Origin of the sequence: Kitasatospora sp. NPDC008115 (assembly GCF_042957205.1) — a bacterium.
In the GTDB taxonomy this organism is placed as follows: Bacteria; Actinomycetota; Actinomycetes; order Streptomycetales; family Streptomycetaceae; genus Kitasatospora.
The window spans coordinates 1-56,640 of the sequence record NZ_JBIBHU010000023.1 but is presented as its reverse complement, the minus strand read 5'-3'; the positions used below and the strand labels follow the sequence as shown (position 1 = coordinate 56,640).

The 56,640-nt window shown below is 72.8% G+C and carries 50 protein-coding genes and 1 tRNA gene (1 of these 51 only partly in view); 10 read left to right on the top strand and 41 right to left on the bottom strand.

Annotated features, from left to right (window positions below):
• Window positions 1–344: the 5' portion of an acetyl-CoA C-acetyltransferase gene (locus tag ACFZBX_RS26550; protein ID WP_391536293.1), read on the bottom strand. The gene continues 850 nt to the left of window position 1, outside the view; 344 of the gene's 1,194 nt are visible here — the first part of the coding sequence; the start codon lies at window positions 342–344; its stop codon lies off the left edge, out of view.
• A 267-nt stretch (window positions 345–611) separates the two neighbouring features.
• On the opposite strand from ACFZBX_RS26550, the gene mce reads away from it, so the two are divergent.
• From mce to ACFZBX_RS26535, 3 genes are all read left to right on the top strand, one after another.
• Entirely contained in the window at window positions 612–1,046 is a 435-nt protein-coding gene (gene mce, locus ACFZBX_RS26545) for a methylmalonyl-CoA epimerase (protein ID WP_350553093.1), read from the top strand.
• Between the two features lie 552 nt (window positions 1,047–1,598).
• The gene (locus ACFZBX_RS26540; RefSeq protein ID WP_391536292.1) at window positions 1,599–6,344 is read left to right on the top strand and encodes a hypothetical protein; all 4,746 of its coding nucleotides are present in this window, start codon (window positions 1,599–1,601) and stop codon (window positions 6,342–6,344) included.
• A 107-nt stretch (window positions 6,345–6,451) separates the two neighbouring features.
• Complete coding sequence (locus tag ACFZBX_RS26535; RefSeq protein WP_380753222.1) at window positions 6,452–7,381, top strand: cellulose-binding protein; 930 nt, start codon at window positions 6,452–6,454, stop codon at window positions 7,379–7,381.
• Between the two features lie 58 nt (window positions 7,382–7,439).
• Here the strand turns inward: ACFZBX_RS26535 and ACFZBX_RS26530 are convergent, their stop codons facing one another.
• Window positions 7,440–7,760, bottom strand: a complete 321-nt coding sequence (locus ACFZBX_RS26530; RefSeq protein ID WP_391536291.1) for a hypothetical protein — start codon at window positions 7,758–7,760, stop codon at window positions 7,440–7,442.
• Window positions 7,757–8,554, bottom strand: coding sequence for an alpha/beta fold hydrolase (locus tag ACFZBX_RS26525; protein WP_391536290.1), 798 nt, complete (start codon window positions 8,552–8,554; stop codon window positions 7,757–7,759). Before ACFZBX_RS26525 ends, ACFZBX_RS26530 begins: the two co-directional genes overlap by 4 nt.
• Before the next feature lie 91 nt (window positions 8,555–8,645).
• Here ACFZBX_RS26525 and ACFZBX_RS26520 point away from each other — a divergent pair, with 91 nt between their 5' ends.
• Window positions 8,646–9,650: an ABC transporter ATP-binding protein gene (locus ACFZBX_RS26520; protein ID WP_391536289.1), complete on the top strand. Its 1,005-nt coding sequence runs from the start codon at window positions 8,646–8,648 to the stop codon at window positions 9,648–9,650.
• A 1-nt stretch (window position 9,651) separates the two neighbouring features.
• Entirely contained in the window at window positions 9,652–10,416 is a 765-nt protein-coding gene (locus ACFZBX_RS26515; protein ID WP_391536288.1) for an ABC transporter permease subunit, read from the top strand.
• A 19-nt stretch (window positions 10,417–10,435) separates the two neighbouring features.
• On the opposite strand, the gene ACFZBX_RS26510 is transcribed toward ACFZBX_RS26515, so the two are convergent.
• Window positions 10,436–10,759 carry an ATP/GTP-binding protein gene (locus tag ACFZBX_RS26510; RefSeq protein ID WP_391536287.1) on the bottom strand — a complete coding sequence of 108 codons (324 nt, stop codon included), beginning with the start codon at window positions 10,757–10,759 and terminating at the stop codon, window positions 10,436–10,438.
• Window positions 10,760–10,985: 226 nt separating this feature from the next.
• On the opposite strand from ACFZBX_RS26510, the gene ACFZBX_RS26505 reads away from it, so the two are divergent.
• Window positions 10,986–12,299: an LLM class flavin-dependent oxidoreductase gene (locus tag ACFZBX_RS26505; protein WP_391536286.1), complete on the top strand. Its 1,314-nt coding sequence runs from the start codon at window positions 10,986–10,988 to the stop codon at window positions 12,297–12,299.
• A gap of 164 nt (window positions 12,300–12,463) precedes the next feature.
• Here the strand turns inward: ACFZBX_RS26505 and ACFZBX_RS26500 are convergent, their stop codons facing one another.
• Window positions 12,464–12,856 (bottom strand): SCO5389 family protein, encoded by a 393-nt coding sequence (locus tag ACFZBX_RS26500; RefSeq protein WP_391536285.1) that lies wholly within the window; start codon window positions 12,854–12,856, stop codon window positions 12,464–12,466.
• 508 nt (window positions 12,857–13,364) lie between these two features.
• On the opposite strand from ACFZBX_RS26500, the gene nucS reads away from it, so the two are divergent.
• Window positions 13,365–14,024, top strand: a complete 660-nt coding sequence (nucS, locus tag ACFZBX_RS26495; RefSeq protein ID WP_391536284.1) for an endonuclease NucS — start codon at window positions 13,365–13,367, stop codon at window positions 14,022–14,024.
• A 9-nt stretch (window positions 14,025–14,033) separates the two neighbouring features.
• Here nucS and ACFZBX_RS26490 read toward each other — a convergent pair whose 3' ends face one another.
• From ACFZBX_RS26490 to ACFZBX_RS26470, 5 genes are all read right to left on the bottom strand, one after another.
• Entirely contained in the window at window positions 14,034–16,481 is a 2,448-nt protein-coding gene (locus tag ACFZBX_RS26490) for an ATP-binding protein (RefSeq protein WP_391536283.1), read from the bottom strand.
• A 205-nt stretch (window positions 16,482–16,686) separates the two neighbouring features.
• On the bottom strand, window positions 16,687–17,019 hold the full coding sequence (locus ACFZBX_RS26485) for an STAS domain-containing protein (RefSeq protein WP_380285377.1): 333 nt from the start codon (window positions 17,017–17,019) through the stop codon (window positions 16,687–16,689).
• A 352-nt stretch (window positions 17,020–17,371) separates the two neighbouring features.
• Window positions 17,372–18,241, bottom strand: a complete 870-nt coding sequence (locus ACFZBX_RS26480; protein ID WP_391536282.1) for a 3-hydroxyacyl-CoA dehydrogenase family protein — start codon at window positions 18,239–18,241, stop codon at window positions 17,372–17,374.
• 178 nt (window positions 18,242–18,419) lie between these two features.
• Entirely contained in the window at window positions 18,420–19,070 is a 651-nt protein-coding gene (locus ACFZBX_RS26475) for a response regulator (protein ID WP_380753252.1), read from the bottom strand.
• Window positions 19,067–20,278 carry a sensor histidine kinase gene (locus ACFZBX_RS26470; RefSeq protein WP_391536281.1) on the bottom strand — a complete coding sequence of 404 codons (1,212 nt, stop codon included), beginning with the start codon at window positions 20,276–20,278 and terminating at the stop codon, window positions 19,067–19,069. The genes ACFZBX_RS26475 and ACFZBX_RS26470 overlap by 4 nt, the downstream gene beginning before the upstream one ends.
• 154 nt (window positions 20,279–20,432) lie before the next feature.
• On the opposite strand from ACFZBX_RS26470, the gene ACFZBX_RS26465 reads away from it, so the two are divergent.
• The gene (locus tag ACFZBX_RS26465; protein WP_391536280.1) at window positions 20,433–21,026 is read left to right on the top strand and encodes a hypothetical protein; all 594 of its coding nucleotides are present in this window, start codon (window positions 20,433–20,435) and stop codon (window positions 21,024–21,026) included.
• Here ACFZBX_RS26465 and ACFZBX_RS26460 read toward each other — a convergent pair.
• The 26 genes from ACFZBX_RS26460 to ACFZBX_RS26335 all read right to left on the bottom strand — a co-directional run bounded on the left by ACFZBX_RS26460 (window position 21,023) and on the right by ACFZBX_RS26335 (window position 48,843).
• On the bottom strand, window positions 21,023–21,595 hold the full coding sequence (locus ACFZBX_RS26460; protein WP_391536279.1) for a cob(I)yrinic acid a,c-diamide adenosyltransferase: 573 nt from the start codon (window positions 21,593–21,595) through the stop codon (window positions 21,023–21,025). The two genes, ACFZBX_RS26465 and ACFZBX_RS26460, sit on opposite strands and share 4 nt — an antisense overlap.
• A 22-nt stretch (window positions 21,596–21,617) precedes the next feature.
• On the bottom strand, window positions 21,618–22,118 hold the full coding sequence (locus tag ACFZBX_RS26455; protein ID WP_344324216.1) for a DUF2550 domain-containing protein: 501 nt from the start codon (window positions 22,116–22,118) through the stop codon (window positions 21,618–21,620).
• A 148-nt stretch (window positions 22,119–22,266) separates the two neighbouring features.
• Window positions 22,267–22,650: a F0F1 ATP synthase subunit epsilon gene (locus ACFZBX_RS26450; protein ID WP_380753264.1), complete on the bottom strand. Its 384-nt coding sequence runs from the start codon at window positions 22,648–22,650 to the stop codon at window positions 22,267–22,269.
• 186 nt (window positions 22,651–22,836) lie between these two features.
• Window positions 22,837–24,282 (bottom strand): F0F1 ATP synthase subunit beta, encoded by a 1,446-nt coding sequence (atpD, locus tag ACFZBX_RS26445; RefSeq protein WP_391536278.1) that lies wholly within the window; start codon window positions 24,280–24,282, stop codon window positions 22,837–22,839.
• Between the two features lie 2 nt (window positions 24,283–24,284).
• A complete protein-coding gene (locus ACFZBX_RS26440) occupies window positions 24,285–25,199 on the bottom strand; it encodes a F0F1 ATP synthase subunit gamma (protein ID WP_391536277.1) in 915 nt (304 codons plus the stop codon).
• Between the two features lie 32 nt (window positions 25,200–25,231).
• Window positions 25,232–26,806, bottom strand: a complete 1,575-nt coding sequence (gene atpA, locus ACFZBX_RS26435; RefSeq protein WP_391536276.1) for a F0F1 ATP synthase subunit alpha — start codon at window positions 26,804–26,806, stop codon at window positions 25,232–25,234.
• 155 nt (window positions 26,807–26,961) lie between these two features.
• Window positions 26,962–27,777 (bottom strand): F0F1 ATP synthase subunit delta, encoded by an 816-nt coding sequence (locus ACFZBX_RS26430; protein ID WP_391536275.1) that lies wholly within the window; start codon window positions 27,775–27,777, stop codon window positions 26,962–26,964.
• Entirely contained in the window at window positions 27,774–28,334 is a 561-nt protein-coding gene (locus ACFZBX_RS26425; protein ID WP_391536274.1) for a F0F1 ATP synthase subunit B, read from the bottom strand. The genes ACFZBX_RS26430 and ACFZBX_RS26425 overlap by 4 nt, the downstream gene beginning before the upstream one ends.
• Before the next feature lie 40 nt (window positions 28,335–28,374).
• The gene (gene atpE, locus ACFZBX_RS26420; protein WP_327680722.1) at window positions 28,375–28,602 is read right to left on the bottom strand and encodes an ATP synthase F0 subunit C; all 228 of its coding nucleotides are present in this window, start codon (window positions 28,600–28,602) and stop codon (window positions 28,375–28,377) included.
• Between the two features lie 108 nt (window positions 28,603–28,710).
• Window positions 28,711–29,526 carry a F0F1 ATP synthase subunit A gene (atpB, locus tag ACFZBX_RS26415; RefSeq protein WP_391536273.1) on the bottom strand — a complete coding sequence of 272 codons (816 nt, stop codon included), beginning with the start codon at window positions 29,524–29,526 and terminating at the stop codon, window positions 28,711–28,713.
• A gap of 300 nt (window positions 29,527–29,826) precedes the next feature.
• Window positions 29,827–30,261: a hypothetical protein gene (locus ACFZBX_RS26410; RefSeq protein ID WP_391536272.1), complete on the bottom strand. Its 435-nt coding sequence runs from the start codon at window positions 30,259–30,261 to the stop codon at window positions 29,827–29,829.
• A gap of 295 nt (window positions 30,262–30,556) precedes the next feature.
• Window positions 30,557–31,900: an MraY family glycosyltransferase gene (locus ACFZBX_RS26405; protein WP_391536271.1), complete on the bottom strand. Its 1,344-nt coding sequence runs from the start codon at window positions 31,898–31,900 to the stop codon at window positions 30,557–30,559.
• A 164-nt stretch (window positions 31,901–32,064) separates the two neighbouring features.
• Window positions 32,065–33,339, bottom strand: a complete 1,275-nt coding sequence (gene glyA / locus ACFZBX_RS26400) for a serine hydroxymethyltransferase (protein WP_391536270.1) — start codon at window positions 33,337–33,339, stop codon at window positions 32,065–32,067.
• Between the two features lie 188 nt (window positions 33,340–33,527).
• Window positions 33,528–34,169, bottom strand: coding sequence for a protein-tyrosine-phosphatase (locus tag ACFZBX_RS26395; RefSeq protein WP_380753335.1), 642 nt, complete (start codon window positions 34,167–34,169; stop codon window positions 33,528–33,530).
• A gap of 29 nt (window positions 34,170–34,198) precedes the next feature.
• Window positions 34,199–34,846, bottom strand: a complete 648-nt coding sequence (locus tag ACFZBX_RS26390) for an L-threonylcarbamoyladenylate synthase (RefSeq protein ID WP_391536269.1) — start codon at window positions 34,844–34,846, stop codon at window positions 34,199–34,201.
• A gap of 37 nt (window positions 34,847–34,883) precedes the next feature.
• Window positions 34,884–35,750 carry a peptide chain release factor N(5)-glutamine methyltransferase gene (prmC, locus tag ACFZBX_RS26385; protein WP_350553031.1) on the bottom strand — a complete coding sequence of 289 codons (867 nt, stop codon included), beginning with the start codon at window positions 35,748–35,750 and terminating at the stop codon, window positions 34,884–34,886.
• Between the two features lie 55 nt (window positions 35,751–35,805).
• Complete coding sequence (gene prfA / locus ACFZBX_RS26380; protein WP_391536268.1) at window positions 35,806–36,882, bottom strand: peptide chain release factor 1; 1,077 nt, start codon at window positions 36,880–36,882, stop codon at window positions 35,806–35,808.
• Window positions 36,883–37,041: 159 nt separating this feature from the next.
• Window positions 37,042–37,263: a 50S ribosomal protein L31 gene (gene rpmE, locus ACFZBX_RS26375; protein ID WP_030057539.1), complete on the bottom strand. Its 222-nt coding sequence runs from the start codon at window positions 37,261–37,263 to the stop codon at window positions 37,042–37,044.
• A gap of 182 nt (window positions 37,264–37,445) precedes the next feature.
• The gene (locus ACFZBX_RS26370; protein WP_391536267.1) at window positions 37,446–38,549 is read right to left on the bottom strand and encodes an LCP family protein; all 1,104 of its coding nucleotides are present in this window, start codon (window positions 38,547–38,549) and stop codon (window positions 37,446–37,448) included.
• A 143-nt stretch (window positions 38,550–38,692) separates the two neighbouring features.
• Entirely contained in the window at window positions 38,693–40,777 is a 2,085-nt protein-coding gene (rho, locus tag ACFZBX_RS26365) for a transcription termination factor Rho (RefSeq protein ID WP_391536266.1), read from the bottom strand.
• 581 nt (window positions 40,778–41,358) lie between these two features.
• Window positions 41,359–42,294: a homoserine kinase gene (gene thrB, locus ACFZBX_RS26360; protein ID WP_391536265.1), complete on the bottom strand. Its 936-nt coding sequence runs from the start codon at window positions 42,292–42,294 to the stop codon at window positions 41,359–41,361.
• A gap of 355 nt (window positions 42,295–42,649) precedes the next feature.
• Window positions 42,650–43,750: a threonine synthase gene (gene thrC / locus ACFZBX_RS26355; RefSeq protein WP_391536264.1), complete on the bottom strand. Its 1,101-nt coding sequence runs from the start codon at window positions 43,748–43,750 to the stop codon at window positions 42,650–42,652.
• A 9-nt stretch (window positions 43,751–43,759) separates the two neighbouring features.
• Window positions 43,760–45,052 (bottom strand): homoserine dehydrogenase, encoded by a 1,293-nt coding sequence (locus ACFZBX_RS26350; RefSeq protein WP_391536263.1) that lies wholly within the window; start codon window positions 45,050–45,052, stop codon window positions 43,760–43,762.
• 136 nt (window positions 45,053–45,188) lie between these two features.
• Window positions 45,189–46,583: a diaminopimelate decarboxylase gene (gene lysA / locus ACFZBX_RS26345; RefSeq protein ID WP_391536262.1), complete on the bottom strand. Its 1,395-nt coding sequence runs from the start codon at window positions 46,581–46,583 to the stop codon at window positions 45,189–45,191.
• A gap of 87 nt (window positions 46,584–46,670) precedes the next feature.
• Window positions 46,671–48,326, bottom strand: a complete 1,656-nt coding sequence (gene argS, locus ACFZBX_RS26340; protein WP_391536261.1) for an arginine--tRNA ligase — start codon at window positions 48,324–48,326, stop codon at window positions 46,671–46,673.
• Window positions 48,327–48,399: 73 nt separating this feature from the next.
• Window positions 48,400–48,843: a response regulator gene (locus ACFZBX_RS26335; RefSeq protein WP_391536260.1), complete on the bottom strand. Its 444-nt coding sequence runs from the start codon at window positions 48,841–48,843 to the stop codon at window positions 48,400–48,402.
• 158 nt (window positions 48,844–49,001) lie between these two features.
• On the opposite strand from ACFZBX_RS26335, the gene ACFZBX_RS26330 reads away from it, so the two are divergent.
• Window positions 49,002–49,073 (top strand) — tRNA-Arg (locus tag ACFZBX_RS26330).
• 114 nt (window positions 49,074–49,187) lie between these two features.
• Here the strand turns inward: ACFZBX_RS26330 and ACFZBX_RS26325 are convergent.
• The 3 genes from ACFZBX_RS26325 to ACFZBX_RS26315 all read right to left on the bottom strand — a co-directional run bounded on the left by ACFZBX_RS26325 (window position 49,188) and on the right by ACFZBX_RS26315 (window position 52,897).
• Window positions 49,188–49,313 carry a hypothetical protein gene (locus ACFZBX_RS26325; protein WP_391536259.1) on the bottom strand — a complete coding sequence of 42 codons (126 nt, stop codon included), beginning with the start codon at window positions 49,311–49,313 and terminating at the stop codon, window positions 49,188–49,190.
• A 79-nt stretch (window positions 49,314–49,392) separates the two neighbouring features.
• Window positions 49,393–50,967 (bottom strand): MFS transporter, encoded by a 1,575-nt coding sequence (locus ACFZBX_RS26320; RefSeq protein ID WP_391536258.1) that lies wholly within the window; start codon window positions 50,965–50,967, stop codon window positions 49,393–49,395.
• 205 nt (window positions 50,968–51,172) lie between these two features.
• Window positions 51,173–52,897, bottom strand: coding sequence for a DUF885 domain-containing protein (locus tag ACFZBX_RS26315; protein WP_391536257.1), 1,725 nt, complete (start codon window positions 52,895–52,897; stop codon window positions 51,173–51,175).
• A gap of 336 nt (window positions 52,898–53,233) precedes the next feature.
• On the opposite strand from ACFZBX_RS26315, the gene ACFZBX_RS26310 reads away from it, so the two are divergent.
• Window positions 53,234–53,992 carry a TetR/AcrR family transcriptional regulator gene (locus ACFZBX_RS26310; RefSeq protein WP_391536256.1) on the top strand — a complete coding sequence of 253 codons (759 nt, stop codon included), beginning with the start codon at window positions 53,234–53,236 and terminating at the stop codon, window positions 53,990–53,992.
• On the opposite strand, the gene ACFZBX_RS26305 is transcribed toward ACFZBX_RS26310, so the two are convergent.
• Both ACFZBX_RS26305 and ACFZBX_RS26300 read right to left on the bottom strand, forming a co-directional pair.
• Window positions 53,989–54,942 (bottom strand): IS481 family transposase, encoded by a 954-nt coding sequence (locus ACFZBX_RS26305; protein ID WP_391536255.1) that lies wholly within the window; start codon window positions 54,940–54,942, stop codon window positions 53,989–53,991. The two genes, ACFZBX_RS26310 and ACFZBX_RS26305, sit on opposite strands and share 4 nt — an antisense overlap.
• 318 nt (window positions 54,943–55,260) lie before the next feature.
• Window positions 55,261–56,502 (bottom strand): IS4 family transposase, encoded by a 1,242-nt coding sequence (locus ACFZBX_RS26300; protein ID WP_391536254.1) that lies wholly within the window; start codon window positions 56,500–56,502, stop codon window positions 55,261–55,263.
• Window positions 56,503–56,640 lie beyond the last annotated feature (138 nt).

The window sequence follows — 56,640 nt, the reverse complement described above, 5'->3', positions numbered from 1 at the left end:
CCGGCCACCACGACGTCGAACTCGCCGGCCCGGATCAGCTGGTCGGCCAGCGCGATGGCGTCCAGGCCGGAGAGGCACACCTTGTTGATGGTGAGCGCCGGGACGTTCATCGGGATGCCGGCCTTGACGGCGGCCTGGCGGGCCGGGATCTGGCCGGCGCCGGCCTGGAGGACCTGGCCCATGATCACGTACTGGACCTGCTCGCCGGTGATGCCGGCCCGCTCCAGCGCGGCCTTGATCGCGAAGGCGCCGAGCTCGGCACCGGAGAAGCCCTTGAGGGAGCCGAGCAGCCGGCCCATCGGGGTCCGCGCCCCGGCAACGATCACTGAGGTGGTGTTGGTCATGGGACGAGCCCCTTCGCACGTCGTGGCCAGGTGGAGGATTCCGCTCAATGTACTGACCTGTTACCCGCCCGTCAGCGGACCCAAGATGTGATCGAGCGCACTCGGACTTGTCCGGCACCATCCAGTCAACACCGTGCCGCGCCGATCCGGGTGAACCCCGCCACCCCGGCCGTGTGAGCAGATTCGCACCCCGATCACTGGCGCCGCCGTCCGGCATGCGCTGCACTGTTGCCGTCCTGTCGCACCAGCCCCAGACCGGAGGCCCCCGTGCTCACCCGCATCGACCACATCGGCATCGCCTGCCGCGACCTCGACAAGACGGTCGAGTTCTACCGCGCCACCTACGGCTTCGAGGTCTTCCACAGCGAGGTCAACGAGGAGCAGGGCGTCCGCGAGGCCATGCTCAAGATCAACGACACCGGCGACGGCGGCGCCTCCTACCTCCAGCTCCTGGAGCCGATCCGCGAGGACTCCCCGGTCGGCAAGTGGCTGGCGAAGAACGGCGAGGGCGTCCACCACATCGCCTTCGGCACCGCCGACGTCGACACCGATTCCGAGGAGATCCGGGCCAAGGGCGTGCGGGTCCTCTACGAGCAGCCGCGCACCGGCTCGATGGGCTCGCGGATCACCTTCCTGCACCCCAAGGACTGCGGCGGGGTGCTGACCGAGCTGGTCACCGCCGCCGGGCCCGACGCCCACTGAGGTCCGCCGCCGCGCGGGGCGGCAACCGCCCGTCCGCCGCCCCGCCGCCCTCATGACCCGTCAGTAATCTCACCGGGCAACCCGGAAAACCCCCACGCGGCCATTCCCCCGCAGGACGCTCCCACTACAATGCCCAGGTGCGCGAAGACTCCGGGGGACGGGGACGACGGGCACGGCCGAAGACAGGCCCGTCCGCCCCGGTGGGAGGCCCGTCGCAGGGGAGTCCATTACGCGGGCACGGCTGAACAGTCGCAAGACGGATCTGTCACCATTCTCCACAAGGCAAGAGTTCGCCCAGGAGTCCACCCGGACGGGGGAATGCGGATCGACCGCGCTCCCACGCCCCAGGACTCCGACACCGCGGCGGGCGTCCCCGGCTAGGCGAGGGGCGTCCGGACGGCCGCGGATGCAAGGACCAGTCGGACCGTGCCCGGACAACGGGAGCGCGGACCGGCCGGGTCGAGGACGCAACCAGGAGATGGATGGGACCGCGGAGTGCGGGGCTACGACCGCTACGAGGTTGACGATCACCTCTCCCAGTTCGAGGCCGAGATGGATCGGACTCGGAAGGAGCGGGACAAGGCAGTCGAGCATGCCGAGGACCTCGCCTACCAGGTGGAGGTGCTCCGGGCCAAGCTGCACGAGTCCCGCCGCATGCTCGCCCAGCCGCGCGCCTTCGACGCCGTGTCCGGCCAGGCCGAGCAGATGCTCCGCACCGCCGAGATGCAGGCCCAGCAGCTGCGCGCCGACGCCGAGCGCCAGCTGCGCGACTCCCAGGCCGCCACCCAGCGGATCATGGCCGAGGCCGCCGAGCGCACCGCCCGGCTGGAGGCCGAGCTGGCCGCCCGCCGCCGCCAGCTGGAGGAGGAGCTCGCCGAGCTGCGGCGCAGCGCCGAGCAGCACGTCAACGAGAACGTCAACTGGGCCGAGCAGACCCGGGCCGGCACCGAGCAGGAGGCCCAGCGCCTGCTCCAGGAGGCGCGCGCCGAGTCCGATCGGATGATGGCCGCGGCCCGCGCCGAGGCCGCCGCGCTGTCCGACCAGGCCCGCGCGCAGACCGCCGCCGACGTGGACGCCGCCCGCGGTGAGGCCCAGGCCGCCGCCGAGGCCGCCCTCCAGCGCGCCCAGAGCGACGCCGAACGGCTGCTGCGCGCCGCCTCCGAGCAGGCCCAGCAGGCCGGCGCCCAGGCCGCCGCCGACGTGGACGCCGCCCGTGGCGAGGCCCAACAGCAGCTGGCCGCCGCGCACGCCGCCGCCGAGCAGCAGCTGGCGGCCGCCCGGGCCGAGATCGGCCGGCTCAAGGAGACCGCCGCCGCCGAGCAGACCCGCGCCCGGCAGGAGCTGGACCACGCCCAGGCGGAGATAGCACGGCTGCGCGCCGAGGCCGTCGCCGAGGCCGAGCGCGCCCGCCAGGAGGCCGCCGAGCTGCGCGCCCGGGCGGAGGCCGCCGCCGAGCGGCTGCAGGCCGACGCCGAGGCCGCCGCCGAGCGGAAGGTCGCCGACGGCGAGGCCGCCAGCGAGCAGCGCTCGCAGACCGCCCGCGCCGAGGTGGCCCGGATGGTCGCCCAGGCCACCAAGGAGGCCGACGCGATCCGCGCCGAGGCCGCCACCAAGCAGGCCGAGGCGGAGGCCGCCAAGGCCGCCGCCGCCGAGGAGAGCGAGCGGCTGCGCGCCACCGCCGAGTCGGTGGCCGGTCAGCTGCGCGCCGAGGCCGAGGCCGCGATCGCCGAGCTGCGCGCCCAGGCCGACCGGGACGTCGCCGAGCTGCGGGCGCAGGCCGAGGCCGCCGCCGGGCAGCTGCGCGGCGAGGCCGAGGAGGCCGGCCGGGCGGCCGGTGCCAAGGAGGCCGCCGCCCATCTGGCCAAGGCCGCCAAGACCGCCGAGGAGATGCTCGACCGGGCAGGCCAGGACGCCGAGACCGCCCGCACCGGGGCCACCTCCGAGGCCGAGCGGATCCGCGCCGAGGCGGCCGCCGAGGCGGAGCGGCTGCGCGAGCAGGCGCAGGCCGCCGTCGAGGCCGCCCAGAACGCCGCCCTGGACGACGCCGCCGCGGTCCGCGAGCGGATCCAGGAGATGCAGGACGAGGCCGCCCGGCTGCGCGCCGAGGCGGAGGAGCTGCGCTCCCAGGCCGCCGCCGAGGCCGACCGGGTGCGCGGCGAGGCCCGCCGGCAGGCGGTGCTGCAGATCGAGGAGTCGGCGAAGAGCGCCGAGGAGCTGCTCACCAGGGCCAAGGCCGACGCGGACGAGCTGCGCGCCGGCGCCGCCGCCGAGATCGAGCGCCTGCGCGAGCAGGCCAAGGAGCAGGCCGCCGAGACCCAGGGCCGCGCCGAGCAGACCCTGGAGCGGGCCCGCGCCGAGGCCTCGAAGACCACCGCCGCCGCCGAGCAGCAGGGCCGGGACGCGCTCACCGCGGCCAAGGCCGCGGCCGCCGAGAACCGGGCCGCCGCCGAGCGCGAGACCATCGAACTGCGCCGCGAGGCAACCGAGTTCGACCAGCGGGTGCGCGCCGAGGCGAGCGCCGCCGCGGAGGCGCTGCGGACCGACGCCCAGGCCGGGGCGAGCGCCGTGCGCGACGCCGCGGTGGCCGACGCCGAGCGGGTGCGCACCGAGGCCGACACCGAGGCCGCCAGGGCCAGGGCCGAGGCCGAGGCCGCCGCCGAGGCGCTGCGCGAGGAGAGCCGGCGCGAGCGCGAGGAGGCCTCCGCCGGGCTGCGCCGGGAGCGCGAGGAGACCGCCGAGCAGCTGTCCGCGGCCACGGCCGCGCGTGAGCAGGCCGAGACCGCCGCCACGGAGCTGACGGAACGCACCGCCGCCGAGGCCGCCGCCGTCCGCGAGGCCGCCGACGCCCACGCCGAACACGTCCGCACCGAAGCCGAAACCGCCGCCGCCGACCTCACCGAACGCACCACCACCGAAACCGCCCGCCTCCAGGCCGAAGCCGAACGCGCCCTCGAAGCCGCCGAAACCGCCGCCGAACAGCGCCGCGCCGAAGCCGAAGCCACCGCTACGGAGCTGACGGAGCGCACTGCCGCCGAGGCCGCCGCCGTCCGCGAGGCCGCCGACGCCCACGCCGAACACGTCCGCACCGAAGCCGAAACCGCCGCCACGGAGCTGACGGAACGCACCGCCGCCGAGGCCGCCGCCGTCCGCGAGGCCGCCGACGCCCACGCCGAACACGTCCGCACCGAGGCCGAAACCGCCGCCGCCGACCTCACCGAACGCACCACCACCGAAACCGCCCGCCTCCAGGCCGAAGCCGAACGCGCCCTCGAAGCCGCCGAAACCGCCGCCGAACAGCGCCGCGCCGAAGCCGAAGCCACCGCCAAGGAACTGCGCGAGCGGGGCGCGGCCGAGCTGGCGCTCGCCGAGGAGCAGGCCGGGACGGTGCGCGCCGAGGCCGGCCGCGAGCTGTCCGAGGCCCGCGCCACCGCCGCGGCGATCCGCGCCGAGGCCGGCGAGGAGCTGGAGCAGGCCCGGCGCGACGGCGAGGAGCTCGTCGAGGCCGGCCGGACCGAGGCCGCCGCGCTGGTCGAGACCGCCGAGGAGGAGGCCGCCGAGGTCCGCCAGTCGGTGGCCGGGCTGCACGAAACCGCCTCCCAGCAGATCGCCGAACTGCGGGCCGCCGCCGAGCGGGACGCCGAGGAGCTGCGCGAGCAGGCCGAGCAGGCCGCCGCCGAGGTGCGCGACACCGCCGACCGGGAGACCACCGAGCTGCGGGCGCTCGCCGATCGCGAGACGACCGAGCTGCGGGCGCTCGCCGACCGGGAGACCGCCGAGCTGCGGGCCGTCGCCGCGCAGGAGACGGCGCGGCTGCGCGAGAGCGTCGAGCGCGAGACCGCCGACCTGCGGGCCAGGACCGCCGCCGAGACGACCGCCCTGCGCGAGCAGACCGAGCTGGAGCTGGCCGCCGACCACGAGGCCGCCGAGCTGGAGCTGGCCCGCCGGCGCGCCGAGGCGCAGGCCTACGACGAGCAGTTGCGCGCCGAGGCCGAGGACACCCTGCGCGCCGCCCAGGAGGCCGCCGACCAGCAGCGCGCCGAGTCCGAGCAGCTGGCCGCCCGGACGGTGGCCGCAGGCGAGGAGCGGGCCGCCGCGACCGTCGCCGAGGCGGAGGAGTTCGCCGCCGCGCTGCGCGCCGAGGCCGAGGAGTACGCGCTCGCCACCCGCACCCTCGCCGACGAGTACGACACGGCCACCCACGGCCGCGCCGACGCCTACGACGCCGAGGTCCGCGAGGCCGCCGAGCAGTTCGACAAGTCCACCCGCGAGCGGGCCAAGTCCGTGCTGGAGAAGGCCTTCGCGGACGCCGAGTCGCTCGGCGAGGACGCCCGGACCACCGCGCTGGCCACCACCGCCGCCGCCGAGGAGCAGGCGGACGCGATGGTCGCCGCCGCCCGCAAGGAGGCCGGCCGGCTGGTCGCGGCCGGCGAGGCCGCCGGGCAGGAGGCCGTCGAGAAGGGCCGGGCCGACGCCGACGCGCTGCTCTCCGAGGCCCGCCGGGACGCCACCGCGATCCGCGAGCGCGCCGAGGAGCTGCGCGAGCGCACCGACGCCGAGGTGGAGGCCCTGCACGAGCGCGCCCGCAAGGAGAACGCGCAGGCCATGAAGTCGGCCGGTGAGCGGGTGGACGCGCTGGTGACGGCCGCCCAGGAGCAGCTGACCGAGGCCGAGGAGCAGGCGGTGGCCACCGTCGCCGAGGCCGAGGACCGGGCCGCGGCGCTGGTCGCGGCCGCCGAGGACCGGGCCAACGAGCTGACCTCGGAGGCGTCCGCCGAGGCCAGCAAGGTCCGGCTGTCGGCCGTCCGCAAGGCCGAGGGCCTGCTGAAGGAGGCCGAGACCAAGCTCGCCAGCTCCACCGACCGCGCCGAGGCCCTGATCATCAAGGCCGAGGCCAAGCTGAAGTCCTCTCAGGACGAGGCGGAGGAGCGGCTGGAGACCGCGTCGGCCGAGGCCGAGAAGCGGGTGCGGGCCGCCGACCGGGCCGCCGAGGAGCAGGTCGAACTGGCGAAGGCGGAGGCCGAGCGGCTGCTCGCCGAGGCGCGGGCCGAGGCGAAGCGGGCCACCGACGAGGGCCGGCGCGAGCTGGACGAACTGGTGCGCCGCCGCAAGGACATCAACACCGAGATCTCCAGGGTGCAGGACGTGCTGTCCGCCCTGGAGGCCTTCGAGGCGCCGTCACCGGTCGCGCAGGCCAACGGGGGAAGCAGCACCAAGAAGGACGGGGGTGCCAAGGCCGGTGCCGGGATTGGCTCTCCCCGGTCGGGTGGCAATCGCTCCAAGAACGCACCACCCGATTGAGCGGACATTGTCCGCGGGACAACGGCGTTTCGTCGCCGACACTCCGGTACCGTGTCAGGATTCCCTCAACCACCTCAGCGGTTTGACGACAGGAAGCCCAGAACCCCATGAGCGACAGTCACTCCCCTCACGGCTTCGACCTGGTGCGCCGTGGGTACGAGCGCGCCCAGGTCGACGAGCGGATCACCAAGCTGGTGGCCGACCGTGACAGTGCCTTGACCCGGATCAGCGCGCTCGAGAAGCGCATCGAGGAGCTCCACCTGGAGACCCAGACCGCCCAGGCGGCGGTCGCGGAGTCGGAGCCGTCGTACGCCGGTCTCGGTGCCCGGGTCGAGAAGATCCTGCGGCTCGCCGAGGAGGAGGCCAAGGACCTGCGCGAGGAGGCGCACCGCGCCGCCGAGCAGCACCGCGAGCTCGCCGAGGCGGCCTCCCAGCAGGTCCGCACCGAGGCCGAGAACTACGCCAAGGACCGCAAGGCCAAGGCGGAGGACGAGGGTCTGCGGATCGTCGACAAGGCCAAGAGCGACGCCGCCCAGCTGCGGGCCGAGGCCAACAAGGACGCCCAGAACAAGCGCGAGGAGGCGGACGCCCTCTTCGAGGAGACCCGCACCAAGGCCGCCCAGGCCGCGCTGGAGTTCGAGACCAACCTGGCCAAGCGCCGCGAGCAGTCCGAGCGCGACCTGGCCGCCCGTCAGGCCAAGGCCGAGAAGCGGCTGGCCGAGATCGAGCACCGCGCCGAGCAGCTGCGCCTGGAGGCCGAGAAGCTGCGCACCGACGCCGAGCGCCGCGCCCGCCAGACCGTCGAGACGGCCCAGCGCCAGTCCGAGGACATCGTGGCCGACGCCAACGCCAAGGCCGACCGCATCCGCAGCGAATCCGAGCGCGAGCTGGCGGCGCTCACCAACCGCCGCGACAGCATCAACGCCCAGCTGACCAACGTCCGCGAGATGCTGGCGACGCTGACCGGTGCGGCCGTGGCCGCCGCCTCGCTGCCGAACGACGACACCATGGGCGTGCCCGCCCAGCAGTCGCGCTGACCCGGCCCGCGAGCCAGGACGGCCCCCGCCCTCCCCGGGCGGGGGCCGTCCCGTTTCCTCAGCGCGGGTAGGCGCCGTCCGGGCGCTGGTGCCCGCAGCTCAGCTGGTTGCCCTCGTCGTCCGAGACCGTTCCGAACCACGAGGTGCACCAGACCGACACCGAGTCCGGCCAGTACTGCACCTCGAAGGGGTGCCCGGGGCCGTAGTCCCCGTACGAGGTGACGATGAACGTCTCCCCCGGGCGCAGCCAGTAGTCCTCGCCCAGCGGCTCCAGGGTCAGTTCGAGCAGCCCCTCGGCCCGGTTGGTCACCGGCACCCGGCCGGTCACCTCCAGCGCGGAGAAGTCCCAGCCGCCGGTCTCCGCCCGCTCCTCCCTCATCCCGCCGCCACCCGCTCCAGCAGCCGCAGCGCCACCGCGTCGAACGCCTCCGGCGCCTCGATCGCGCTCAGGTGGCCGACTCCGGGCAGCACCGTCAGCTCCGCGTCCGCCAGCGCCCGCGTCATCAGCTCCGCCTCGGCGAGCGGCATCAGCGCGTCCTGCGCGCCCGCCACCACGGCGGCCGGCACCCGGAGCCCGGCCAGCACGTCCAGGCGCTCCGGCCGGGCCGCCATGGCCCGCTGCGCCCAGGCGACGGCGGCCGGCGGGGCGGCGGCGATCAGCTCCTGCACCCGGTCGGCCAGGTGCTGCGAGCCCGGGGCGAGCTGGCCCTGCGCCATCCGCTCGTCGAGCAGCAGCCGGACGCTGTCGCGGGCCAGTACGGCGGAGGCGATCCGCTCCCGGTTCTCCCTGGCGGCCTGCGGGTCGGCGGTGGCCTTGGTGTTGGCCAGCAGCAGCCCGGCCAGCCGGTCGGGGTGGCGCTCGGCGAAGGCCATCGCCACGTAGCCGCCCATGGAGATCCCGCCGAGCACCGCGCGGTCGATCCCGGCGGCGTCCAGCAGCCGTACGACGTCGTCGGCCACCGCCTCCAGCGAGGGCTCCTCCGGGCCCAGCCCGGCACCGCCGAAGCCGCGCTGATCGGGGGCGATCACCCGGGCCCGGTCCCCGGCCGGGCCGGGCAGCGCGTCCAGTTGGGCGGACCACATGGCGGCGTTGAGCGGGAATGCGTGCAACAGCACGAGGGGTGTTCCGGTACCGCTCTCGCGGACCGACACTGCGGAGGGGAGCTGGGTCATGGGGCCACCGTATTCCGGTGGGCCCGGCGGGCCCACTCAGCGGGCTGACTTGTCCGCTTTGTCATACCCTGACGGAGAGTGAGGAGTCGCCATGATCGAGTTGCACGACCTGACCAAACGTTACGGCACGACGCTGGCCGTGGACCGGCTGAGCTTCAAGGTCCCGCAGGGGGTGGTCACCGGGTTCCTCGGGCCCAACGGCGCCGGGAAGTCCACCACCATGCGCATGATCCTCGACCTCGACCGCCCCACCGGCGGCCGCGTCACCATCGACGGCAAGAGATACGGACAGCTCAGCGAGCCGCTCAAGTACATCGGCGCGCTGCTGGAGGCCAAGGCCGTGCACCCCGGCCGCACCGCCCGCGACCACCTGCTCTGGCTCGCCCAGAGCAACCGGATCCCCGAGCGCCGGGTGGACGAGGTGCTCGCCCTGGTCGGCCTCACCCCGGTCGCCCGCAAGCGCGCCCGCGGCTTCTCGCTCGGCATGGGCCAGCGCCTGGGCATCGCCAGCGCGCTGCTCGGCGACCCGGAGATCGTCATGTTCGACGAACCGGTCAACGGCCTGGACCCGGAGGGCATCCTCTGGATCCGCAACCTCATGAAGCGCCTCGCCGCCGAGGGCCGCACCGTCTTCGTCTCCTCCCACCTGATGAGCGAGATGGCCGTCACCGCCGACCACCTGGTGGTCATCGGCAAGGGCCGGCTGCTCGCCGACCTGCCGATGGCCGAGTTCATCCGCCGCAACTCCCGCTCCGCCGTCCGGCTGCGCAGCCCGCAGCCCGAGCGGCTGCTCGACGTACTGGCCGGCGCCGGACTGCGGCACGAGGCCGGCCCGGACGGCTCCTACGAGGTGATCGACGGCGAACTCGCCGCGCTCGGCGAACTCGCCGCCGCGAACGGCGTGGTGCTGCACGAGCTCAGCCCGCAGCAGGCCTCGCTGGAGGAGGCGTTCATGCAGATGACGGCCGACGCGGTCGAGTACCACGCCGGTGACGGGCCGGGCCGCGACGCGGCCGGCGCACCCGGCGCCTGGGGCGCCGACTGGCAGGGCGGCCGGACCGGACGGCCCGCCCCCCGCAGCACGGAGGAGAACTGAGATGGCGTCCTTCCCCGCGGTCCTGCGCTCCGAGTGGACCAAGATCCGCAGCGTCCGCTCGACGGTCTGGACGCTCGCGCTGACCTTCGTGGTCACCCTCGTCGTCGGCGCGCTGCTGTCCCTGCTCACCAACAACAACTTCGAGGAGTTCGCGAGCGAGGACTCGCCCTTCGACGCCACCGGCACCGCCTTCGCCGGCATCATGCTCGGCGAGCTGGCGATCATCGTGTTCGGCGTGCTGGCGGTCGGCAACGAGTACAGCAGCGGGATGATCCGGGTCACCCTGGCCGCCGTCCCGCAGCGCGGCACCCTGCTCACCGGCAAGGCCGTGGTGCTCGGCACGCTCGCGCTGGCCGTCTCGCTGGTGACGGCCTTCCTCACCTTCTTCGCCGGCCAGGCGCTGCTCGGCGACCACTCCACCTCGCTGGGCGAGCCGCATGTGCTGCGCGCGGTGTTCGGCGCCGCGCTCTACCTCACGATGCTCTGCCTGTTCTCGGCCGGCGTCACCGCGATGCTGCACAACCAGACGCTGGCGCTGGGCGTGCTGGTGCCGTTCTTCTTCCTGCTCTCGCCGATCCTCTCGGCGGTGCCGGGCGCCAAGACCGTCGCCCACTACTTCCCCGACTACGCCGGCTCCCGGATGCTGCTGGTCTACGAGCAGCACGACCAGCCGTACGGCCCCTGGGCGGGCTTCGTCATCTGCCTCGCCTGGACGCTCGCCGCGCTGGTCGGCGGGGCGCTGGTGCTGAAGAAGCGCGACGCCTGACGGCGCCGGTCAGGTCAGGTCAGTACCGGGGGGCGCCGCGGCCGCGGAGCAGGTTCGAGGCCCGGCGCTCGCGCGCGGACCAGCAGGCCCGGTGCCAGTGCCGGCGGTCGTCCACCCCGGCGCCGTGCAGCGGCCAGGCCACCACATGGCCCGTCCCGGGCGGGATCTCCTGGTCGCAGCCCGGGCAGCGGTAGTACCGGCCGGCCGTGCCGGCGACCGTCTGCACCACCCAGTCGTCGCCCTGGTAGTTCTCGGTCCGGCGCATCGAGCCGCCCAGCGGTGCGGCCGGCTCCGCCGGGTCGCGGTCGGCGGCGCTCTTGATCCGGTTGCGTCGGGGCGACACGGCGGCTACCTCTCTACGGGTTGCGGGAACCGTTCCAGCCTACGGCCGGTCACCACCCATCCGGGCCACTATCACGGCATCGGGGGATGATCGGGTGTTTCCCCCGAGATCCACCCGTTTCTCCGGGAAATTGGTGCGCCGACGTGCCATTGGCACATGACATCGGCTACTCACGAGGGGACAGGCGGGGCCCGCAGACCCTGCGCGCACCCGAGGAGGCCTCAGAATGACCAGAACCAGCGCCCGCGCCGAGACCCGCCGGCCCGTCGGCGTCCGCCCGCCGGCCCCCGGCCCGACGCTGACCGCCGCCGGCGGCACGGCCGTCACCGCCGGCACCCCGCTGCCGTCCGCCCAGCGCGCCGGCACCGCCACCGCGGACACCGCACCCGTCCGGGTCGGCGCGTTCCTGCTCTCCGCGCAGTTCCCCGGCCAGACGCACGGCGAGGCACTGGACCGCACCGTGCGCGCCGCCGTCGCGGCCGAGCAGGCGGGACTGGACAGCGTCTGGCTGGCCGAGCACCACTTCGTCCCGTACGGGGTCTGCCCGAACGCCGCCACACTGGCCGCGCTGCTGCTCGGCCGCACCCGGCGGATCGGCGTCGGCACGGCGGTCAGCGTGCTCTCCACCACCCACCCGGTGACCCTCGGCGAACAGGCCGCGCTGCTCCACCTCACCTCCGGCGGACGCTTCACGCTCGGAGTGGGCCGCGGCGGCCCGTGGATCGACCTGGACGTCTTCGGCGGCGGCGTGGACGCCTTCGAGGGGGGCTTCCCCGAGCGGCTCGACCTGCTGCTGCGCTGGCTGCGCGGCTCCCGGGTGGGCGCGGCCGGACCGCAGTTCAGCTTCCCCGAGGTCGCCGTGGTGCCCCGGGCCACCGAGCCGCCCCGGCGCCCCGACCTCGGCGCCTGGCTGGGCCTCGACGACCGGACCGGCGTCCTGCGCTTCCCGCGTCAGCGCCAGGACGCCGACGGCCCCGCCGCCGAACAGCTCACCACCGCCGGGCGCCCGCCGGCCGGACCGCCGGTGATCGTCGCCTGCACCTCGCCCGGCGGGGTCCGCACCGCCGCCGAACGCGGCCTGCCGATGCTGCTCGGCATGCACTCCGGCGACGAGGACAAGCTGCACATGCTGGAGCTGTATCGTTCCGCCTGGCTGGCGGCCGGACGCGGCGAGGAGCAGTTGCGCCGGGTCAGCCGCCAGCACGTCGCGGCCGGGGTGGCCCAGGTCGACGACCGCACCTCGGCCGCCCGGGCCACCCTGCTGCGCGCGATGCCCGGCTGGTTCGAGTTCGGGCTCGGCGCGCACCGCACGGTGGACGGCCGGGAGCGCAAGATGCGCGACCCTCGTCAGTACACCGAACTGCTCTGCGACCTGCACGCGGTCGGGACGCCCCAGCAGTGCGCCGACCGGCTCCTGGCCACCGCCGAGCGGACCGGCATCCGCCGCTTCGCGCTGCTCGCCGAGGGCAGCGGTGACCGGGAGGCGACCCTGCACAACATCGCCCGGCTCGGCTCCGAGGTCCTACCTCAGCTGGGCTGAGGCACCCTTCATGCACGTGCCCGCCCGAGCACACGTTGCCCGCCCCGAGCCGAAGGGGCGCGCCGGTGCCGAAAGGGAGGAGCGACAGGCGACCGACGGAGGAGGGAGTGCCGGAGCGGCGACCGTCGGCGCCGGACAGGAGCGCCCCGGAGGCGAGCGGGCGATCAACAGTCCCTGAGCTCGTCGGACTGGTTGAGCAGTTGTTCGCGGACCGAGGTGAAGCGTTCGTAGCGCTTCTTGTTGGCGGAGGACGGCCGGAACACCGCCACCCGGTGACAGTTCTGGAAGGCCAGCTCGACACCGAAATGCCGCTCCAGGGCACCGCGGATGGCATTGCTGGCGAGCGCCCGCAGGAGCTGGCCGCGGGCCTGCTCGCTGGGCGGCGGTACCTGGTTGTCGGCGAAGTCGGTGCCGTCGACCTTCGTCTGGGCGACCAGCGAGCTGATCAGGTCCCAGGCGTACGGCAGGGAGACGCGGACGCAGTCGACGAACTCCCGCTCGTCGACCTCGTCCCGCTCGGCCTTCTCCAGCAGGGCCGGTGAGACGTCGAGCGACATGGGTTCTCCTCTCGCGGTCCACCCGCGCGGCGCCCGGGTGGTGATGCGTAGTCCAAGTCCAAGCTGAGGGTGAGGGTGGGCGCGTAGGTGTCCGGAGCACCGTCGGACGGGTGTGACGCCGTCGGACGGCCGGGTTTCCGGCACCGCGCCGACGCGGGGGCGCCGTCGACCGCTGAGGGACGTTGGCCGGGGGCGCCTGCCGCTCAGAACAGCGTGGCAGTCAACGACGAGCCAGGCCGGTGATTCCTGCGGATTGCTCCGGGAATGCGCCCGGGTGCACCACATTGGCCGGATCCTGTCGGATCGTTCATCTGAAGTCTCCATCCCCGTTGACAGCGCTCCCGCAAGCAATCCGTCACACACCGTAGCGGCCTATGGTGGTGGCCGCCAGGGTGCCGACAGGCTTTCGCGGGATCGCAGGCCATCCATGGTGGCGGGGTTCGCGGATTCTTCACCCGGTCGTCGTGGAATCGCATCAACTGGCCCCGGTGGGCTAGCGTGGTCGACCGTGCGTCTCGTAATTGCCCGCTGCTCAGTCGACTATGCCGGTCGGCTCTCCGCCCATCTGCCCTCCGCCACCAGGCTCATCCTGGTCAAGGCCGACGGCAGCGTCAGCATCCACGCCGACGACCGCGCCTACAAGCCGCTCAACTGGATGTCCCCGCCGTGCGCCCTCAAGGAGGCCGACGGGGTCTGGACGGTGGAGAACAAGGCCGGCGAGAAGCTCATCATCACGCTGGAGGAGGTGCTGCACGACTCCTCGCACGAACTCGGCGTGGACCCCGGTCTGATCAAGGACGGCGTCGAGGCGCACCTCCAGGAACTGCTCGCGGACCGGATGGAGGTGCTCGGCTCAGGCTGGTCGCTGATCCGCCGCGAGTACCCGACCGCGATCGGCCCGGTGGACATCCTGTGCCGGGACTCGGACGGCGCGACCGTCGCCGTCGAGATCAAGCGGCGCGGCGAGATCGACGGCGTCGAGCAGCTCACCCGGTACCTGGAGCTGCTCAACCGGGACCCGCTGCTGGCGCCGGTGAAGGGCGTCTTCGCCGCGCAGGAGATCAAGCCGCAGGCGCGCGTGCTGGCCACCGACCGCGGCATCGGCTGCGTGGTGCTGGACTACGACGAGCTGCGCGGCATCGACGACGACAAGCTGAAGCTGTTCTGACCCGGCCGGTCACGGACCGGACGGCGACGGAGCCGTAGTGGACGCCGTCGGGCTCGCCGAGCCCGGCGGCGTCTCCGTTTGCGTGGGCGTCGGGGTCGTCGTCGGGGGCTGGGTGGGCGCGGTCGGCGTCGTGACGGGCGGGCTGGTCTCGCCGGTCGGCGGGGTGCCGCCGCCGGTGCCGCCGGTGCTCCCGGTCGTACCGCCGGTGTTCGTACCGCCGGTGGTCGTCCCGCCGCCACCGCTCGTGCCGCCCCCGGTCGTCCCGCCGCCCGAGGTGCCACCGCCCGACGTACCGCCGTCGGAGCCGCCCGCCGGGGGCTGCGGCGGGTTGGGGACCGGCGGCTGCGTCGGGGCCGCGGTGGTGCTCTCCCCCGGGCCCGGAGAACGGCTCGGCTTCCTCGACGCGGACGCCGACGGCGAGCCGGCCGGCGTCCGGGAGGCGGTCGGGCCGCTCGGCGCGGGCTCCTCCGCCGGTTCCTCGGACTCCGGCGCGCCGGTCCCCTCCGCGGGCGCGTCGACGGGCGGCGCGACGGGTGAGGACGGCGAGGACGGCGACGGCCGGGGCGTGGTGGAGCGCGGCGAGGCGCCCGCGCCGGGCAGGACGGAGCCGTCGTCGCTGCTGCTGTGCGGGTCGCGGCCCTGGTCCTCGCCGCCCACGGTCATCCCCACCGCCGTGCCGAGCACGCCCAGCGCCAGGACCGCCGCCGAGGCGGCGATCGCCGTGCGCCGGTTCCCGAGCCGCACCGGCACCCGGGCGATGGCCCGCAGCCCGGGCCGGCGCACCGGCGCCGCCTTGGCCGGCGCGGCGGGCGGCAGCTGCCGGCCCTCGGCGCGCAGCAGGTCGAGCATCCGGCGCGCCCCGGCCACCCCTCGCGCCTCGCCGAGCGCGCCGCGCAGCGCCAGCGCGGCCTCCAACTCGGCGGTGGCCCGGCCGGGTTCGTGGACGCAGACGGCGTACACGCCGAGCTCGTGGTGGAACCAGGCCTCGTCGGCCCTGGCACCGGTCCGCCGGGCGGCCTCCAGGCCGAGCCGCAGGGCGCGCTCCCAGGCCCCCCAGCGCAGCGCCAGCGCCAGCGCGGGGGCCGCGGCGCGGGCCAGCCGCAGCACCGCCTCGTGCCGTCCGGCGGCCTGGTCGGCGAGCAGGGCGCCGACCACCACCTCGGCCTCGGCGGCGATCTGCGGCAGCGAGACCGAGGAGTGGCCGACCCACCAGGCGAAGTGCTGGGCGGCGCCGTCGGCGCTGCCGCGGGCCGGCCAGTGCGGGGCGAGCAGTTCCAGCGCCCCGGCGGTGAGCCGGTGGTGGCCGCCGATCGGGGCGGCGAGCCCGGCGTCGGCGAGTTCGGCGAGCGCGCTCTCGCCCTGGCCGACGTCGATCAGCGCGGGCAGGTGCGGCGCGGTCGGGCACTCGCCGCCGAGCGCCACGGCGAGCCGCAGCACGGCCTGCGCGGTCTCGCTCAGCCCCTCGGCGAGCCGGACGGCGGGCCGGGTGGACTCGGCGACCGAGGGCAGCGGCACGGTGTCGCGCAGCGCGGCCTCGCGGACCGCCGGGTCGGGGTCGTGGACGGGCTCCTTCACCGCGCCGAAGACGTCCATCCGGTCGTCCTCGGCGGCGACCAGCGCGTCCACCTCGACGTCCCGCTGGCGCAGCAGTGCGGCGGCCTGCACGAAGCGCAGCGGCAGGCCCTCGGACTCGAACCAGAGGTCGACCGCCCAGGCCTTCTCGGCGGCGTCCAGCGGCCGCCCGGCCAGCCGGGCGGCGAGGGCCAGGCAGGCGGGCCGGGAGAGGCCGGCGACCAGGTGGTCCCGGAGCCGGGAGTCCGCCGGGAGCAGCGGGCTGTCGGGGGCGACGGAGATCAGGAAGGCGCTGTCGGGGGCGGCGCCGAGCACCGCCTCCAGTTCGGCGCCGTCGGGCGCGACCTCGTCGATGACGACGATCGCGCTGACCCGGGCGAGGTGCTCGACGAGCTGCCCCGGGTCGGGGCGGTAGCCGGGGGCGTGGTGGGTGGCCGCGAAGAGGTCCTGGAGCAGGTCGGCGGCGGTGCGGCGGTGGCCGCAGAGCCGGACCACGCCGTCGGGGGCGAGGTCGCCGGCCGCCGCGGCGACGGCGGACAGCAGGGCGCTGCGGCCGGAGCCGGCCTGGCCGACCAGGCGTATCGAGCGGCCTTCGGCGAGCAGGGCGAGCAGTTGGGCCAGGTCCGCCTCGCGGTCGAGCAGCGGCAGGTCGGCGGGTCCGGCGCCGAGGGCGAGCGGGCCGACCTGGCGGCCGGTGTCGCCGGCCGGGCCGCGGGCGGGCGCGGCGGGGCCGGTGCGGCGGGGCCGGGGGCGCCACTCCTCGGGGCAGGGGCGCACCTCGGAGCCCTCCGGGCCGCCGATGGTCACCAGCAGTCCCCCCGAGACCAGTTCACCGCTCCGGGTGCGCACGGACTCCTGCCGGAAGTCACCGGTTGGCTGTGCCACGTTCTGCTCCGCCCCACGCTCGCGCCGTCAACCCCTGCCGGCCGGCGCCCCGGCGAGGCCGGGCCGCGCGGGCCGTGTCCTGACGCCAGACTCTCGCACATCCGCCCCCGCCCGCGCAGCGCCGTGCCCCGACGGCTCCCGGGTCCGGGGCCGACGGGCGGTCAGAGGGCGGCCGACGGGCGGCCGGCGGGGGGCGGCGGGGTGCTCAGAGGGCGGGGAGCGTGGCGCCGCGGGGGTCGGCGGTGACGCCCTCCACGGCGAGGATGCGGTGCAGCCGGGTGGCCACCAGCAGGCGCTGGAGCTGGGCGGGGACGGAGCGGAGCACCAGGCGGCGGCCGATCCGTCCGGCCCGCCGGTGGGTGCCCATGATCACGCCGAGGCCGGTGGCGTCCCAGAACTCCAGGCGGGCGAGGTCGAGGACGAGGTCGCCGAGGCCGCCGTCGACGGCCTGGTGCAGCCGGGCCCGCGCGTCGGCGGCGGTGCGCACGTCGAGGCGGCCTTCGATGGCCAGCGCCGCGTGGTCGCCGGTGATGCGCATGCTCTCCTCCTCCGCGTGGCGGGCCTGGGATCGGGGTGTACGGGTGTCGCCGGCGGTCTCGGGCCGGGACGGCGGTGGGGGGCGGTGGCGGTCCGGGCGCCGGGCGGGCCCGCGGCCCCACGCACCGGCCCCGGCCGGAATCCCGGGTTCCCCGTCATCCATCTGACGGCGAGCCGGCCCGCTGGGTTGCTGGTTGCGAGCGGATCTGAAGCAACTTCACTCGTCCGAGGGAATATACGCAGGAACTCTCCACACCTACGCTCGATTACCGCCCAAATCACCCGTCCGGACAGCCGGCGTGAGGAAACTCACCCGGGGCCGCTGTTCGTCCGCCCGGCTCAGGGGCGCGGGGTCACTTGCCCTGGTACGGGTAGAAACCGCGGCCGCTCTTGCGGCCGAGGTCACCGGCGGTGACCATCCGGGCCATGATCTCCGGGGCGGCGAACTTCTCGTCCTGGGTCTCGTTGTAGATGTTCCGCGCGGCGTGCAGCAGGATGTCCACGCCGGTCAGGTCGGCGGTCTCCAGCGGGCCCATCGGGTGGCCGAAGCCGAGCCGGCAGGCGGTGTCGATGTCCTCGGCGGTGGCGACGCCCGACTCGTAGAGCTTGGCGGCCTCGACGACCAGTGCGGTGATCAGGCGGGTGGTGACGAAGCCGGCCACGTCGCGGTTGACCACCACGACCTCCTTGCCGACGCCCTCGGCGAAGGCCCGGGCGGCGGCCAGCGTCTCGTCGCTGGTCTTGTAGCCGCGGACCAGCTCGACCAGCTTCATCAGCGGCACCGGCGAGAAGAAGTGCACGCCGACGACCGACTCGGGGCGCGAGGTGGCGGCGGCGATCCGGGTGATCGGGATGGCGGAGGTGTTGGAGGCGAGCACCGCGCCGTCCTTGGCGAGCTTGTCGAGCTCCTTGAAGACGCCCTCCTTGACGTCCAGCTGCTCGAAGACGGCCTCGACCACGATGTCGGCCTCGGCGACCGCGCCCAGGTCGGTGGTGGTGGTGATCCGCCCGAGCGCCGCCTCGGCGTCCTCGGCGGTGAGCCTCCCCTTGGAGACGAACTTGTCGAACGAGGCGCGGATGCCGTCGAGGCCGCGGCGCAGCGCCTCCTCGGTGACGTCGCGCAGGACCACCGGGTGCCCGGCCTGGGCGGAGACCTGGGCGATCCCGGCACCCATCAGGCCGGCACCGATCACCGCGATCTGCTTGCTGGACGCACTGCTCATGGCTGGTCTCCCGATGCCGTCGCCGCCCGGATGGACGGGCCCCGAAGGCGGCTCAAGGCAGGGGTCGCCCACCGAGCCGCATCGCTCATGCGCCGGACTTTAGTGCCCGAACAGGGCCCGTGGTGCCATCCGAGGGTGTGATCTGCAACCGACCTTGTCACCTGAGCAAATCGGTCGGTCAGATCATCAGTCCGAGGTCCTGGGCGAGGATCGCGGCCTGCACCCGGCTGCGCAGCCGCAGCTTCGCCAGGATCCGGCTGACGTGCGTCTTGGTGGTCGCCTCCGCCATCTCCAGCCGTCCGGCGATCTCACCGTTCGACAGGCCGGCGCCGATGCAGGCCAGCACCTCCCGCTCGCGCGGCGTCAGGCCCTCCACCGCCGCCCGCACCTCCGGGCCCACCGCCCGGTCCGGGCGGGCGAAGGTGCCGATCAGCCGCCGGGTCACCGAGGGCGCCAGCATGCCGTCCCCGCGCGCCACCGTGCGGATGCCCTCGACCAGGGTGTCCGCCTCCAGGTCCTTCAGCAGGAACCCGGCCGCCCCGGCCCGCAGCGCGCCGTAGACGTACTCGTCCAGGTCGAAGGTGGTCAGCACCAGGACCTGCGCCGCCCCGGCCGCCACCACCTGGCGGGTCGCCGACACGCCGTCCAGCCGCGGCATCTGCACGTCCATCAGGACGACGTCCGGCCGCAGCTCCAGGGCCAGCCGGACGGCCTCCTCGCCGTCTGCCGCCTGTCCGACCACCTCCAGGCCGGGCTCGGCCCGCAGGATCATCACCAGCGCCGCCCGGACCGCCGCCTGGTCCTCCGCGACCACCACCCGGATCGTCATGCGCGTCCCGTTCCTTCCTCCGTCGACAGCGCGCGCGGCAGCACCGCGCGCACGCTCCAGCGGCCGTCCCGCGGCCCGGCCTCGAACCCGCCGCCCAGCAGTGAGGCCCGCTCCGCCATCCCGACCAGCCCGGCCCTGGCGCCCGGCAGTTCCCGCCCCGCCCCCTGGCGGTACGGGCTGTCCACGGCGATCCGCAGCTCCTCGGGGCGGAAGTCCAGCAGCACCCGCACCTCCCCCGGCCCGGCGTGCTTGAGCGCGTTGGTCAGCGACTCCTGCACGATCCGGTAGGCGGCCAGCTGCACCGGCACCGGCAGTTCGCCGCGCTCGCCCCGCTCGGCCAGCTCGAAGGCCAGCCCGACGTCCTGTCCGGCCGCCCGCGCCTTGGTGAGCAGCGCGTCCACCGCCGCCAGGTCCGGCGCGGCGTAGGACTCGTCGGCCTCGCCGCCGCCACTGTCGCGCAGCAGGCCGATGATGCGGCGCATTTCGGCCAATCCCTGGACGCTGTTCTCCCGGATCACCCCGAGCACCTCGACCACCGGATCGTCGGCCGGACGCCGCTGACGCCGTGCCACCGACTGCGCGCCGGTGGCGTGGATCGCGATCGCCGACAGGTGGTTGGCCACCACGTCGTGCAACTCGCGGGCCATCCGGGCGCGTTCGGCGACGATCGCCTCGCGCCGGTCCATCTCCGAGAGCAGCGCGGTCTGCTCCGCCCGCAGCCGCTGGGCCTCCGCCTCCTGCCGGTGCTTGCGCACGATGTCGGCGGTCCACAGCGGGCCCAGGAAGACCAGGGTGGTGATCACGACCACCGCGACCGCCGTCGCCGAGTCGCTGTAGACGAACGTCAGGGTGGTCAGCACCAGCACCGAGGCGGTGCCGGTCACATGGAGGACCGGCGACATCCGGCGGGGGCCGTACACCACCGCCGCGTAGAGCAGGTCGGTGTACATCATGGTGGTCGCCAGCAGCGCGCCGGTGAAGATGCTCCCGGCGAAGACCAGGCCGCCGACCGTCGCGATCAGGACCGGCCTGGTGCGGCGGACGAGCTCCAGGGCCGCCATCGCCAGCAGCGCCGGGAGCACCTGCCAGCGCGGCACGGCCGAGGAGTGGTCGTACACCTTGAAGGCGATCAGCAGCAGTCCGCCGAGCAGACCGGCGAGCGCGATCGCCCCGTCGACCTGCCGCGGGGTGAAGGTGGGTCTGCGCACGCCCCCATCAGATCATTCCCGGCGGCCGGGCGGCTCGGATGCCGGGAGGAGCGGCCGTACATCGAAAGATGCAGCCCGGGCCCGTCCCCGGCGACGACGCGCGCGCGGGGGCCCTCCGGGAGCCTGGAAACGTCACCGAGTCCCGGAGGAGACCATGATCGTCACCCTGATACTCGCCGCCGAGGCCGCCTTCTGGGTGGTCCTCGCCCTGGGCCTCGCCACCCGCTACCTGCTGCGGTGGCGCGAGGTGAGCACCGTCCTGCTGGTCGGGCTGCCCGTGATCGACCTGGCGCTCTTCCTGCTCACCTTCCTCGACCTGCGCGGCGGCGCCACCGCCTCGTGGACGCACGCGCTGGCCGCGAGCTACCTGGGCTTCTCGGTCGGCTACGGCCCGTCGGTGGTCCGCTGGGCCGACGCCCGGTTCCTGCACCGCTTCGCGGGCGGTCCCAAGCCGCTGCCCGCGCCCAAGTACGGCGCCGCGCGCAGCCGCTACGAGTGGGTGCTCTGCCGGCGCACGCTGGTCTCGGTGGCGATCACCTTCGCCCTGATCAGCGCGCTGAAGCTGTTCACCGACGCCTCCGGCACCGGTGTGTTCGACCAGTGGTACTGGAAGCTCGGCATCGCCGCGGCGGTGAACACCGCGATCGCCGTCAGCTACACCCTCCGGCCGAAGGAGCCACCGGCCGGCGCGATCGTCGAGGACGGCCGGATCGTCGGCTGGCGGATCCCCCAGCAGCAGCAGCCCTAACGGTTCTCGCCCGGGACCCAGAGCACGTCGCCGCGCTCCTTGTTGGCCGACCGGGCGAGGATGAACAGCAGGTCGGAGAGCCGGTTGAGGTACTTGGCGGTCAGCGGGTTGACGGTGTCCCCGTGCGCGTCGATCGCCGCCCACGTCGCCCGCTCGGCCCGGCGCACCACGGTGCAGGCCAGGTGGAGGTGGGCGGCGCCGGGGGTGCCGCCGGGCAGGATGAAGCTGCGGAGCTTCTCCAGCGTCTCCAGGTAGTGGTCGCAGTCCGCTTCCAGCTTGTCGATGTAGGACTGCTCGACCCGCAGCGGAGGGTACTCGGGGCTCTCCACGACGGGCGTGGCCAGGTCGGCGCCGACGTCGAAGAGGTCGTTCTGCACCCGGGTGAGCACCGCGGCCACGTCCTCGGGCAGCGCGCCGGCCGCGATCGCCACGCCGATCGCGGCATTGGCCTCGTTGGTGTCCGCGTACGCGACCAGTCGCGGATCGGTCTTGGTCGTGCGGCTCATGTCGCCCAGCGCGGTGGTGCCGTCGTCGCCGGTGCGGGTGTAGATGCGCGTCAGATTGACCATGCGGCCAGCCTAGCCGGGCCCGTCAGGCGACGTTCACCCGTTGCCCGGGCGGGGCCGCCTCCAGCCAGGCCAGGAAGCCGGTGAGCGCGTCCTCGCTCATCGCCAGCTCCAGCGGGGCGCCGTTGTGCAGGCAGCGCAGCACCACCGAGCCGGAGAGCAGGGCCAGTTCCTCCTGCCCCTCCGGGTAGCGCCGGCCGAGCACCTCGATCTCCCGGCGCGGCAGCACCTTGCGCGGGCGCGGGGCGTACGAGAAGACCCGGAACCACTCGATCGAATCGCCGCTGTACCGGCCGATACCAAAAACCCACCCCTTGCCGTCGGTCTGCGGGACCGGGGCCGGGGTGGGTTGGCCGTTCTCGTCGAGGTCGGGCTGCGTCGAGGCGTCGGCCGGCATTTTGAGCCGGTAGCTGCAGTCGAACGTGCCACCGACCCGCTGGATCACACGGCGGCGTACCGCGAACGCGACCAGCCCGATCACACCGAGCGCCACGACCGCCGCACACACCACAAGGGCGAGGACCATGCTCACCTACCTCCTCGCTACCCGCGTTCCCCGTGTCGGTCGTACCAGGCGACCGCGTTGACCTACCAACTGAGACGACAGTCCCGGGGTCACGCTCACGCGTCCCCGGGACCGTCGGTCGACCCCGCTCAGGCGGGGTCCGGCACACTCAGGCGTGGGCCTTGAGGCCGCGCGCCGCGAACAGCCGGACCTCGGCGCGCCGCTCGGCGTGCTCGTCCAGGTCCGACTTGGCCTTCTCCAGTGCGCGCTCGGCGCGCGCGACATCGATCTCGTCCGCCAGCTCGGCGATCTCCGCGAGCAGAGACAGCTTGTTGTCGGCGAAGGAGATGAAGCCGCCGTGCACCGCGGCGATCACGGTGCCGCCGTCCGTGGTGCGGATGGTGACCGGACCGGTCTCCAGCACGCTCAGCACCGGGGTGTGACCCGCCATGATGCCGGTGTCACCGGAGGCCGTACGGGCGACGACGATGGTGGCCGCACCGGACCACACCTTGCGGTCGGCTGCGACCAGCTCGACGTGCAGCTCAGCCAACGTGGGCTCCTAGGCTCATGCAACGCCCGATTACTCGGGAGTTTCGGTAAGAATAACGGGCCCGCGCCCCCGGCATGAAACCGGCGGCACGGATTTGACCGGAATCACAGCCGATGCGACGCGAGGGGTGGGTCCCAGGGCTGGGGCCCACCCCTCGCGATCACGCTCGGCTGCTACCGGCCGCGACTACTTCTTCGCCAGCTCGGCGGCGTTGCGCTCGAGGTCCTCGATGCCACCGCACATGAAGAAGGCCTGCTCCGGAATGGAGTCGTACTTGCCGTCCGCGATCGAGTTGAAGGCCTCGATGGTCTCCGACAGCGGGACGGTCGAGCCCTCGACACCGGTGAACTGCTTCGCCACGTAGGTGTTCTGCGAGAGGAAGCGCTCGATGCGGCGGGCACGGTGGACCGTGACCTTGTCCTCCTCGGACAGCTCGTCGATACCGAGGATCGCGATGATGTCCTGGAGGTCCTTGTACTTCTGCAGGATCCCCTTGATACGGATGGCCGTGTCGTAGTGGGTCTGCGCGATGTACCGCGGGTCGAGGATGCGGGACGTGGAGTCCAGCGGGTCGACGGCCGGGTAGATGCCCTTCTCCGAGATCGGACGCGACAGAACGGTGGTCGCGTCCAGGTGGGCGAAGGTGGTGGCCGGGGCCGGGTCGGTCAGGTCGTCCGCGGGGACGTAGATCGCCTGCATCGAGGTGATCGAGTGACCGCGGGTCGAGGTGATGCGCTCCTGGAGGAGGCCCATCTCGTCGGCCAGGTTCGGCTGGTAGCCCACCGCGGAGGGCATGCGGCCGAGCAGGGTCGACACCTCGGAACCGGCCTGGGTGAACCGGAAGATGTTGTCGATGAAGAGGAGCACGTCCTGCTTCTCGACGTCACGGAAGTACTCCGCCATGGTCAGCGCGGAGAGCGCGACGCGCAGACGGGTGCCCGGCGGCTCGTCCATCTGGCCGAAGACCAGCGCGGTCTTGTCCAGAACGCCCGAGTCGACCATCTCGTCGATGAGGTCGTTGCCCTCACGGGTGCGCTCGCCGACGCCGGCGAACACCGACACACCACCGAAGTTCTCGGCGACGCGGTAGATCATCTCCTGGATCAGAACGGTCTTGCCGACACCGGCACCACCGAACAGACCGATCTTGCCACCGGTGACGTACGGGGTGAGGAGGTCGATGACCTTGATGCCGGTCTCGAACATCTCGGTCTTGGACTCGAGGTCCTTGAACTCCGGAGCCTTGCGGTGGATCGGCCAGCGGACCTCCACCTGCGACTCGAACTCGCCCTTGTCGACGTTCAGCACCTCACCGAGGGCGTTGAACACCTTGCCCTTGGTGATCTGACCGACCGGCACCGAGATGGCGGAACCGGTGTCGGTGACCTGCGAACCGCGGACCAGGCCGTCGGTCGGCTGCATCGAGATGCCGCGGACCATGCCGTCGCCGAGGTGCTGGGCGACCTCGAGGGTCAGGGTCTTCTTGCCCGTGCCGTCGGGGTTGTCCACCTCGACGTGCAGGGCGTTGAACATGTCCGGGATCGCGTCGACGGGGAACTCCACGTCGACGACCGGGCCGATGACCCGCGCGACGCGGCCCGTCGCCGTGGTCGGCTCAACAGTGGTGGTCATACTCATTCGCTCCCCGCGCTAGCGTCGGCCAGGGCGTTCGCGCCACCGACGATCTCGCTGATTTCCTGGGTGATCTCGGCCTGACGGGCCGAGTTGGCAAGCCGCGTGAGCGACTTGATGAGCTCGCCGGCGTTGTCCGTCGCGCTCTTCATGGCGCGGCGGCGGGCGGCGTGCTCGGAAGCGGCCGACTGCAGCAGCGCGTTGTAGATCCGGCTCTCGACGTACCGCGGCAGCAGCGCGTCCAGGACGCCCTCCGCCGACGGCTCGAAGTCGTACAGCGCGAAGATCTCCGCCTTGGCCGGCTCCTGGGCGCCGAGCTGGACCTCGTCCAGCTTCAGCGGCAGCAGCCGGGCGTCGACCGCGTTCTGCGTCAGCATGGACACGAACTCGGTCGAGATCAGGTGCAGCTCGTCCACGCCGCCGGTCTCCGCCGTGAAGGCCTCGATCAGCTCGGCCGCCACCGTCTTCGCGTCGCCGTAGGTCGGCTTGTCGGAGAAGCCCGTCCACGAGCCCGCGACCTGGAGGTTGCGGAAGCCGTAGTACGAGACACCCTTGCGGCCGACGATGTACGTCACCACGTCCTTGCCCTCGGCACGCAGGCGCTCGGTGAGCGTCAGCGCGGCCTTGATGGCGTTGGTCGAGTAACCGCCCGCCAGACCACGGTCGGCCGTGATCAGCAGGACCGCGGCGCGCGAGGCGCTCGGGTTCTCGGTGGTGAGCGGGTGCTTGGCGTTGGACCGGGTGGCCACCGCCGTCACCGCCCGGGTGAGCTCATCGGCGTACGGAGTGGAGGCGGCCACCGCGCGCTGCGCCTTGACGATGCGCGACGCGGAGATCATCTCCATCGCCTTGGTGATCTTCTTCGTCGCGGTGACAGAGCGGATCCGGCGCTTGTAGACCCGAAGCTGTGCTCCCATGGGTCGTTACGTCCTTTCCCTCGCTACCGGACTCAGGCCTGCTCGGAGAGCAGCTTGCCGTCGGCGGTCTGGTAGCCCGCCTTGAAGGACTCGATGGCCTTCGTCAGGGCGTCGACGGTGCCGTCGGCCAGCAGACCGGTCTCGACGATGCCGGCCAGCAGGTCCTTGTGCTGGAGGCGCACGTAGTCCAGGAACTCGCGCTCGAAGCGACGGATCTCGGCGACCGGGACGTCGTCCAGCTTGCCGTTGGTGCCGGCCCAGATGGAGACGACCTGCTCCTCGACCGGGAACGGCTGGTACTGGCCCTGCTTCAGCAGCTCGACCATGCGCGCACCGCGCTCCAGCTGGGCCTTGGAGGCCGCGTCCAGGTCGGAACCGAAGGCCGCGAAGGCCTCCAGCTCACGGTACTGGGCGAGGTCCAGGCGCAGACGGCCGGCGACCGAGCGCATGGCCTTGATCTGGGCGGAGCCACCGACGCGGGAGACCGAGATACCGACGTTCACGGCCGGGCGGATGCCGGCGTTGAACAGGTCGGACTCCAGGAAGCACTGGCCGTCGGTGATGGAGATGACGTTGGTCGGGATGTACGCCGAGACGTCGTTGGCCTTGGTCTCGATGATCGGCAGACCGGTCATCGAGCCGCCGCCCAGGGCGTCGTTCAGCTTGGCGCAGCGCTCCAGCAGGCGGGAGTGCAGGTAGAAGACGTCACCCGGGTAGGCCTCGCGGCCCGGCGGGCGGCGCAGCAGCAGGGAGACGGAGCGGTAGGCCTCGGCCTGCTTCGACAGGTCGTCGAAGATGATCAGGACGTGCTTGCCGTCGTACATCCACTCCTGGCCGATGGCCGAGCCGGTGTACGGGGCGAGGTACTTGAAGCCGGCCGGGTCGGAGGCGGGAGCGGCCACGATGGTGGTGTACTCCAGCGCGCCGGCCTCCTCCAGGGCGCCACGGACGGACGCGATGGTGGAGCCCTTCTGGCCCACGGCGACGTAGATGCAGCGGACCTGCTTCTCCGGGTCGCCCGAGCGCCAGTTGTCGCGCTGGTTGATGATCGTGTCGACGGCCACCGCGGTCTTGCCGGTCTGGCGGTCACCGATGATCAGCTGGCGCTGGCCGCGGCCGATCGGGGTCATCGCGTCGATGGCCTTGATGCCGGTCTGCAGCGGCTGCTTGACCGACTTGCGGGCCATGACGCCCGGAGCCTGGAGCTCCAGCGCGCGGCGGCCGGTCGAGGCGATGTCGCCCTGGCCGTCGATCGGGTTGCCCAGCGGGTCAACGACGCGGCCGAGGTAGCCGTCGCCGACCGGGACGGAGAGGACCTCGCCGGTGCGGCGCACCGTCTGGCCCTCTTCGATGCCGCCGAACTCACCGAGGACGACGACACCGATCTCGCGGGTGTCGAGGTTCAGCGCGAGGCCCAGCGTGCCGTCCTCGAACTTCAGCAGCTCGTTCGCCATGACCGAGGGCAGACCCTCGACATGGGCGATGCCGTCCGCCGCGTCAGTGACCGTGCCGACCTCTTCCACAGAGGCGGCGTCCGGCTGGTACGACTGGACAAAGTCGGCCAGCGCGTCCCGGATCTCCTCCGGACGGATCGTAAGCTCCGCCATCAGGCTTCCCTGCTCTCCTAGTTTGCGATCCTCGGCCCGCCATTGAGGGCCGCAAGTACTCGACTCTCGGCCGGGTCGTATGAACCGGCCGTACGTTTTCCCGACTCCGGTGGAGCCGGTTTCCCGACCGAGGGTCGGATGTGCTGCTCGGATGCTCAGCCTTCGAGCGACTGACGAGCGCCTTCGAGGCGGCTCGACACCGTGCCGTCGATGACCTCGTCACCGATCTGCACCCGGATACCGCCGACGACCTCGGGGTCGACGTCGATGTTCAGGTGGACCCGGCGGCCGTACAGCCGGCCGAGAGCACCCGCCAGGCGCTCCTTCTGGCTGTCCGACAGCGGGACCGCCGTGGCGACCTGGGCCACCACACGGTCACGCCGGGCGGCGGCGAGCTTGGAGAAGGACTCCAGCCCCTGCTCCAGGCTACGGCCACGCGGGTTGTTGACCAGGCTGGCGACGAGCCGCTCGGTGCCCGCGTAGGCGCGGCCGCCGAGGAGCCTCGTGATCAGGGCCGTCTTGGCGCCGGCGCCGGCCTTGGGCTCGGTCAGCGCGGAGCGCAGCTCGTGCGAACCGCTCACCACCCGGCCGAACCGGAACAGCTCGTCCTCGACGTCGTCCAGGGCACCGGCCTTGTCGGCGGCGATGACCTCGGCGTACGCGGCCAGCTGCTCCGTGGAGTCGACCAGGTCACGGGCGCCCGACCAGCGGGACCGGACCAGGCCGGACACCAGGTCGACCGTCTCGCCGGAGACCTGGCCGCTCAGCAGCGAGGAGGCCAGCTGCGCCTTGTCCTGGCCCGACCGCGACGGGTCGGTCAGCACGCGGCGGAGCGACACCTCGCGGTCCAGCAGGGCCGTGACGGCGGTGAGCTCCTCGGCGAGCTTGGCCGCGTCCACCGAGGTGGAGTCGGTCAGGCTCTCCAGGTTCTGCCGCCCGGCGGCGAGTGCCTCGCGGCTGGCGCCGATCACTTGGCCGCACCCTGGGCAGCGGTGGCCTTGGCCTCCAGCTCGTCCAGGAAGCGGTCCACGACACCGCTCTGCCGCGTGTGGTCCTCAAGGGACTCACCCACGATGCGGGACGCCAGCTGGGTGGCCAGCGAGCCCACGTCCTGACGCAGGGCGGCGGTCGCCTGCTTCTTGTCGGCCTCGATCTGGGCGTGGCCGGCCGCGACGATGGCCTCGCGCTGACGCTTGCCCTCCTCGCGCATCTCGGCGAGCTGGGCGGCGCCCTGCTCGCGAGCCTGCTCGATGATGCGAGCAGCCTCGTGGCGCGCCTCGCCGAGCTCGGCACGGTACTGCTCAAGCGTGGCCTGAGCCTCGGCCTGAGCGGCCTCGGCACGCTCCATGCCGCCCTCGATCGCGTCCCGGCGCTCCGACAGCACCTTCTCGATGCTGGGGAGGAGCTTCTTGCCGAGGAACCCGAAGACGATGAAGAAGCAAAGCAGGCCGATGATGACCTCGGGCCACGCGGGGAGGAGGGGGTTCATCTCCTCCCCCTCCTGCGCGAGGAAGACCACGGGGTTCATATCTGAACCTTTCGTCGAAACTGGCTACCGATGTGCCGAACTACTTGCCGAACACGAACGGCATGACGATGCCGATGAGCGCGAGCGCCTCGGTCACGGCCAGACCGATGAACATGTTGGTGCGGACCAGGCCGGCGGCCTCGGGCTGGCGGGCCATGGCCTGGACGCTGTTACCGAAGATGAGGCCCAGACCGATGCCGGGGCCGATGGCCGCGAGACCGTAGCCGATGGAAGCGACGGAACCGGAGACCTCAGCGAGGTTCTGCATCTCAAACTGTCCTTATGCGTGGTGGAACCGGTGGTGGTTGGCCACCGGGAGTCTTTGCCGGGAGTTGCCCGTGCGGATCGGCGCCGTCGCTCCGGCGCCGGTTCGACGTCAGTGCGCTTCTTCGAGCGCTCCGCCGATGTACGTGCTGGCGAGGAGCACGAAGATGTAGGCCTGGAGGAACTGGATCAGCAGCTCGAAGGCGGTCAGCGCGATCGTCACGGTGAACGAGGCGCCCGCGTACAGCGCGCCGATGCTCGGGCTGAGCAGGTACCAGGAGGCGACCGAGAACATCACGATCAGCAGGTGGCCCGCGAACATGTTCGCGAACAGTCGGACCGCGAGCGTGAAGGGCCGCAGGAAGATGTTCGAGACGAACTCGATCGGCACCAGGATGAACATGACCCAGCCGGGCACGCCCGACGGCCAGCACAGGTTCCTCAGACCGCCCACGAAACCGTGCGTCTTGAAGGTCAGCCCCATGTAGGTGACCCAGACGATCAGGGCCAGCGCTGCGGGGAAGGCGATGTTGGCGGCAGCCGGGTACTGGACGAACGGGACGATCGACATCACGTTCAGGAGCCAGATGAAGAAGAACAGCGACACCATCATGGGGACGTACTTCTCGCCCCGCTTGCCGATGGAGTCGAGCACGATGCTTCGCTTGACGAACTCGTAACCGATCTCACCGACCAGCTGGAGCTTGCCCGGCACGAGCTTCGGCTTGGCGAAAGCAGCCCAGAAGAAACCGATGACCAGCAGCGCGACGATCATCGAAAGGAGCATCGGCTTGTTGAACTCGACGCTGCCAATCGTGAAGATCGGCTTGAACTGGAACTCGTTCAGGCCGGGCGCCGGGAAGCCGCAGCCGGAGAACAGGTGGCAGTTGGCCTCGGAGGCGAGCTGCGTGAGCCTGTCAGCACTCACCACGGACTCCTTCGTCGTGACACATAGTTACGGCAACCTCGGTGTGTCGGCGCGGCTCTCGGCCACGGTGCGGCACTTTGACTGGATTCTTGTCTCTCGCGCCGGCCACGACCGGGCCCGGCGCCGAAGCGCGGCCCTCGTCTGGCCGACGGTGTGAAGACGTGGGGTGCTGGAGCGCCATCCGTCCGGTCAGTGGAACGATCCCGCCGCAAGCCACACCCCGTGGCTGTCCCGGACGATAGCAGTCCGTCGACCGGGCACCGGACACCGCCCCCTCTTTGGGAGGAGGCGAGCACAGCATCACGGTTGACGCTCCGGGGGATCCCCCTTCTTGGAGGAGGAACCGGTCTCCACATAGAAGATCTTGGCCTTCATGCCGATCCGGACCACCGCCCCCGTCCAGACCAATGTGCAACCCAGTACGGTGAAGCCGAAGACCTTGGTGTCGAAGGCGGTCGTGTTCTTGAAGACCGCCAGCACGATCCCCACCAGCAGGATCTGGGCCATGTAGACCGACATCGCCACCGGCAGCAGGAGTTGGGGGTTTCCCCTGCTCAGGCGATCGACAGCAGCTTGGCCGACGCTGAAGAACGCCATCACCAGCACTGCTGCGAACAGGGCACCGTACAGCCCCTTGATTCCCACCACGATGGTCGCGATCGTCATGGCGACGACCCCGGCGACCGCGGTGGGGATTGCGGCGCCTCGGATGATCCGGGCGTCATGGGACGGCATGTCGGCAACTCCGGCGGCATGTCGGGCAAACGGACGTCGAACAGCGTGAACACCTGACGAGTGCTCACATCCAGGAACGGGAGGATGACCTTCGTGGATCGGAGTCCTCTTTGCGCAGAGGCTCTCGACCAGGCCCGGGCTCCTCGTGAACGGTATCACAAGCTATTTGATGTGGTCTTTACCCTATGCATGTGCTGCTCGCCACACGGACTCCCGGCAAAGTCACCCGAACAGACGAGGCGAGGAGCTGACGGCTCCGCCGAACGTGGCCGCCCGCGTCGGCGCCCGGGTGCGGTCAGCCCCGGCCGCGCGGCCGGTGTCCGACCGCGCTGGCGCCGTCCCCGAAGCGCCTGAGCACCTCCTCGTCCACGACCGGGAAGTCGTCCTGCGAGGCCGGGGCGGGTGCGGCCGGGTCCGCGTCGCCCCCGGCGGGCGACGGCTCGTCGGCGACCCGCACGACCGCCGGAACCGGGCGGCGGCGGTAGCGCGGCGGCACGAAGGCCTGCACCGCGCGCGGGGCCCGCGGCCGGAACCGCGGGGTGAGCAGCACCACCAGGCCGACCAGGCAGAGCCCGGCCAGCGTGAGGACGACGGTCCGGCCGGTGTTGGTGACCGAGAAGGCGACGGTCCCGAAGGCGATCAGCGCGGCCCAGAAGTACATGATCAGTACGGCGCGGCTGTGCGAGTGGCCGACCTGGAGCAGTCGGTGGTGCAGGTGCCGCTTGTCGGCGGCGAACGGGGACTGGCCCGCCCAGGTGCGGCGGACCACCGCGAGCAGCAGGTCCGCCAGCGGCAGCGCGATGACCGTCAGCGGCAGCAGCAGCGGGATGTAGATCGGCACCAGGGCGTGCACGGTGGCGGTCTGCGAACCCAGCTCGCTGGTGATGAGGTCGGGGTCGACCCGGCCGGTGATCGAGATCGCGGCGACGGCCAGCATCAGGCCGAGCATCATCGACCCGGAGTCGCCCATGAAGATCCGGGCCGGGTGCATGTTGTGCGCCAGGAAGCCCAGGCACATGCCGATCAGCAGCACGCTGAACAGCACGGCGGGGGCGGCGTCGGTGATCGTGTAGCCGTACCAGAGCCGGTAGGAGTACAGGAAGAAGGCCATCGCGGCGATGCAGACCATGCCGCCGGCCAGACCGTCCAGGCCGTCGATGAAGTTCACCGCGTTGACCATGACGACGACCATGACCACCGAGATGACCATGCCCTGGGTGGGGCTGAGCGCGACCGGCCCGACACCCGGCACCGGCAGGGTGATCACGGTGACGCCCTGCCAGACCATCACGCCGGCGGCGATCATCTGGCCGCCGAGCTTCACCAGGGCGTCCACGCCCCACTTGTCGTCCAGCACGCCGAGCAGCCACATGATGCCGGCGCCGGAGAGCAGCGCCCGGATGTCGGTGCCCTGGGAGAACACCTTGCTCAGGTTGTCGAGCTGGGAGGCGACCAGGATGCCCGCGCAGAGTCCGCCGAACATGGCGATGCCGCCGAGCCGGGGCGTGGGCTCGCGGTGCACATCGCGCGCGCGGACCGGGGGCATCGCCCCCGCCGCGATGGCGAACTTCCGGACCGGGCCGGTCAGCAGGTAGGTGACGGCCGCGGTGCAGAACAGCACCAGCAGATACTCACGCACCACTGGCCTCCTGCAGCGCTGTCCGACGGGTGGGTACCGAAGGTACTCCCCTGCCTGTCCGGGGTTCGAGGTGCGTCGCCACGGCACACACCTTATTGAGTCCGACGCCGGGGGCACGCATCGCGGTTCGCCCTACCGGGTAGGAGATTCGGATCGGCGGTCGGTCAGCGGCGCCCGGCGAACGCCCGCGCCAGCTCCCGGACCCGCTCCGCGACCCGGACGTCCGTGCCGTCCGCGAGCAGCCGTCCGATCAGCCCCGCGATCTCCGCCAGCTCCGGCTCGCCCATGCCCTGCGAGGTCACCGTGCCGGTGCCGAGCCGGATTCCGGAGGCCTCCGACGGCGGCGCCTCGTCGTACGGCAGCGCGCACTTGCCGAGCAGCAGCCCGGCGGCCGCGCAGCGGCGCTCCGCCTCGGCGCCGCTGACCCCGAGCGGGCCGACGTCGGCGGTCACCAGGTGGGTGTCGGTGCCGCCGGTCAGCGGACGCGCGCCGGCCTGCGCGAGCCCCGCCGCGAGCACCCGCGCGCCGGCCACCGCGCGGTGCGCGTAGGCGCGGTAGGCGGGCGTCGCGGCCTCGGCCAGCGCGACGGCCTTGGCGGCCACTTCGTTCATCGCGGCGCCGCCCTGGCTGAACGGGAAGACCGCCCGGTCGACCCGCTCCGCCAGCTCCGCAGTGCACAGCAGCAGGCCCCCGCGCGGGCCGCGGAGCAGCTTGTGGGTGGCCGCCACGGTGACGTCCGCGTACGGCACCGGGGACGGCGCCACGCCGGCCGCGATCAGGCCGGTGGTCTGGGCGGCGGCGGCCACCAGGTAGGCGTCCGTCTCGTCGGCGATCTCCCGGAAGGCGGCCCAGTCCGGGTGCCGCGGGTAGGAGATGGATCCGGCCACGATCGCCTTCGGGCGGTAGCGCAGGGCCAGCTCGCGGACCTGGTCGAGGTCGATCAGCCCGTCCTCACGGCGCACGCCGTAGCCGACGAAGTCGAACCAGCGGCCGGAGAAGTTGGCCCGCGATCCGCAGCTGAGGTGGCCGCCGTGCTCCAGCGACATCGCGAGCACCACGTCGCCGGGCCGCAGCAGCGCGGCGTAGGCGGCCAGCATCGCCGAGGTGCCGGAGCGCGGCTGCACATTGGCGTGCGGGGCGGCGAACAGCGCGCGGGCCCGGTCGATCGCCAGCAGCTCGGCGGCGTCCGCGAGCGCGCACCCGGTGTGGTGGCGGCGGCCGGGGTAGCCCTCGGCGTACTTGTCGATCAGCGGGCCGGTGAGGGCCGCCAGGACGGCCGGACCGGTGAGGTTCTCCCCCGCCAGCAGCTGGACCGTCTCGGCCCTCCGCTCGGCCTCGGCGGCCAGCAGGTCGGCCACCTGCGGATCGGCCCGGAAGAGGGCCGCGGAGCGGGCTCCGGTGGTGTCGACGGGGCCGGTCGCTGCATCGGTGACGGTCATGGCGGGGCTCCCGGGCGCGTCGGGTCGGATTTCTCCAGCGTAGGACCGCCCCCGCGCCCCGGCACGGCGGCGCGTGCCGGGCTACCCCCGGGTGGGCGCGCGCCGGTGCCGAGGGAGAAGCACGGGAGCGGGCCAGGGCGCGCCGGTGCCGGGAGGGAGAAGCGAGGGAGCGACGAAGGGGCCGGGCCTCAGAGCAGGGCCCGGACTCCGGTGAGGGCCGTGACGACGGGGTCGACGGCGTGGAATATCTCCTCGCCGCAGTTGCGGAACATCCCGATCGGGGCGCCGTAGGGGTCGTGCAGTTCGTCCGCCTCGGGGTCGGCGGCCAGCAGCCAGCCGCGCAGCGCGGCGGCGGCGCGGACCAGCGCGCGGGCGCGCTCGGTGACGTCCGCGCCGCGCCGGGGGTCCGGCAGGGTGCCCGGGTCGATCGTGCGGACCAGCCGGGTGAACTCCTTCAGGGTGAAGGTGCGCAGCCCCGCCTCGTGGCCCATCGAGATGACCTGGGCCCGGTGGTCCAGGGTCGCGGTGAGCACCAGGTCGGCCTCGACCACGTGCTCGTCCAGCAGTTCGCGGCCGGTGAAGCCGCCGCTGTCGGCGCCGTACTCGTCCAGCACCGTGGCGGCGTGCTCCTCCATCGGCGCGCCCACGTGGCCCCAGGTGCCGGCCGACTCGACCAGGATGCGCCCGGCCACCCGGGGGTTGAGCCGGGTGTCCAGCTCACGCCGGGTGAGCCGCTCGGCGATCGGCGAGCGGCAGATGTTGCCGGTGCAGACGTACAGGATGCGGAAGTGGTCCAGCGGCCTGGGGCCCACGCTCAGGTACGGCGATATGCCGGGCCCGGCATGGAGGGAGGCGGCCGTCAACTGCCGGCCTCCAGGTCGGGGACGACCTCCCTCAGCTGCTCGGCGGAGATCGCGCCGGCCCGCAGCAGCACCGGCACCTTGCCGGTGACGTCGACGATCGACGAGGCCTGGGCGTGGTCGGCGGTGCCGCCGTCCAGGTAGACCGAGATGGCGTCGCCGAGCTGCTGCTGGGCCTCGTCGCAGGTGGCCGGGGACGGGCCGCCGGTCCGGTTGGCGCTGGAGACGGCCATCGGCCCGGTGGCGTTCAGCAGCTCGATGGCGACCGGGTGCAGCGGCATCCGGACGGCGACGGTGCCCCGGGTGTCGCCGAGGTCCCAGCGCAGCGAGGGCTGGTGCTTGGCGACCAGGGTGAGCCCGCCCGGCCAGAACGCGTCGACGAGCTCCCAGGCCTGCTCGGAGAAGTCGGTGACCAGGCCGTGCAGGGTGGTCGGCGAGCCGACCAGCACCGGCGAGGGCATGTTGCGGCCGCGGCCCTTGGCGGCGAGCAGCGCGCCCACGGCCTCCGGCGAGAAGGCGTCCGCCCCGACGCCGTACAGGGTGTCGGTGGGCAGCACGACGAGTTCGCCGCGGCGGATGGCCGAGGCGGCCTCGCGCAGGCCGGTGGCGCGGTCCCCGGCGTCGGCACAGTCGTAGCGGCGGCTCATCGGTGCGGTCCCCTTCCGGACGGGCTCATGACGTGGTTCACAGCGACGCCTTGCGCGCCGTGGTGAAGCGGGGGCGGTTGTTCAGGTCCCGGTGGTCGGCGGCGTCGGTCCAGCCGCCCTCCTCGTTGAAGATCCACGGGACCTGGCCGCCCTGGGTGTCGGCGTGCTCGATCACCACGGCGCCGCCCGGTCGCAGCAGGCGGGCGGCGACCCGCTCGATGCCGCGGATGGTGTCGAGGCCGTCCTCGCCGGAGAACAGCGACATCTGCGGGTCGTGGTCGCGGGCCTCCGGCGCGACGTACTCCCACTCGGTGAGCGGGATGTACGGCGGGTTGGAGATCACCAGGTCGAAGCGGCCGTCCCAGGCGCGGTCGTCCTCGAAGGCCCGGGTGGCGTCGCCCTCGTGCAGGGTGACCCGGGCGCGGTCGGGCGAGGCCTCGATGTTGCGCCGGGTGTACGGCAGCGCGCCCTCGTCGAGCTCGAAGGCGTGCACGGTGGAGCGCGGCAGCTCCTGGGCGAGGGCGAGCGCGATGGCGCCGGAGCCGGAGCACAGGTCGACGACCAGCGGCTCGGCGACGTCCATCTCGCGGACCGCGTCTATGGCCCACTCGACGACCGTCTCGGTCTCCGGGCGGGGCACGAACACGCCCGGCCCGACCGCCAGTTCGAGGTAGCGGAAGAAGGCGCGGCCGGTGATGTGCTGGAGCGGCTCGCGGGCCTCGCGGCGGGCGACCGCCTCCCAGTACCGGGCGTCGAAGTCGCCGTCCTGGACGGTGTGCAGCTGGCTGCGCTTGACGTTGTGGACGTGGGCGGCGAGCTCCTCCGCGTCGAAGCGCGGCGACGGCACGCCGGCCGCGGCCAACCGCTGGGTGGCCTGGGCCACCTCCGCGAGTAGCAGGTTCATCCGTACGACCTCTTGCTTCCGCTCTCCGGCCTCGACGTCGGGCTCGCCGCCGGTGTCAGTTCTGTTGGGCCGCGGCGAGCTTGGCCGCGGCGTCCGCGTCGACGCAGGACTGGATGACCGCGTTCAGCTCGCCGTCCAGGACCTGGTCCAGGTTGTACGACTTGAAGCCCGTGCGGTGGTCCGAGATGCGGTTCTCCGGGTAGTTGTACGTCCGGATCCGCTCGGAACGGTCCACCGTGCGGACCTGGCTGCGGCGCGCGTCCGAGGCCTCCCGCTCGGCCTCCTCCTGCGCGGCGGCCAGCAGCCGCGAACGCAGGATGCGCATCGCCTGCTCCTTGTTCTGCAGCTGGCTCTTCTCGTTCTGGCAGGACGCCACGATACCGGTCGGCAGGTGGGTGATCCGGACGGCGGAGTCGGTGGTGTTCACCGACTGGCCGCCGGGGCCGGAGGAGCGGTAGACGTCGATCCGCAGGTCGTTGGCGAGGATCTCGACCTCGACCTCCTCGGCCTCGGGGGTGACCAGCACGCCCGCCGCGGAGGTGTGGATGCGGCCCTGCGACTCGGTGGCGGGGACGCGCTGCACGCGGTGCACGCCGCCCTCGTACTTCAGCCGGGCCCAGACGCCCTGGCCGGGCTCGGCGTTGCCCTTGGTCTTCACCGCGACCGAGACGTCCTTGTAGCCGCCGAGGTCGGACTCGTTGGAGTCGATGATCTCGGTCTTCCAGCCGATCCGCTCGGCGAAGCGCAGGTACATCCGGAGCAGGTCGCCGGCGAACAGCGCGGACTCCTCGCCGCCCTCGCCCGCCTTGATCTCCAGGATGACGTCCTTGTCGTCGCTCGGGTCGCGCGGCACGAGCAGCAGCCGCAGCTCCTCGGTCAGCTCCTCGCGGCGGGCCTCGCCGTCCTTCACCTCGGAGAGGAACTCCGGGTCCTCGGCGGCGAGTTCGCGGGCGGCTTCGATGTCCTCGCCGGCCTGCCGCCACGCGCGGTAGACGCGGGTGATCGGGGTCAGCTCGGCGTAGCGCTTGGCCAGCTTGCGGGCGTTGGCCTGGTCGGCGTGGACGGACGGGTCGGCCAGCCTCGTCTCGAGGTCGGCGTGCTCGACGAGGAGCTCTTCGACTGCCTCGAACATGGGGTGGCCTTCTTCCCGGGGATCGTCGTGCGGGGATGGTTTCGCGAGGGTGGCTTCGCGGGTGCGTTCGCGCAGGTGCGGGGGGACGCGAACGGCGCCGGTCCCCAAGCACCCCCGGAAACGAGTTCGGGGGCACCGGGAACCGGCGCCGAGGGAGCGCTAGGCCTTCGCGCTGTGCTGCTTGCCGAAGCGGGCCTCGAAGCGGGCCACGCGGCCACCGGTGTCGAGGATCTTCTGCTTGCCGGTGTAGAACGGGTGGCACTGCGAGCAGACCTCGGCGCGGATCTCGCCGCTGGTCTCGGTCGAGCGGGTGGTGAACTCGGCGCCGCAGGTGCAGGTCACACGGGTGACCACGTACTCGGGGTGAACGTTGGGCTTCAAGGGGTTCTCCTAGTGTTCGGGAGGGCACCGGGTCGGCGGCCTGGAAGGCCGCTCGTGAACCGGGACCGACGGTCCAGTCTGCCAGGACCGGCCGCCTCTTCCCAAACCGGGGGGCGCCGCCGGATATTCCGGGCCCGCCGCGGGGCCCCCCGCCGGCCTCCCGCCGGCCCCTGCGGGGCGCCTCAGGGACGCTTGGCGGGCGCCTTCGCCGGGGCCGTGGCGGGCGCCGTGGGAGTGGCCTGGGCGGGGTTCTGCGGCTGGGTGGCGACCACCTCCGCCGGCACCGGCAGATCGGCCTTGAGGGCCGCCCAGAGCCGGTCCGCCTGGGGCTGGCGCTGGACCACCCGGTCCGGGGCCCCCGGGGCCGCCGCCACCGGCAGGGTGACCATGGCGAGCTGGTCCGGCCCGATGCCCTTGAGCTGCTGGGCCAGTCCGACCAGCGAGTTGACCGAGGCGAGCGCGGAGTCGGTGGTGATCGAGCGGGTCAGCGTGTCGCCGACCGACCAGAGCTTGACCGGGTTGCCCAGCAGCCCGATGCCGCCGGCCTGCCGGAGCAGCGAGCGGACCATCTGCTTCTGCAGCTCGATCCGGCCGAGGTCGCTGCCGTCGCCGACGCCGTGCCGGGTGCGGACGAAGGCGAGCGCCTGCTGCCCGTCCAGGTGGTGCTCGCCGGCCGGGAGGTCCAGGCCGCTGTCCTTGTCGTGGATGGCCACCGTGGTGGTCACGGTGACCCCGCCCATCGCGTCCACCAGCCGGGCGAAGCCGTCGAAGTCCACTTCGACGTAGTGGTCCATCCGCAGCCCGCTGAGCTGTTCCACGGTCTTGACCGCGCAGGCCGCGCCGCCGGCCTCGTAGGCGCTGTTGAACATCGCGCGCTTGGCGGCCGGCACCGCCTTGCCCTGCGGGTTCGTGCACTCGGGGCGCGCGACGAGGGTGTCGCGCGGGATGGACACCACGTCGGCGCGCGAGTGGTCCTGGCTGATGTGCACCACCATCGCGGTGTCCGAGCGGGCGGTGCCGCCGGTGTCGCCGCCGGCGAGGTCCGCGTTGCCGCCGGAGCGCGAGTCGGAGCCGAGCACCAGCAGGTTGAAGGAGCCGTCGGTGGCGGCCGGCGGGCGGGCGGTGCCGAGCCGGGCGTCGATGTCGACGCTCTTGAGGTTGCCGTCCAGCCGCAGGTAGGCGTACCCGGCCGCCCCGGCCCCCAGCACGACGAGGGCGGCGACGGCGCACGCGGCCGCGCGCAGGAGCTTGCGACGGCGGCTCGGGACCCTCTTGTGTTCGGCCATACGGTCCAGAGTAAATCGGACAAGCTGCCGAAAAGGCCCCAATACGTCCCGAGTCTGGAACAAACCGTACCGGGAACGGCAACGGGCCCCGGACCGCTTCGCGCGGTCCGGGGCCCGGGTGTGCTTCGACGTGTCCTACGGCGTCAGTCGCCCGACCCGGGGGTCGTCTTGGCGATCTGCATCAGGAACTCGGCGTTGCTCTTGGTCTGCTTCATCTTGTCCAGCAGCAGCTCGATCGCCTGCTGCGAGTCGAGCGCGTGCAGCACCCGGCGCAGCTTCCAGACGATGGCGAGCTCCTCGCTGCCGAGCAGGATCTCCTCCTTGCGGGTGCTGGAGGCGTCCACGTCGACGGCCGGGAAGATGCGCTTGTCCGAGAGCTTCCGGTCGAGCTTGAGCTCCATGTTGCCGGTGCCCTTGAACTCCTCGAAGATCACCTCGTCCATCCGCGAGCCGGTCTCGACCAGCGCGGTGGCCAGGATGGTCAGCGAGCCGCCGTTCTCGATGTTGCGCGCGGCGCCGAAGAACTTCTTCGGCGGGTACAGCGCGGTCGAGTCGACACCGCCGGACAGGATGCGGCCGGAGGCCGGCGCCGCCAGGTTGTAGGCGCGGCCCAGACGGGTGATCGAGTCCAGCAGGATCACCACGTCGTGGCCCAGCTCCACCAGGCGCTTGGCGCGCTCGATGGCCAGCTCGGCGACGGTGGTGTGGTCCTCCGCCGGGCGGTCGAAGGTCGAGGAGATGACCTCGCCCTTCACCGACCGCTGCATGTCGGTGACCTCCTCCGGACGCTCGTCGACCAGGACGACCATCAGGTGGCACTCGGGGTTGTTGTGGGTGATCGCGTTGGCGACCGCCTGGAGCACCATCGTCTTGCCGGTCTTCGGCGGCGCGACGATCAGACCGCGCTGGCCCTTGCCGATCGGCGACACCAGGTCGATGATCCGGGTGGTCAGCACGCCCGGGTCGGTCTCCAGGCGCAGCCGCTCCTGCGGGTAGAGCGGGGTCAGCTTGTTGAACTCGGGGCGGCCGCGGCCGCTCTCCGGGTCCATGCCGTTGACCGAGTCCAGCCGCACCATGGCGTTGAACTTCTCGCGGCGCTCGCCCTCGCGCGGCTGGCGCACCGCGCCGGTGATGGCGTCGCCCTTGCGCAGGCCGTTCTTGCGGACCTGGGCGAGCGAGACGTAGACGTCGTTCTGGCCCGGCAGGTAGCCGGAGGTACGCACGAACGCGTAGTTGTCGAGGATGTCGAGGATGCCCGCGACCGGGATCAGGACGTCGTCCTCGCCGATCTGCGGCTCGGTGCCGCCGCCCGTCTCGAAGCCCTCGCGGCGGCCACGGCCCCGGCGGTCGCGGTAGCGGCCCCGGCGGCCGCGGCGGCCGTCGCCGTACTCGTCGTCCTCGAAGCCGCCCTGCTGCTGCGCCTGCGGCTGGGCCTGCTGGCCGCCCTGGCGGCTCGGCTGGGCCTCGCTCTGGGCGGCCTGCTGCTGGGGCTGGCGCTCGGCGCGGTCACGCCGGTTGCGGCGGTCGCGGCGCGACTCGCGCCCCTCGCCGTCCTGGCCGGCCTGGGCCTCGGCGGTCTCCTGGCGGCCCTCGCGCTCGCCGCCGTCGCGGCGCTCACGGCGCTCACGGCGGTCGCGGCGGGTCTCGCGGCCCTCCTCGCGGCCCTCGAAGGCGCGGGCGCCCTCGGTGCGGGCCTCGGCCGGCTTGGCCTCGGTCACCACGGCGGCGGGCGCCTCGGCGGCGGTCTCGGCGACCGGGGCGCCGGCGGCCGAGGTGGCCCGGCGGCGGGTGCGCTCGGTGCGGGCGGGCGCGGCGGTCTCGGCGGCGGCCTGGACCGGGATCTCGATCTGGGCCTGCGCCTCGGCGGCGGCGGCCGGGGCCTCGGCCCGGGCGGCGGCGGCCTTGCTGGTCCGGCGGGCCGGCTTCTCGGCCGGCTCGGCGGCCTCGGCCTTCGCGGCGCGCTTGGCGGCCGGAGCGGCGGTGGCGCCGGCGAGCAGCGGGTCGCCGCCGCTCTTCTCCTTGATGGTCTCGATCAGCTGGCTCTTGCGCATGCGTCCGGTACCGGTGATGCCCAGGTCCGCGGCGAGCTTCTGCAGCTCGGCCAGGACCATGCCGTCCAGGCCCGCGGCGGCGGTACGACGGCGCCGCGCCGGGGCCGCGGGTGCGGCGGCTGCGTCCGACGCGTCGGCGTCCGGGCGCGCGCCCATCAGATCGGTGGTGTCGCTCACTAAGGGTCCTTCCCTGGAGCGGACGTCGGCCTGTCTGGCTCGGCGACCGGTTGTGCTGTCCTGACCAACGCTCGACTGCGTCGGTCCGAGGCGGTGATCCCCCGAATGGCGCTGGGTGCCAGTCGGGAGAGGGCTGCGAGGTGCGGTGCTAGAAGCACGGTGGTGCTGAGTGGCGTGGCGGGACGGTCGTGTCACGACCCTCCCCCCGGCCGCCGGCCGGGAGGTGCCCCCACGCTGCCTGCGAATCCCGGGCCCCCGTCGCGTGACGGTGGCCCGCGCTCCGCCCGTCCTGGCCTCTAGGTGGGAGGCCGCGGGTGGGAGTCAGGTGCCGTCACGGCTTCGGGATGCGGCCGCAAGTCGCGCAGGCAGGCTGCGTACGCGCTGCGGTGGGCTCCCGGAGAATCGTCGCCCCGTACATCGCCGGGACTCCGCTGGTGCGGAGTGCTGGGATCGGGACGCGGCGCACCGAGCCCCGGAGGGCACCTGGTGCAGCAATGAGGTTAACACTACCGACCCCCTCAGACATTCCCCAGCCTTGCGCTTGCCAATCGTGTCCGGACGGCCCGGCCCGGACGGCGTGCTCAGACGTCGAGCGGGAGCACCGCGGCGCCGGTCCGGTCGAGTTCCAGCCGGTGCGCGGCGAACACCGGGCCGCCGGAGCCGTGGTCGCCGGCGAAGCCCAGGACCTTCTGCACCCCGGCCTCGTCGGTGAGCGCGAGCACGGTCGGGCCGGCGCCGGAGATCACCGCGGGCACGCCCTCGGCGCGCAGCGCGGCCACCAGGGCGGCACTGTCCGGCATCGCGGAGGCCCGGTAGTCCTGGTGGATCCGGTCCTCGGTGGCGGTCAGCAGCAGGTCCGGCCGGCGGGTCAGCGCCTCGACCAGCAGCGCGGAGCGGCCGGCGTTGGCGGCGGCGTCGGCCAGCGGGACGGTCCTGGGCAGCAGGCCGCGGGCGGTCTCGGTGAGCACCTCGGTGGCCGGGACGAACACCACCGGGACGACCTCGGCGGCCGGCTCCAGGGCGATCGCCCGGGCGGTGTCCTCCTCGGTCCAGGCCACGGTGAAGTTGCCCCGCAGGCAGGCCGCCACGTTGTCCGGGTGGCCCTCCAGCTCGGAGGCGAGGGCCAGCAGGGCGTCGTCGTCCAGGGCGGACGGGCCGCCGATGGTGACGGCCCGGGCGGCGACGATGCCGGCGCAGATCGCGGCGGACGAGGAGCCCAGGCCGCGGCCGTGCGGTATCCGGTTGGCGCAGACCACTTCGAGGCCGCGCGGCTGGCCGCCGAGGCGGTCGAAGGCGGCGCGCATCGAGCGGACCAGCAGGTGGCGCTCGTCCCTCGGCAGGGTGTCGGCACCCTCGCCGGCGATGTCGACGGAGAGTCCGGAGTCGGCGACCCGGACGACCACGTCGTCGTACAGACCCAGCGCGAGTCCGAAGGCGTCGAAACCCGGGCCGAGGTTGGCACTGGTCGCGGGAACCCGGACCCGGACGGCGGCGGCACGGAACGCAGGACCGGCCATGCGGTGGACTCTCCTGGGGAAATCGGGCGGCGCGAAGCGCGTCGGTGCGAGGGTGGGGGTGGGGCCGCGGGCCCCGGCCGGGGCGGACGGTCACAGTCGATGGTGCGGCCCCCGACGGGGCCGGACCCGGGGCATGTGCCACACGGCCGGACCCAGAGTATCGAAGAGAGGTTCCACAGCGGTACACCCCGTGGGCCTTCGGTCTGGTGTGTTGCCGCTTCTGGCCGGAATGCGTGCGGGAATCGGATCGGAAAGCGCCGGTGAATTGACACAAAAGTGTCAGTCAAGAACGTAAACCGGGCCGACCCCCGAAAGGGTCGGCCCGGTGGGGGACGGGCCCCCGGGTCGGGTGGGGCTAGTCGAGCAGGCCCAGGCGCCGGGCGGCGGCCTCGGGGTCGATCGGGACGATCTGCGGCTGCGGCGCGCCGGCCACCGCCCAGTCGGGGTCCTTGAGGCCGTTGCCGGTCACGGTGCAGACGATCCGCTGGCCCGGGTCGACCAGGCCGGCCTCCGCCTTGGCCAGCAGGCCGGCCACCGAGGCGGCCGAGGCGGGCTCCACGAAGACGCCCTCCTGGGAGGCCAACAGGCGGTAGGCGGAAAGGATCTGACGGTCGGTCACCTTGTCGATGAGGCCGCCCGACTCGTCCCGCGCGGCGAGCGCGTAGTCCCAGGAGGCCGGGTTGCCGATCCGGATCGCGGTGGCGATGGTCTGCGGCTTGAGCACCGGGGCGCCGTCCACGATCGGGGCCGAGCCGGAGGCCTGGAAGCCCCACATCCGCGGGGTGCGGGCGGCCAGGCCGTCCGCCGCGTACTCGCGGTAGCCCTTCCAGTACGCGGTGATGTTGCCCGCGTTGCCGACCGGCAGCACGTGGATGTCCGGCGCGTCGCCGAGCATGTCGACGATCTCGAAGGCGGCGGTCTTCTGACCCTCGATCCGGACCGGGTTCACCGAGTTGACCAGCGCCACCGGGTACTTCTCGGACAGTTCACGCGCAAGGGTGAGGCAGTCGTCGAAGTTCCCGTCCACCTGGAGGATCTTCGCGCCGTGCACCAGCGCCTGGCCCATCTTGCCGAGGGCGATCTTGCCCTGCGGGACGAGCACCGCCGACACCATCCCGGCCCGCACCGCGTAGGCGGCGGCGGAGGCCGAGGTGTTGCCGGTGGAGGCGCAGATGACGGCCTGGGCGCCGTCCTCCTTCGCCTTGGAGATGGCCATCGTCATGCCGCGGTCCTTGAAGGACCCGGTCGGGTTGGCGCCCTCGACCTTGAGGTAGACCTCGCAGCCGGTGCGCTCGGAGAGCACCTGGGCGGGGACCAGCGGGGTGCCGCCCTCCAGCAGGGTGACCACCGGGGTCGCCGCGCTGACCGGCAGGCGGTCCCGGTACTCCTCGATCAGGCCACGCCACTGGTGGGTGTGGGTGCCACGGGCGGCGGCGTTCTCGGCAACGCTGCTCATCATCTGTTCCTATTCCCCTTCGACCCGCATGATGCTGGCCACGTCGCGCACGCTGTCGAGTGCGCGGAGCTTGTCCACCGTCGCCGACAGCGCGGCGTCGGTGGCGCGGTGGGTGACCACGACGAGCGAGGCGTCGCCGTCGCGGCCCTGCTGGCGCACGGTGTCGATGGAGACGCCGTGCTCGGCGAAGACGGAGGCGACCTGGGCGAGCACGCCCGCGCGGTCGTCGACGTCCAGGCTGACGTGGTAGCGGGTGACGACCTCGTCCATCGGCTTGGCCGGCAGCCTGGTGTACACCGAGTCGCCGGGGCCGGTGGCACCGGCGAGCTTGTTGCGGCAGACCGCGACGAGGTCGCCGAGGACCGCGGAGGCGGTCGGCGCGCCGCCCGCCCCCGGGCCGTAGAACATCAGCCGGCCGGCCGCCTCGGCCTCCACGAACACCGCGTTGTACGCCTCGCGGACCGAGGCCAGCGGGTGCGACAGCGGGATCATCGCCGGGTGGACGCGCGCGGTGACCGACTCGCCGTCGGCGGCCCGCTCGCAGATCGCCAGCAGCTTGACCACGCAGCCCATCGCCTTGGCGGAGGCGATGTCGGCGGCGGTGACCTCGGTGAGGCCCTCGCGGTAGACGTCCGCCGCGGTCACCTTGGTGTGGAAGGCGATGCCGGCCAGGATCGCGGCCTTGGCGGCGGCGTCGAAGCCCTCCACGTCGGCGGTCGGGTCGGCCTCGGCGTAGCCGAGCGCGGTGGCCTCCTCCAGCGCCTCCGAGTACCCGGCGCCGGTGGAGTCCATCTTGTCGAGGATGAAGTTGGTGGTGCCGTTGACGATGCCGAGCACCCGGTTGACCCGGTCGCCGGCCAGCGACTCGCGCAGCGGGCGCAGCAGCGGGATCGCACCGGCCACCGCGGCCTCGTAGTAGAGGTCCACGCCGGCCTCGGCGGCCGCCGCGTGCAGCTCGGTGCCGTCCTTGGCGAGCAGCGCCTTGTTCGCGCTGACCACCGAGGCGCCCTGCTTGAACGCCGACAGGATGAGGTGTTTGGACGGCTCGATGCCGCCCACGACCTCGATCACCACGTCGATGTCGCCCCGGTTCACCAGGGCCTCGGCATCGGTGGTCAGCAGGTGCTCGGGAACCCCCGGGCGGGGGCGGCCCGCCCGGCGGACCGCGATGCCGGCGAGCTCGACCGGCGCGCCGATGCGCGCGGCGAGGTCGGCGGCGTCTGTCGTCATGATGCGCGCCACCTCGGAGCCCACCACACCACAGCCCAGCAACGCCACCTTCAGCGGCCGCGTACGCATCATCCGACTCCGCTCTGCATTCGTACTTCGGTCGTTCCGGCGGGATTTTCGGGGGCCCGCCGGACTTTCGGTCTCCACCAGTCTCCGGGACTTTCCGTACGGATCTACGGTCGTTCCATGATCTGAGACGAGGATTTCGTCATCCGATATCGAGACGCAGGAGATCCTCCTCCGTCTCGCGCCGGACGATCACCCGGGCCGCGCCGTCCTGGACGGCGAGCACGGGAGGCTTGAGGGCGTGGTTGTAGTTGCTCGCCATGGAGCGGCAGTACGCGCCGGTGGCGGGCACCGCGATGAGGTCGCCCGGGGCGAGGTCGGCCGGCAGGAAGGCGTCCCGGACGACGATGTCGCCGGACTCGCAGTGCTTGCCGACCACCCGCACCAGCATCGGGGCGGCGTCGCTGGTGCGCGACACCAGGGCCACCGAGTACTCGGCGTCGTACAGCGCGGTGCGGATGTTGTCGGACATCCCGCCGTCCACGCTGACGTAGGTGCGCAGGCCCTCCAGCGGCTTGACGGTGCCCACCTCGTACAGGGTGAACGCGGTCGGGCCGACGATCGCCCGGCCCGGCTCCACGCTCAGCCGGGGGGCGGTCAGGTTCGCGGCGGCGCACTCGCGGCGCACGATGTCGGCCAGCGCGGCGGCGATCTCGGCCGGCTCGCGCGGGTCGTCCTCGCTGGTGTAGGCGATGCCGAGGCCGCCGCCGAGGTCGATCTCGGGCAGTTCGACGCCGTGCTCGTCGCGGATCGACGCCAGCAGGCCGACCACCCGGCGGGCGGCCACCTCGAAGCCGGCGGTGTCGAAGATCTGCGAGCCGATGTGCGAGTGGATGCCGCGCAGTTCCAGGCTCGCGCCGTGCGCCAGCACCCGGCGGACCGCCTCGGCGGCCGCTCCCCCGGTCAGCGAGAGGCCGAACTTCTGGTCCTCGTGCGCGGTGGCGATGAACTCGTGGGTGTGCGCCTCGACGCCGACGGTGATCCGGATCAGCACCGGCTGGCGCACGCCCTGCCGGCCGGCGATCGCCGCGAGCCGCTCGATCTCCTCGTAGGAGTCGACGACGATGTGCCCGACCCCGGACTTCACCGCGTGTTCGAGTTCGTCCACCGACTTGTTGTTGCCGTGCAGCGCGATCCGCTCCGGCGGCATCCCGGCGGCCAGCGCCACGGTCAGCTCGCCCGGGCTGCACACGTCCAGGTTGAGACCCTCCTCGTGCAGCCAGCGCACGACGGCCTTGGAGAGGAAGGCCTTGCCCGCGTAGAAGACGTCGGCGTCCGTGCCGAACGCCTCGCGCCAGGCGCGCGCCCGGGCCCGGAAGTCGGCCTCGTCCATGACGTACGCCGGGGTGCCGAACTCGGCGGCCAGCCGCTTGACGTCGACGCCGCCGACGGTGACCACGCCCTCGGCGTCACGGGCGACGGTGCGCGACCAGACCTTGGGGTCGAGCGCGTTCAGGTCGCTCGGCGGCGCCTGGTAGTGGCCTTCGGGCAGCACGTCGCCGTGCCGGGGACCTGCGGGGTGTGCGGAGCGAGACATGTCGTTGGTTTCCTCGACCTATGGCGAGGGGCGGCGACGGTCCCCGTTGACCGTCCGCCGCCCCCGCTGTGCACATGGGGGTGGTGCCTACATCCGCTCGGGCGCCGAGACGCCCAGCAGCGTCAGGCCGTTCGCGATGACCGTGCGTGTCGCGTCGGCCAGCCAGAGCCGGGCGTGCGTGAGGTCGGTGGCCTCGTCGTCGCCCTTCGGCAGGATCTGGCAGTTGTCGTAGAAGCGGTGGTACTTGCCCGCCAGCTCCTCCAGGTAGCGGGCGACCCGGTGCGGCTCGCGCAGCTCGCCGGCCGTCGCCAGGACGCGCGGGAACTCGCCGAGCTGGCCGAGCAGGTCGGACTCCCACTCGGTGGCGAGCAGTTCGGGTTTGAAATCGGCGGACCGGGTGATGCCCAGCTCGCCCGCCTTGCGCTGGACCGAGCACATCCGGGCGTGCGCGTACTGGACGTAGAAGACCGGGTTCTCGTTGGTCTGGCTGGTCAGCACGTTGATGTCGAGGGTGATGGTGGAGTCGGTGGAGGACCGCGCCAGGGTGTAGCGGGCCGCGTCCACGCCGATCCACTCGACGACGTCGTCGATCGTGATGATGTTGCCGGCCCGCTTGGACATGCGGACCTCCTCGCCGTCGCGCAGCATCTTCACGAACTGGCCGATCCGGACCTCGATGTTGCGGTCCATGTCGTCGCCCGCGCAGGCGGCGATGGCCTTGAGGCGGTTGACGTAGCCGTGGTGGTCCGCGCCCAGCATGTAGACCGAGACCTCGGCGCCGCGGTCGCGCTTGGAGAGGTAGTAGGCGGCGTCGGCGGCGAAGTAGGTGGTGTCGCCGTCGGCCTTGACCAGGACGCGGTCCTTGTCGTCGCCGAAGTCGGTGGTGCGCAGCCAGATGGCGCCGTCCTGCTCGAAGACGTGGCCCTGCTCGCGCAGCCGCTCGATGGACTCGCCGACGGCGCCCGAGTCGTGCAGCGACCTCTCCGAGAACCAGACGTCGAAGTGGGTGCCGAACTCGTCCATCGAGCGCTTGATCTCGGCGACCATGAGCTTGAGGCCCTCGGTGCGGAAGACCTGGAGCTGCTCGTCCTCGGACTTCTCCAGCAGACCGGGGACGGCCCCGGTGATCGCCTTGGCGATGTCGACGATGTACTCGCCGACGTAGCCGCCCTCCGGCACCTCGCGGCCGTTCGCGGCGGCCTGGAGCGAGGCGGCGAACTTGGTGATCTGCACGCCGGCGTCGTTGAGGTAGTACTCGGTGGTGACGTCGGCGCCGGAGGCGCGCAGCACCCGGGCCAGCGAGTCGCCGACGGCGGCCCAGCGGACGCCGCCGATGTGGATCGGGCCGGTCGGGTTGGCGGAGACGAACTCCAGGTTGATCCGCAGGCCCTTGAGCGCCTCGTTGCGGCCGTAGCCCGCGCCCGCCTCGACGATGGTGCGGGCCAGCTCGCCCTGGGTGGCGGTGTCCAGGGTGATGTTCAGGAAGCCCGGGCCGGCGATGTCGACCTTGGCGACGCCGGTGATCCCTCGCAGGCGGTCGGCCAGCACCTCGGCAACGGCTCGCGGCGGCTTGCCGGCCGCCTTGGCGAGCTGGAGGGCCACGTTGGTCGCGTAGTCGCCGTGGTCCCTGTTCTTGGGCCGCTCGACCGTCACGTGCTCGGGCACGGCGACGGCCAGCTCGCCCGCCTCGACGGCGGCGCTCACTGCGGCCTGGACTGCCTGGGAAAGCTCTGCGGGGGTCACGACGCCAAGCGTAGGCGAGAGGGGGAGGGCACCCGCCACTCGGTTTGGCCGTTGAGGCGCCGGACACCGTCGCTCAGCCTCGATCGCCCCGATCTGTTCGCTGAGGGCGAAATCCACCGACGGGGCCGTCGTCCTGGTCCCGGCCGAGATCCACCAGCCGCCGCACCAGTGCCACCAGGTCCGCCGGGTCGAAGGGCTTGCCGAGGTAGCCGTCCACCCCGACCGACTCCCCCAGGTCCAGGTCGGCCGGCGTGCAGGCGCTCACGATCGCGATCGGCAGCAGCCGCGTCCCCGGCGCCGCCCGCAGCCGGGCCGCGGTCCGCAGGCCGTCGAGCCGCGGCATCATCACGTCCAGCGTCACCACGTCGGGCCGCACCCGGCGGACCACCTCCAGGCACTCGGCACCGTCGGCGGCGGTCACCACCTCGAAGCCCTCGAGCTCCAGGTTGACCCTGATCAGCTGGCGGATCACCTCGCTGTCGTCCACCACGAGGACCCGCCCGGACACTCCCGACACCTCACCGAGGGTATCGGCGGCCCCGCCGCCCCGTCCGGCCTTTCCGCACTTCCACCGGCCCGCCCGCCCGGCCCCCCGCGGAAACCCGTGCACGGAGCACGCTCCGGGCCTGGTAGTGTTCTCCACGTCGAAGCGAACGCGACGACAACACCGAGCAAGCCCCCGTAGCTCAGGGGATAGAGCACCGCCCTCCGGAGGCGGGTGCGTAGGTTCGAATCCTACCGGGGGCACTTCGCGAGAAGTGCCGAAGAGGCCCAGGCCAGTGGCGAGTTGCCACCGGACTGGGCCTGATTCGTTTTCCGGGCCCGCCGGGGGCGGCGGAGTTGCCCCACCGCCCCGGGGCGTCAGGACGACGCGGCGGCGACGGCCTCGGCGTAGAGGTCCGCGACGGTGTCGCCGAAGGCGGCGCTGTGGGAGGTGTCGACGCCGGCCCCGCCCACCACCAGCGGTTCGTAGTCGGACCCGTTCACGGCGGCGCCTCCTTGCTCCGGATGGTGACGAGGAGTCAAGCAGGCGCCGCGAGTGGACTGCAAGAGGTTTCAGCAAATTTCATCTGGCCTGCTGCCGCTGGTGGGCCGGGGTCTGCGCCTGGGTCTGCGGCGCCTGCGCACCCGCCTCGGCCGCCGCCCCGCCGGCGGCGTCACCGGTGGCCCCGGTGGCCTCCCCCGGCGCCGGCCGGTGGTCGATCATCACGAACGCGATCAGCGCGGCCAGCAGCAGGACGCCCATCGCCACCCAGGTGGCGACCACGTAGCCGTGGACCGCGCCCTGGGCCTGGACGGCGGGGTCCCCGGCGCCGGCGATCCGGGCGGCCAGCCAGCTCGCGGTGGCGCTGGCCGCGATGGTGTTCAGCAGCGCCGTGCCGAAGGAGCCGCCGACCTGCTGGGCCGAGTTGATGGTCGCCGACGCCGCGCCCGCCTCGTTCGGCGCGACGCCGAGGGTGGCCAGGCTCATCGACGGCATGAAGACCAGGCCCATGCCGAGGCCGAGCAGCAGTTCGGCGGGCAGCACCATGCCGGCCCAGGGGCTCCCCACGTGCATCTGGGTCAGCCAGGCCATCCCTGCGGCGGCCAGCAGCAGCCCCGGCCCGATGAGGTAGCGGGACGGGACGCGGGTCATCAGCCGCGCCGCGATGGCCGTCGAACTGATGACGATGGCGGCCGTCATCGGCAGGAAGGAGACGCCGGACATGACCGGCGAGAAGCCCTTGATCACCTGGAGGTAGTAGGTCAGGAACAGGAACAGGCCGAACATGCCGACCATCGCCAGGCCGACCGAGAGGGCGCCGCCGCCCCGGTTCCGGTCGGCGACGATGTGCAGCGGCAGCAGGGCGTGCGCGGTCCGCTTCTCGACCAGCACGAACACCGCGAGCAGCAGCGCGCCGAGCAGCAGCGAGCCCAGCACCAGCCAGTCGCCCCAGCCCCGGGTGACCGCCTCGGACGTGCCGAACACGATGGCGAGCAGACCGCCGCAGCCGAGCAGCGCGCCGGGCAGGTCGAGCCTGACCCGGGTGCCCTTGCCGATGTGGTCGCGCTCCAGCACGGAGAACGCCGCGAAGGCGGTCACCACCGCGATCGGGGTGTTGACGAACAGGCACCAGCGCCAGTTGAGGTACTCGGTCAGCACGCCGCCGAGCAGCAGGCCGATCGCGGCGCCGCCGCCGGCGATCGCGCCGAAGATGCCGAAGGCGGTGCTCCGTTCCTTGGGATCGGAGAAGGTCGTGGAGAGCAGGCCCAGCGCGGAGGGGGCGAGCAGCGCGCCGAAGGCGCCTTGCAGGGCGCGGGCGCCGAACAGCATCGCCGACCCGCTCGCGGCGCCGCCGAGCGCCGAGGCGAGGGCGAAGCCGAGCAGGCCGACGATGAAGACGCGCTTGCGGCCGAAGAGGTCCCCGAGCCGGCCGCCGAGCAGCAGCAGTCCGCCGAAGGCCAGCGTGTAGGCGGTGATCACCCACTGCCGGTCGGCGTCCGAGATGCCGAGGTCCTTCTGCGCCGACGGGAGGGCGATGTTCACGATGGTGATATCGAGGACGATCATCAACTGGGCGATGGCGATGACCGCCAGGGCCCACCAGCGACGGGACTCCGCCGCCGCATGACCGGTGGGGGCTTGGGCTTGGGCAGACACTGGGAGAGCCTTTCCGTAGGGGTGCGGAGAGGTCACGCAGTCGCCTTCCAGCCAAACGCGCGGGGTGGCGAATGGCAAGGAAAAATCTGTACAAATCGGTTGGACCAGGACCAAAGAACCAGAGCGTGTGGGACCCCGGCACGAGGCCCCCGGGACCGTCCCCGGGGGCCTCGTGCCGGGCCCGCCGACCGCCGCGGCCCGGCGGCTACAGCGCCGAGAGCTCCGCGACCAGGTCGTCCAGGCCCAGCGAGCCCTGCGACAGCGCCGCCATGTGCCAGGCCTTGAGGTCGAACACCTCGCCGCGCGCCTCGTGCGCCGCCCGGGCCGCCGCGCGCCCGCGCAGCCAGGCCCGCTCGCCCAGCTTGTAGCCGATCGCCTGGCCGGGCAGACCCAGGTAGCGGACCAGCTCGCTGTCCAGGAAGTCGGCGGACAGCCCGCAGTACAGGCCGAAGAACTCCCGCGCGGCCTCCGGCGAGACCCGCTCCCCCGCCCGGTACGGCGAGTCCGCCGGGAAGTCCAGGCCGGCGTGCATGCCGATGTCGACGATCACCCGCAGCGCCCGCATCATCTGGGCGTTGAGGTAGCCGAGCCGGTGGCCGGGGTCCGTCAGGTAGCCGAGTTCGTCCATCAGGCGCTCGGCGTACAGCGCCCAGCCCTCCTGGTTGGCGCTCACCCCGCCGAGGCTGACCTGGTAGGTGGAGAGCCGGTCGGCGACGTGGTTCCACTGCGCCAACTGGAGGTGGTGGCCGGGGACGCCCTCGTGGTACCAGGTCGAGACCAGGTCCCACTCCGGGAAGCGCTCCCGGCCCAGGACCGGCAGCCAGGTGCGGCCGGGGCGGCTGAAGTCCAGCGACGGCGCGGTGTAGTACGGCGCGGCGGCGCTGCCGGCCGGGGCGATCCGCGACTCGACCCGGGTGACCGGCTCGGCCAGGTCGAAGTGGGTGCCCTGGAGGTCGGCGATCGCGGAGTCCATCAGGCCCTGGAGGAACTCACGGGCGGCCTCGGTGCCGATCCGCGCGGGGCCGTCGCTCTCCAGCCACTTCATCGCCTCCATCGGCTCGGCGCCCGGCCGCACCTTCTCCGCCTCCACCCGCATCTGGGCGAGCAGGTCGTGGAACTCCTGCCAGGCCCAGGCGTAGGCCTCGTCGAGATCGAGGTCCGCACCGGTCCAGTAGCGCACCCAGCGGCCGTAGCGCTCGCGGCCGACGGTGTCGGGGGCGTCGGCGGCGGCCGGCCCGTAGACGTCGCGCAGCCAGTCGCGCAGGGCGGCGACCGCCCCGGCGGCGGCCACCGCGTGACCGGCCAGTTCCTCGCGCAGCGCCTCGGGGGCGTCCGCGACCAGGCCGCCGAACCAGCCGCCCGGGGTCTCCCCGGCCAGCCACTCGCCGAGCTGGCCGGTCACCGTGGCGACCTGGCGCGGGCCGGACAGCAGGCCGCGCTCGATGCCCTCGGCGAGGGTGGCGCGGTACCCGGTGAGCGCCTCGGGCACCCGGGCGAGGCGGCGGCCGAGGATCCGCCACTGCTCCTCGGTGTCGGTGGGCATCAGGCTGAAGACATCGCGGACGTTGTGCACCGGGGAGCCCAGGTTGTGGACGGCCCGGTAGAGCTCGCCCGCGTCGTGGACGGCGAGTTCGGCGGTGAGCCGCTCGCGCAGCAGGCGAGCGCAGCGCCGTTCGGCCTCGTCCCGGGGGGTGCCGGAGGCCTCGGCGGCGTCGAGCGCCGCCTCGGCCCCGTCGAGCCGGGCCAGGGTGGCGCGGCCGAGTTCCGCGATCGCCTCGGCGCCGGCCGGGGAGAGGTCGGGCAGGCGGTCGTCCTCGGGGTTGAGGCCCAGGTAGACCGCGGTCAGCGGGTCGGTTTCGGCAAGGTCCCGGACGTAGGCATCGGCGACACTGCGGGGTGTGGTGCCGTCGGAGCTGATCAGTTCAACCATCCGGACATCATTTCGTGGCGGGCGCCGTTTGCAAGCCCCTGCCGATGGCATGGACCGGCCAATCTCCGCCCCGGCGGCGCGGTCGGCGCTGCCACGGCGCCCGGCCCGGACCCCGACGGGGTAGTTGGCACACGAAGAGAATGAAGGCGGGCCCGGTCCGCGGGGCGCTGACGTGCCCGAGACCCGTGAGGATGTGCGAGAGGCGGCGGACCCGCAGCCGGCCGTCGGCGGCCGTCCGGACGGAGCCGGACGGGTCCCGGACGGGCGCAAACGCCCGTTCGGAAGATCGGTGCAGACCCGGCTCCCATCCGGTCCGGGGCCGTTACGCTGGCCGCCATGGAAGCCAGCTCAGCGCCCGTCCCGCCCGCCCCCGAGCCGGCCGCCCGGTCCCGGCGCGCCGGGTACCGGCGGCTGCCGGTACAGCAGCGGCGCGAGCAGCTGATCGCGGTGGCGCTGGAGCTGTTCGCCCACCGGCCGCCCGACGAGGTCGGCCTCGACGACGTCGCCGAGGCCGCCGGGGCGTCCCGGCCGCTGGTCTACCGCTACTTCGCGGGCGGCAAGCAGCAGCTGTACGAGGCCGCGCTCCGCAGCGCGGCCGAGGAGCTCACCGACCGCTTCACGGTGCCGCCCGCCGGCACCCCGACCCAGCAGCTTTCCGCCGTGCTGGAGCACTACTTCTCCTTCGTCGCCGAGCACGACGCCGGCTACTCGGCGCTGCTGCGCGGCGGTTCGGTGGTGGAGACGGCCCGCACCTCGGCGATCGTGGACGACGTCCGGCGGGCGGCGCTGCGGCGGACGCTGCGCCACCTCGGGGTGCGGCAGGCCGGGCCGCGGCTGACGCTGCTGGTGCGCTCCTGGATCGCGGTGGTCGAGGGGGCCTCGCTGAGCTGGCTCGACGAGGGCCGGGCGCTGCCGGTGGACGAGCTGCGCGAGTGGCTGGTGGACCAGTTCGTGGCGATGGCGGCGGCGACGGCGCTGCACGACCCGCAGACCGCGGAGGTGCTGGCCGCGCTGCTGGCGCTGGAGGGCCCCGACTCGCCGCGCACGGCCCGGCTGCGGGCGGTGCTGGGAGCGAAGGAGGACCAGGCGCTCTAGGTGTTCTGATCTGAGAGGTTGGGAACGCGGCTGGCGGGTGGTTTGCCTGCGAGTGCGGTGTGTCCGCGGTGGTGATTGTAGGTGTGGAGCCAGGCGGGGTAGGCGTCGCGGCGTTCCTGCTCGCTGCGGTAGGGCCTGGCGTAGGCCCATTCGTCGAGCAGGGTGCGGTTGAAGCGTTCGACCTTGCCGTTGGTCTGCGGGCGGTAGGGGCGGGTGCGTTTGTGCGTGATGCCCTCGGTGGCGAGGGCATCACGCCAGGCATGTGACTTGTAGCAGGCTCCGTTGTCGGTCAGCACGCGCTGGACGGTGATCCCGGCCCGGGCGAAGAAGGTGTTCGCGCGGGCCCAGAACGCGGCCGCGGTCTCCTTGCGTTCGTCGGGCAGGATCTCGCTGTAGGCGAGGCGGGAGTGGTCGTCGAGGGCGTTGTGCAGGTAGCTGTAGCCGGCTTTGGACCGGTTTTTGCGGCCCGCTTCGCGGCCGAGGCTCTTGTGGCCGCCGCCGTCGGGGATGTTGCCGAGCTTCTTGATGTCGACGTGGACCAGCTCGCCCGGTGCGGCGCGTTCGTAGCGCCGCACCGGGCGTCCCGTGGCGCGGTCGAGGTGGGCCAGGCGGGCGAGGCGGTAGCGGACCAGGACCCGGTGGACGGTGGCCGGGTTGAGGTGGAGCAGGTAGGCGATGCGGGCCGGTCCCCAGCGGCGCAGGACACGGACCTTGACGATCCTCCGCTCGGTGCGGGCCGGCAGCCTGCGCGGACTGCGGTGCGGCCGTGAGGAACGGTCGGCCAGGCCGGCCTCGCCCAGCGTTCTGTAGCGGTCGGCCCAGCGCTTCGCGGTGGTCGGCGAGACCTGGAAGCGCTCGGCGGCCCGCCGCAGCGGCCAGCCGTCCTCGACCACGCAGCGGGCCAGGCGCAGGCGTCCGGTCTCGGTCAGCGGTGCGTTACGGTGTGGCACGAGGGCCTTTCTGGTCGTAGGTGCAGATGTCGCAATCCACACCGAGCCAGAAGGCCCTCACTCATTTCAAGATCACCACACCGTGAACCGTGTCACCAACCTCCGTGGTCAGTACACCTAGGGCCAATACCGGTGATTTAGGTTGGTTTCCGGCTGGTTGAGGTGGCTCGGGTCGGCCCGACCAGTCGGACTGTTGGTGTGTCGGGTCGCGGTGGGTTGGAGTGCTCGGCACGCTTGAGTGCCCAGTTCGACATCTTGCGTTTGATCACGCGGGGGTTGGAGCGCAACCGCCTTGGGGGCAGGAGCCGTTCGGTGATCTCACGCAGGCTCCGGGCGGTGGCCCGGTTGAGTCGGGAGGGGGGAAAGCGCCGCCTGCCCGGTGACGTGGCGGCGGACGATGCGCAGGGTGCGGGTGAAGGAGATCCGGTCGGGATCGTGCCCGTCTCGCAGGGCGGCCTGGTGCATCAGGTCTCGCAGGGCGTGGTGGACCAGCAGGAATGCGAAGATCTCCTGTTCAACCCCGCGCGGATACCGGGAGCGCAGGACGAGCCCGGGGCCGCCCTGGTGGTTCTTGATCTCGTCGAGCGTGTTCTCGATCTCCCACCGTTGGGCGTAGAGGGCGGCGAGTTCCGAGGCCGGGGCCCGGGCGGGATCCAGGATGCTGGTGATCAGTCGATAGACGGTGCCGTCGCCGCCGTCCGGGCCGAGTGTGTACTCGATGACCCGCACCCGCTCCGGATCCGCCCGCCGGTAGTGGTCCCGCGCCGTGACGATCTCCGAAAGGTAGGAGCCGTCGTCGAGCGTCTCGACCACAGGCAGCACGATCACGCTCCGCACCCGCCACAGCAGGTCGGCGCCGCCCGCCTTCGCCGCCCGCCACAGGTCCAGGCCGCAGAACCCGCGGTCGGCGAGCACGAGCATGCCTTCGACCAGCGCCGGGAACAGCCGCTCGGCCAGGACGGCCTCGTGGACGGACAGCGGTCCGATCTCGGCGGCGAACACGGCGTGGGTGCCGCACTCGGCCAGGGCCGCGACCCTCGCCTGCGGATACGCGCTGCGGCCCTGACCGCGGCTGCTGCCCGGCCTCCCGAAGAACTCGGTGTTCGCCGTCGTGTCCGGCAGGTCGAAAACGGTGCCGTCCACCGCGACCAGCCGCCAGTTCCGGTACCAGGCGCCCTGCGTCTCACGGACGGCCACCGGCCGGCAGGCCCGGGTGAACAGGGCCCGCAACGGCTCGGGCCCGAGTCGAAGACGCGCCCGGCCGATCGCCGCCGTCGTCGGCACCCGCCAGGCCCGAGCCCACCGGCCATCGCGCTCCAGCCCCTGGACGAGCAGTCGGGCGACCTCCTCGTAGCCCTGCCCGAAGAACAGGCACATCGCCAGGACGAAGTAGACCACCACCCGCGCCGGCAGCAACCGATGCCGCTGTTCGACCCGACCGCACTCGGCGACCACCTCATCGATCAACTCGGGCGGAAAAGCCCGCGTCAGCACCCCCAACGCGATCCGATCCGAGAGCCGATCACTCGCCGGCGACTTCACCTGTCCAGGCCTTGGCACAACCCAACCAACGACCGAATCGCACCAAAGTCACCGGTATTGCACCTAGGGCGTGTCTTGCGGATCTTTGCCGGGTCCGCGGCGCCGGGGCACGCACCTCGCCGCGTTGTCGTCGGTCGCCAATGCTCCGCAGTGGCT

What these genes read in the sequence shown, in the direction of transcription:
- ACFZBX_RS26540 (WP_391536292.1), top strand. Translation starts at nt 1,599, where the DNA reads ATGGATCGGACTCGGAAGGAGCGGGACAAGGCAGTCGAGCATGCCGAG.
- ACFZBX_RS26535 (WP_380753222.1), top strand. Translation starts at nt 6,452, where the DNA reads ATGAGCGACAGTCACTCCCCTCACGGCTTCGACCTGGTGCGCCGTGGG.
- ACFZBX_RS26530 (WP_391536291.1), bottom strand. Translation starts at nt 7,760, where the DNA reads ATGAGGGAGGAGCGGGCGGAGACCGGCGGCTGGGACTTCTCCGCGCTG.
- ACFZBX_RS26525 (WP_391536290.1), bottom strand. Translation starts at nt 8,554, where the DNA reads ATGACCCAGCTCCCCTCCGCAGTGTCGGTCCGCGAGAGCGGTACCGGA.
- ACFZBX_RS26520 (WP_391536289.1), top strand. Translation starts at nt 8,646, where the DNA reads ATGATCGAGTTGCACGACCTGACCAAACGTTACGGCACGACGCTGGCC.
- ACFZBX_RS26515 (WP_391536288.1), top strand. Translation starts at nt 9,652, where the DNA reads ATGGCGTCCTTCCCCGCGGTCCTGCGCTCCGAGTGGACCAAGATCCGC.
- ACFZBX_RS26505 (WP_391536286.1), top strand. Translation starts at nt 10,986, where the DNA reads ATGACCAGAACCAGCGCCCGCGCCGAGACCCGCCGGCCCGTCGGCGTC.
- ACFZBX_RS26500 (WP_391536285.1), bottom strand. Translation starts at nt 12,856, where the DNA reads ATGTCGCTCGACGTCTCACCGGCCCTGCTGGAGAAGGCCGAGCGGGAC.
- ACFZBX_RS26485 (WP_380285377.1), bottom strand. Translation starts at nt 17,019, where the DNA reads ATGCGCATCACCGGCGACCACGCGGCGCTGGCCATCGAAGGCCGCCTC.
- ACFZBX_RS26480 (WP_391536282.1), bottom strand. Translation starts at nt 18,241, where the DNA reads ATGAGCAGTGCGTCCAGCAAGCAGATCGCGGTGATCGGTGCCGGCCTG.
- ACFZBX_RS26475 (WP_380753252.1), bottom strand. Translation starts at nt 19,070, where the DNA reads ATGACGATCCGGGTGGTGGTCGCGGAGGACCAGGCGGCGGTCCGGGCG.
- ACFZBX_RS26465 (WP_391536280.1), top strand. Translation starts at nt 20,433, where the DNA reads ATGATCGTCACCCTGATACTCGCCGCCGAGGCCGCCTTCTGGGTGGTC.
- ACFZBX_RS26460 (WP_391536279.1), bottom strand. Translation starts at nt 21,595, where the DNA reads ATGGTCAATCTGACGCGCATCTACACCCGCACCGGCGACGACGGCACC.
- ACFZBX_RS26455 (WP_344324216.1), bottom strand. Translation starts at nt 22,118, where the DNA reads ATGGTCCTCGCCCTTGTGGTGTGTGCGGCGGTCGTGGCGCTCGGTGTG.
- atpD (WP_391536278.1), bottom strand. Translation starts at nt 24,282, where the DNA reads ATGACCACCACTGTTGAGCCGACCACGGCGACGGGCCGCGTCGCGCGG.
- ACFZBX_RS26440 (WP_391536277.1), bottom strand. Translation starts at nt 25,199, where the DNA reads ATGGGAGCACAGCTTCGGGTCTACAAGCGCCGGATCCGCTCTGTCACC.
- atpA (WP_391536276.1), bottom strand. Translation starts at nt 26,806, where the DNA reads ATGGCGGAGCTTACGATCCGTCCGGAGGAGATCCGGGACGCGCTGGCC.
- ACFZBX_RS26425 (WP_391536274.1), bottom strand. Translation starts at nt 28,334, where the DNA reads ATGAACCCCGTGGTCTTCCTCGCGCAGGAGGGGGAGGAGATGAACCCC.
- atpE (WP_327680722.1), bottom strand. Translation starts at nt 28,602, where the DNA reads ATGCAGAACCTCGCTGAGGTCTCCGGTTCCGTCGCTTCCATCGGCTAC.
- ACFZBX_RS26410 (WP_391536272.1), bottom strand. Translation starts at nt 30,261, where the DNA reads ATGCCGTCCCATGACGCCCGGATCATCCGAGGCGCCGCAATCCCCACC.
- glyA (WP_391536270.1), bottom strand. Translation starts at nt 33,339, where the DNA reads ATGACCGTCACCGATGCAGCGACCGGCCCCGTCGACACCACCGGAGCC.
- ACFZBX_RS26390 (WP_391536269.1), bottom strand. Translation starts at nt 34,846, where the DNA reads ATGAGCCGCCGCTACGACTGTGCCGACGCCGGGGACCGCGCCACCGGC.
- prmC (WP_350553031.1), bottom strand. Translation starts at nt 35,750, where the DNA reads ATGAACCTGCTACTCGCGGAGGTGGCCCAGGCCACCCAGCGGTTGGCC.
- prfA (WP_391536268.1), bottom strand. Translation starts at nt 36,882, where the DNA reads ATGTTCGAGGCAGTCGAAGAGCTCCTCGTCGAGCACGCCGACCTCGAG.
- ACFZBX_RS26370 (WP_391536267.1), bottom strand. Translation starts at nt 38,549, where the DNA reads ATGGCCGAACACAAGAGGGTCCCGAGCCGCCGTCGCAAGCTCCTGCGC.
- thrB (WP_391536265.1), bottom strand. Translation starts at nt 42,294, where the DNA reads ATGGCCGGTCCTGCGTTCCGTGCCGCCGCCGTCCGGGTCCGGGTTCCC.
- thrC (WP_391536264.1), bottom strand. Translation starts at nt 43,750, where the DNA reads ATGAGCAGCGTTGCCGAGAACGCCGCCGCCCGTGGCACCCACACCCAC.
- ACFZBX_RS26350 (WP_391536263.1), bottom strand. Translation starts at nt 45,052, where the DNA reads ATGATGCGTACGCGGCCGCTGAAGGTGGCGTTGCTGGGCTGTGGTGTG.
- lysA (WP_391536262.1), bottom strand. Translation starts at nt 46,583, where the DNA reads ATGTCTCGCTCCGCACACCCCGCAGGTCCCCGGCACGGCGACGTGCTG.
- ACFZBX_RS26315 (WP_391536257.1), bottom strand. Translation starts at nt 52,897, where the DNA reads ATGGTTGAACTGATCAGCTCCGACGGCACCACACCCCGCAGTGTCGCC.
- ACFZBX_RS26310 (WP_391536256.1), top strand. Translation starts at nt 53,234, where the DNA reads ATGGAAGCCAGCTCAGCGCCCGTCCCGCCCGCCCCCGAGCCGGCCGCC.